Origin of the sequence: Myroides sp. ZB35 (assembly GCF_001865835.1) — a bacterium.
Taxonomy (GTDB): Bacteria; Bacteroidota; Bacteroidia; order Flavobacteriales; family Flavobacteriaceae; genus Flavobacterium; species Flavobacterium odoratimimum.
The window spans coordinates 630,344-688,014 of record NZ_CP017769.1 but is presented as its reverse complement, the minus strand read 5'-3'; the positions used below and the strand labels follow the sequence as shown (position 1 = coordinate 688,014).

Sequence of the window (57,671 nt, the reverse complement as noted above, 5' to 3'; positions counted from 1 at the left end):
TTTTTGTTTGGAGATAACTGATGATGTGATTATTTGTATATTATAATTATTTTATAAATTGAAATTAAAAATAATATGTTTATTGTGTTAATATTTTAGTTTTAATACGTGTTTGTTGTTTTGTTTTTTATTATTATTTTTTAATAAATCTATTTCATTTTGTTAAATCTTAATATTGTCATAAAGAAATTCAAATATTTTGTTAGATTTGTTTCACTAACTAATCAATGTTATTAATGAAGAAATCTAGACTTAATTGGTTTTATGCTAGTTTGCTATTACTTTCAGTAAGCGCAGGTTATGCACAAGACAAGAAGCTTACGGGAGTTGTAAGCGAGGGAGGAACTCCTCTTCCAGGGGTTTCTGTTACAATCCAAGGTACTAACCATGGAACTCAAACAGATTTGGATGGTAATTATTCTTTAAATGTAAAACCTGGAGATGTATTAGTCTTTAGTTTTATAGGTATGAAGGATATTACGTATAAAGTCGGACAAGCAAGTATTTATAATCCATCTTTATCATCTGAAGATAATCAATTAACAGAAGTTGTAGTTCTTGCTTATGGACAAAGTAAAGGTAAAAATGAGGTTACAGGTAATGTTGTAACTGTAAAAGGTGATGTTATTGCAAAGACACCTGTGGTTTCAGTAGATCAAGCTTTACAAGGACGTGTAGCTGGATTACAAATGGCGACGACATCTGGTTCTCCTGGAGCTACACAGAATATTCGTATCCGTGGTCGTAATTCACTATCTGCTAATAATGAACCTTTATTCGTTGTGGATGGTGTTCCGTTGACAAGTGGTAATATTTCGGGTAACGACGAAGGAACTTCTCTTTCTTCCCTTTCAGGTATTAATTCTGAAGATATCGAAACTATGACTGTATTGAAAGATGCTGCTGCTACTGCTGCATATGGAGCTAGAGGAGGTAATGGGGTTATTTTGATTACAACTAAAAAAGGTAAAAGAGGTGAGCCTAGTTATAATTTAAAAGCGTCTGTTGGATTTCAAAACTTTGCTAGGAAGGGCCCTAAGTTTTTAAGTGGAGAACAAAAGAAAGAGCTATGGTTGGAGTCTAATTACAATACTCTTGGTGAAAAATTGGGATTCACTATGGATAATGTTTGGGATTGGTATACAGGTTATTATGGGCCAAATAATCAATTGACTAGATGGGTAGCTAATGGATCTCAAGATAACAATTGGAGAGATGCTGTTTTAAATAAAGATGCTCTAACTACTACTGTGTCGTTAGGAGTAAATGGTGGAGATGAGAAAGGAACGTATTATGCTAATTTCGCACATGAAAAATTTGATGGTGTAGTTATAGGTTCTGATTTCAGAAAAGTTTCTGGTGCATTTAATATGACTCGACAACTTAATGATAGATTAGATATTAAAATAGGAGCAAACGTATCTAATATACTTCAAAACGGTATTAATGAAGGTGGGGCTTATTTTTCTAACCCTAACTTATCAGGGATGTTTATTTCTCCTTGGGCTCCTATATACAATGAAGACGGGAGTCATAATTTAAATCTTCCAGGAGGATTGCATAATCCATTGTATGTTACAGATAACAATATTGCTCGTAATGATGTAATACGCGTAATTTCTAATAATAGTTTAGGGTATAAATTATTAGATGATTTGAAATTTGAGTCAACTATTGGATTGGATTATTTAATGGCAAATTATAAAACTTATCTTAACCCAATACATGGAGATGGAGAGAGTTATTATGGTTCTGCTAGTGAAACTGATAGAAAAAGATTTAACTATGTATGGCAAAATAGTTTGAACTATAAATTTTATTTAGGTGATAGTCATAAGTTTGATACAAGAGTATTAATGGAGTATCAAAAAAATAAAGCCAATCTTTTACAAGGTAGTGGAGAAGTTTTACCTCCAGGAATGATTAGTGTTGGGGCATCAGCTGCTAATTATATTGCCAATGCGAGATATACTGATTGGGTTAGTCTTGGATTCTTGGGGTTATTGAATTATAGTTATAATGATAAATATTTACTTGACTTGACGTTGAGAAGAGAAGGGTCTTCTAGATTCTCTGAAAGTGATAGATGGGGAACTTTCTTTGCTGTAGGTGGTGCTTGGAACATTAGTTCAGAATCTTTTATGAATGATGTTGAGTTTGTGAATTTACTGCGTTTAAGAGGATCTGTAGGGACTACTGGTAACTCAGAAATAGAGTCAAATACTTATGCACAACTTTTACAACCTGGGAAGTATAATGGGGAATCAGCAATGGTTTCTAGTCAGTTTGGGGGATTGTTAGGATGGGAGAAACAATTAAAAACTGATGTAGGTATTGAATTCGGGTTATTTGATAATCGTTTAACGGGTAGTTTTACTTATTTCCATAGTAAGAGTAAGGATTTATTATATGCACGACCATTGTCTCGTACTTCAGGATTTAATTCTCAATGGACAAATTTAGGAGATTTAACAAATAGCGGTATTGAGATTGAGTTAAATTACGATGTGTTCCGTACAGAGGATTTTAATTGGTCTATAGGTGGAAATATTGGAACTGTTAAAAATAAAATGGTAACTATGCCTATAGTTGATGGAAAACCTTTAAAAGTATTAGGAAGTTTTAAAGGAACTGAAGAAGGAAAAGCATTGGAAGAATGGAGATTAAAAGAATATGCAGGTGTTGATGCTCAGACAGGGTTAGCACAGTGGTATATGGCTGATGGTAGTAAAACAACTAATTATAATGCAGCAGAAACTAGATATCAAAATAAGAGTGCATTGCCAAAATTAACTGGAGCTGTTAATACTCATATTGAATATAAAGGAGTTTATTTAGATGCATTGTTTTCTTTTGCAACTGGTTATAGTGTTTATGATTATTGGTCGGGTTACACAAATGCTGTAAATGCTACATCATTGAATAGTTTTAATGGGACAACAGAGTTAATGGAAAGATGGCAAAAGCCTGGAGATATTACTGATGTACCTAAACTTACAAATGGAGGCGGTGGAACTTATACTTCTCCGAGTACAAGATGGTTGTATGATGGAGATCATATACGATTAAAACAAATAACATTAGGTTATAATTTAAAATCGACTGTAGCAAAATCTATGGGATTAGATGCAGTTAATTTGTCAGTTTCTGCTAGAAACCCTCTGACATGGGTGAAGGATAGTAGATTGAAATGGGATCCAGAGGTAGATGCGACAGGGTATATTGAAATGGCAACTCCTCCGTTGAAATCATTTGTATTTACGTTAAACGTTAAATTTTAAGAAGAATGAAAAATATAGTTAAAATCTTTTTACTTGCTGGATTTGTTGGATTAGCAAGTACAAGTTTTACATCTTGTTCATTAGATTCAATTGATTCTAATACAAAAGATAATGAAAAGAATCCTATAAGTTCTGTAGAAGAACTATTAGCGAGTTTGAATGGTTCTTATGCTCGTATGGCTCTTGAAACTTATTATGGACGTGATCTTATAGCTTTTTCAGAAAGTAGATCTTCATATATGTATTCTACAAATGAGTCTGGACGATTTGGATCTATTTCAGGATTTACAATTCTTCCTACTCATGCTTATTCTGCAGATACTTGGACTCAAATATATAAGGTTATTTCAAATACTAATCGTGTTTTAGAAGCTGAAATTGCAGAAACTAATACTGTGAAGTATTATAAAGGACAAGCTTATGTTATTCGAGCGATTGCTCATTATGATTTGCTAAGGCTTTACGGGGAGCAATATGTTGAAGGATTAGGATTAAATGCTTTAGGAATACCTTATAAAACTTCATTTAGTGATATTGATGAAAAAATCAGCCGTCCTACTGTAAAAGAAAATCAAGTATCAATTTTGTCTGATTTAGATAAAGGTATACAAATGATGACTGATGCAGAAAAGGTTATAGGGAGTGGAGATAATATTCGATTAAATGCTGCAAGTGCAAATGGATTTAAATCTAGAATAGCTTTGTTTTTTAGTAAATACGATGCTAAAATGCTTGATGTTGTAGTGGAGAGTTCTTTAAAAGTGATTGAATCATCAAGAGCACAAGTAATGAGCAGAAGTTCGTTTGTTGATGCATATAAAGGTGATGGAGTTATGACTAACTCATTATTTGAATTAGCACAGTCAGGTATAGACAATTTAACTACTAATAGTTTATTCTATATTTATTCTTTAGATGGTTATGGTGACTTAGTTTGTATGGATGATGCTATCAAGAGTATCTTTCCTGATAAAGAGGGTACTGAAATAGTAGATGATGTCCGTAGTCAAATTGTCGGATTAGACGAGGATGAAGAAAATGTTCGTAATTTAGGAAAATATACTGATCGTACATCTAATATACGTGTAATGCGTATTGAGGAGATTATGTTAAACTATATTGAAGCAACTTTGCAAGGTGCTTCTAACGGAAGTTCTGCCAAAGCTTTAACATTTATGAATGATATTGTATCTCAACGTGTAACTTTACAGAAGCCAAAAGTTGGAGATCAACCACAACCAGCTGCTCAAGCTAAAAAATATGATGTGATAACGTTAGAGGATTACAAGAAAGAAAGAGTAAGAGAACTAATGTTTGAAGGATTTGCTTATGATGATTTAATGCGTTGGGGTGGTGTAGTTTCAAATCCAAAGAGTTTTGAAAATGAACTTTTAAGTGGAGGAAAAGTTGCTTTTGGAGAAAAGTGGACTGCATTCCCAATACCTCAAGTAGAGATTAACGTAAGTAAGATAGAACAAAATCAGGCATATAAATAATGTTTTTAAAAATGTAAAACCACTGGTAATTTTTGATAATAGTTATTGATGTGAGAAACTCATTAAAGCCCATCCAAATTTTGGATGGGCTTTTTTTATTTGAATTCTATTACAAATAATTTGTAGTTCTTTGTTTATGTTAATTTAATGTTAAGCGATGTGTTTAGATTTGCCATACTAACTAATCAATGTTTTTATGAAGAAATCTAGACTTAATTGGTTTTATGCTAGCCTGCTATTACTTTCAGTAAGTACGGTTTATGCACAAAACAAGACACTCACTGGAATTGTCAGTGAAGGAGGAGTGCCTTTACCAGGTGTTTCTGTTACGATAAAGGGTACTCAAGAAGGAGCTCAGACAGATTTAGAAGGGAAATATTCTCTTAAAGTGAAACCTGGTGATGTGCTTGTTTTTAGTTTTATAGGGATGAATGAGGTAACCTATAAAGTAGGTACAAGTGATCATTATAATGTTAATTTATCTACAGAGGATAATGTGTTAGATAGTGTAATAGTTTTAGCTTATGGTGAAGCAAAAACAAGAAATGAAGTAACAGGTAATGTTGTAGCTGTTCAAGGTGATATTATAGCTAATACACCCGTAGCATCTGTAGATCAAGCGTTGCAAGGTAGAGTTGCTGGATTACAGATGTCATCTACTTCAGGTTCTCCAGGGGCTATTCAGAATATTCGTATTCGTGGACGTAACTCAATGTCAGCGACTAATGAACCTTTATTTGTCGTAGATGGTATACCATTAACTAATGGGGATATATCTGGAACTTATACTGAGAGTGGTAATTCAAGTACTAGTTTATCTTCATTGTCAGGGATTAATAGTGAGGATATAGAAAGTATTACAGTGTTAAAAGATGCCGCAGCTACAGCCGCTTATGGAGCTAGAGGAGGTAATGGTGTTATTTTGATTACTACTAAACGTGGTAAACAAGGTGCTCCTAAGTTCGATTTTAAAGCTGCTATAGGTTTTCAGGACTTTGCTGTTAAAGGACCTAAATTTTTAAACGGAGAACAAAAGAAGGAGCTTTGGTTAGAAGCTATTTATAATACTGATGGTGCTGCGAATGGATTTGCTAAGGAAGATACTTATAATTGGTATATTAACACTAGAGAAGGAGCTGCGAGCCCTTTGAAGCAATGGGTAGATGGTGGAGCTATTGATAATGATTGGCGCAATGCTGTCTTAAATAAGCAAGCTGTGACTTCATCTATTAATTTGAATGTAACAGGTGGAGATGATAAAGGTACTTATTTTGCAAGTTTGGGACATGAGAAGTATGATGGAGTGATTATAGGTATGTATTTTAGGAAGGTTACAGGTTCATTTAATATGACTAGAAAGCTTTCGGATAAATTTGATATGAAGATTGGAGCGAATATATCTAATATTAAACAAGATGCAATCTTAGAAGGTGGAGCTTATTTTTCGAATCCTAATTTAACAGGTATGTTTATGAGTCCTTGGACACCTATTTATAATGAGGATGGATCTTATAATTTATCTATTCCATCAGGGGTACATAATTCTTTGTATACTGTTAAAAATGATTTTACAGAAAATGATATTACTCGTGTTATATCTAGTAATGCATTAGGATATAAAGTGTTAGATGATTTGAAATTTGAATCTACAATCGGCTTAGATTATATATTAGCAAATTACAGTGCCTATAGGAATCCAACGTATGGTGATGGTGCACAAAGGGATGGTTATGCAAATGATATTGTCAATAAAAGGTTTAATTATGTATGGCAGAATTCACTTAACTATAAGTTTTATCTAGGTGACTCGCACAAGTTTAATGCTCGTGCTATTATGGAGTTCCAAAAAAATAAAACTAGAAGATTGGAAGGGTTTGGAGAAGTTATACCTCCAGGAATGACGGGACTAGGTACTGCTGCAACTAATTTTAGGACAGATGCTGAATATCTAGATTGGTCTCAATTGAGTTTTTTAGGTTTGTTAAACTATAGTTATGCAAATCGTTATTTGATTGATTTAACAGTTAGAAGAGAGGGATCTTCTAGATTTTCTGAAAATGACAGATGGGGGACATTTTATGCCATAGGTGGAGCTTGGAATATTAATGAAGAAAGTTTTATGGCAGGTGTTGAGTCAATTAATTTGTTGAGATTAAGAGGGTCTTACGGAACTACAGGTAATGCCGAAATAACACCTAATACTTATATGCAACTAGTAGGAGCTGGCTCTTATAATGGAGAGTCTGCATTAATCTCTAATCAATTTGGAGGACCGTTAGGATGGGAGAACCAAAAGAAAATTGATGTAGGTGTTGAATTCGGTTTATTTGACAATAGATTAACAGGAAGCCTTAGTTATTTTAGTAGTAAGAGTAAAGATTTGTTGTATAAAAGACCCTTGTCTCTTACTTCTGGTTTTGAGTATCAATGGATGAATATGGGAGACTTAAAGAATAGTGGTTTTGAAGCAGAGTTTAATTTTGATGTTGTGCGTGGTGAAGATTTTAATTGGTCTATTGGAGTTAATGTTGCAACAGTAAAGAATGAGATGACTAATATGCCAATTGTAGATGGAAAACCATTAGAAGTTTTGGGGAGTTTTAAAGCTACAGTTAACGGAAAAGCTATAGAAACATGGAGATTAAAAGAATTCGCTGGTGTAGATCCTCAAACAGGATTAGCCCAATGGTATAAAGCAGATGGTACTAAGACAAGTAATTACAACCAAGCAGAGACGAGATTTCAGAATACAAGTGCTCTACCTAAAGTCACAGGTGGGCTTAGTACTCATTTGAATTATAAAGGTTTTTATCTAGATGCCTTATTTACTTTTGCAACAGGATATAGTGTGTATGATTATTGGGCATCATATACGAGTGGTGTAAATTCTAAAACTTTAAATACATATAATGGTACTACAGATTTATTTGATAGATGGCAGAAACCTGGAGATATAACAGATGTGCCTAAACTAACAAAAGGAGGTGGAACAACATATACTTCTGCAAGTACACGATTTTTATATAAAGGTGATCATATTCGTTTAAAACAGATTACAGTGGGATATAATCTTAATAAATCAGCAACTAAATTTATTGGAGTAGATGCTGTAAACTTATCTGTTACAGCTCGTAATCCATTGACTTGGGTTAAAGATAGTAAGTTAAAGTGGGATCCAGAGGTTAAAGCTGATGGTTACATCGAGATGGCTACGCCTCCACTTAAGACATTTATTTTTACGTTAAACGTTAAATTTTAAGAAGTATGAGAAATAAGATAAAATATATCCTTATTGTAGGAATGATTGGATTGACAGGAGTTTTTACTACTTCTTGTTCTTTAGAACCAGAACAGTCAAATTATAAGGATAATGAGAAGGATCCAATTAAGAATGCTGCTGATATGTTGGCTAGTTTAAATGGTTCTTATGCGCGTATGACCGCTGCTAGTTATTATGGAAGAGATATAATTGCTTTCTCTGAGTGTAGGGCTACTTATATGTATTCAACAGGTGCGACAGGTAGGTTTGATAACGTTTCTGGTTTTACTTTAAACCCTACTCAGGCTTATCCAAAAGATACTTGGAGTCAAATATATAAGGTAATTTCTAATACGAATAGAATTCTTGAGGCAAATGTACCAGAAGATGAAAAAGTAAAATATTACAAGGGGCAAGCGTACATTATTAGAGCTTTAGCACATTATGATTTAGTTAGACTTTATGGTGAACAATATGTAGGAGGACAAGGTTTAAATGCGTTGGGAGTGCCTTATAAAACCACTTTTAAAGCTATTGATGAAAAGATTAAGCGTTCTACTGTAGGAGAGAACATGAAAGATATTTTTCTAGACTTAGATCGAGGTATAGATTTAATGGTTAAGAATGATTTAGGGAATAATTCTAAACAACGTATTACATTAGCAGCTGCTTATGGACTAAAATCACGTATTGCTTTGTTTTTTAGTAAATATGATACATCTAAGTTAAATATAGTGGTTGAGAGCGCTAAGTTGGCAATGGAAAAAGATAAATCTCCTGTTATGCCTAGAAGTAGTTTTTTAGATGCTTATAAAGGTGATGGAATAATGTCAAATTCTTTGTTCGAATTAACTCAAAGTGGTACAGATAATAAAGGGACGAATAGTTTATTTAATATTTATGTTTATGATCCAAGACCTGAAACAAGAGGTGGTTATGGAGATTTGATTTGGATAGGAAGTACAAAAGAGTATTTCTTTCCATTGTCAACTGTCAATGGAGAACCTATAGATGATATAAGAAGTAGAGTAGTTGGTGTTTTAGCAGATAAACAACCCTATCGTAATCTTGGAAAATATACAAGCCGTACATCTAATATAAGAATGTTGCGTATAGAAGAAGTAATGTTAAATTATATTGAAGCAACAATTAATGGCGCTACTAAAGGAGATAGAGGCTTGGCTTTGGGGTATTTGAATCAAATAGTAGGGGAACGTGTTGAGATTGGAGGAGGTGCTTATAAGTACTCAATACTTACTTTTGAGGATTACAAGAAGGAAAGAGTAAAGGAGCTGATGTTTGAGGGGTTTGCTTATGAGGATATTATGAGATGGGGAGGGAAGGTAACTAATCCTGTACTTAGTACAAATACAGATATCCCTTCAAAAGAAGTCAAATTCGGAGATGCTTTAACAGCGTTTCCTATACCACAATCAGAGATTAATGTTAGTAAGATAGAACAGAATCAAGCTTATAAATAGTAAGGTTTTAAGTATTAAAATTCACTATAAATAGAAACAGTAGTAAACTTAATTTACTACTGTTTTTTTATGCACTGATAAGTGATACTTTTTTTAAAGATTTTAATAGATATACTTTAGTAACTATTGGTATCCTTAATACAATGTGATTTTACAGAATATTTATGTAAACTTGATAGATTGTATGTTTGATGGAATTCTAATTTTTTAATTAGCATATTCACTGTTTTTTAAAAGGTTATTTTTAGTATATATGTATTTTTTCGTATTGTTTTTTAATAATAATGTTTGATTTCGTTTTCATTTATAAGGTTAGTTTAATGTTTGATTTTTTAAAAAACTTAAAATAAACCTAATGAGTTTAAAATATTTTGTTAGATTTGTCATACTAACTAATCAATAATTAAAATGAAATCAAAGTTTAAATGGATCTTAGTAGGGTCTCTTGCTTTTTTAGTGCAAGTAGGTTTTGCTCAGGAAAAGACTTTTAATGGGATTGTAAGTGAAGGTGGACTTCCTCTTCCAGGTGTTTCCGTTACGATTTCTGGTACTTCAGAAGGTACTCAGACTGACCTTGACGGAAAGTATTCGTTAAAAGTTAAAAAGGGAGATGTAATTATTTTCTCTTTTGTAGGAATGAAAGACATTAAACACACTGTAGGCGGTGAAGCTGTTTACAATGTGACTATGGCGAGCGATGAAGAAATGCTTGACGAAGTGGTAGTAACAGCTTTAGGTATTAAGCGTGATAAGAAAAAGTTAGGTTATTCTTCACAAGAAGTTAAAGGAGATAACTTATCTGGATCAGGTCAGACAAATGCTGTTAATGCACTTTCAGGAAACGTTGCTGGTCTACAAGTGACTTCTCCTTCTTCAATGGGAGGTTCTGCACGTATCGTATTACGTGGTGTTAAATCTGTAACAGGTAACAATCAGCCTCTTATTGTAGTAGATGGAGTGCCGCTGGATAATAGTAACTTTGCGGATACAAATATGCAACGTGGGTCTGGTGGACGTGACTATGGTGATACTTCTGCAGATATTAACCCAGATGATATCGAATCTGTAACAGTATTAAAAGGAGGGCCTGCTTCTGCTCTTTATGGAAATAGAGGTGGTAATGGTGTAATTATTTATACTACTAAGTCTGCTAAAAATGGACGTACAGATATTGAGGTTAATACAGGATTAAGTTTCGAAAGTATTAATATCATGCCTAAGTTACAAACATTATATGGAGGTGGTTCTGCTAGTAAGTTACCAACAGCTGTTATTGGAGGCAAAACATATAATATTGCAGAATACAAAGTAGATGAAAGCTGGGGACCTAAGTTTGATGGTACTCCATATTTACCATGGTATGCTTTTGATCCAGAGTTTGCTGATGATTATATGAAAGAAGTACCTTGGCAAAAAGCTAAGAACGATGTTAAATCATTCTTTGATACTGGAATTACACATAGCCAATCTGTTTCTGTTGGAAAATCATTTAAAGATAGTAATGTTAGAATGTCTTTTAGTAACAATGTTACAGAAGGGGTAGTGCCTAATTCAAAATTACAACGTAATAATTTTTCTGTAAGTGCATCTACTCAATTAACAGATAAATTAAAAGCAGAAACTAACTTTAATTATGTTTACACTAAAGGGTTTAACCGTCCAGAGGTAGGATATGGTGATAACTCTGTTGCACAAAAGTTCTTTCAATGGGGACAACGTCAAGTTGACTTTAAGAAATTAAAGGATTATAAGTTAGCGAATGGAGATCAACGTTCTTGGAACAGAAATGCTTGGGATGATGGTACTCCTGCTTATTCAGATAACCCTTATTGGGTAGTTAATGAAAACACATCTCAAGATGTTCGTAATAGAACGTATGGGAATGTGAAGTTAACTTATAATTTTACGGATAAAATATATGCTGTTGGAACAGTATACGGTGATCGTTATAGTTTTACTGTTGAAGAAAGAGTGGCTGTAGGTTCACAAGCTACATCTAAGTATAGTATTATGAAACGTGATGTGTCAGAATACAATTATGAAGGACGTGTTCATTATGATGATCACTTTGGAGATTTTGGACTTAATGCTTTTGTTGGAGTAAATAGAAGTGAAAAACGTAGAGATTATGTATATGGGACTACAGTTGGAGGTTTAGATATACCTAATTTATATAATTTAAGTAATAGTGTTTCAGATGCAAAAGCAAGTAATGAGAAGTTTCATTCAAGAACTAACTCTGTATTTGGATCTGTTAGTGTGAACTATAAAGAGTTTTTATTTTTAGAAGGAACTACTCGTACAGATTGGTTCTCAACTGTTAAAAAATCGGTTACTTATCCATCGGTAACAGGAACATTTATCTTCTCTCAGTTAATGCCAGAGATCGATTGGTTATCATTCGGAAAAGTTCGTGTAGGATGGGCTCAAGTTGGGAATGATACTGAAGCATATAGAACAGCTGACTATTATAATTTAGATGGTCCATTTAATGGAAACCCAACGTATTCTCTAAGCTCAACAGCAAATAATCCAGATTTAAAACCAGAGATGATGACTACAAAAGAAATTGGTTTAGAAGCTGGTTTCTTAAATAATAGAGTAGGATTTGAATTATCTTATTATCAAATAGACACAAAGGATTTGATTACTCGTGTACAGTATGATGCTGCAACAGGATTTGCTTACCAATGGCAAAATGCTGGAGACATGAAAAACAAAGGTATAGAAGCAACTGTTAATTTAGCTCCGATTCGTACAGATGATTTCTCTTGGGATATTACATGGAATTTCTCTAAGAATAAGAACGAGTTAACTCGTTTAGCTGAGGGTGTAGAATCAGTTGAGATTACAAGAGCTCCTTTCCAAGTTTCTTTACAAGGTAAAATAGGTGAGTCTTATGGACAAATCTATGGAACTGACTTTGTATATGATGATAATGGTAACAAGGTTATTGGAGAAGATGGTCTTTATTTGAAAACAGGAATACAAGCTTTAGGGTCATATCTTCCTGATTACAATATGGGAATTAGAAACAACTTTAAGTATAAAAATTTTAATCTAGGAGTTTTAATTGATATGCAAAAAGGTGGTAAATACTTCTCTACTTCTCATATGTTTGGAATGTATACTGGTATGCTTGATAAGTCAGCTGAGAATGGTATTCGTGAGAATGGACTTATTTTAGCGGGAGTTAAACAAGATGGCTCTAAAAATGATCAAGTTGTATCTGGTCAGGAATGGGCACAATCACATTATGGTGGTGTTGATGCATTAAATGTATTTGATTCAGATTATATTAAGTTAAGAGAAATTTCTTTAGGATATGATTTACCTACTAAGTGGATTGGTCCATTTAAAGGAATTACTATTTCAGCTTATGGTCGTAATTTATTTACTTGGAACTTAGACTGGAAAGGTATGGATCCAGAGATGGCATCTTACGGAAGTGGAAATATTCAAGCGATTGAAGGGGCATCATTGCCATCTACAAGAACTTATGGTATGAATGTTAAATTTAAATTCTAGAAACTCTCATGAAAAAATACATTTATAAAATATCTTTATTAACATGCTTTATTGCTTTTGTAGGTTGTGATAAAGATTTAGAAGATATTAACGTAAACCCTAATAAACCATTAGAGGTTCCTACAGGTGGTTTATTTAATAAATCCAATAAAGATTTAATGACAAACACTCGTGGAGGTTTCCCTTCAGGACGTATGGCATTACCATGGGTGCAGTACTCTGCACAACGAAATTATACAGATGAAGACCTATATTTATTCCGTACTGATGTAAATAATAGCTTGTACAGTAATATATTCTTAGCTGCAAAAGGATATAAGGAAATCATTGACATAGTTACAGATCAGACTAATCAGGTAAAAGTTCTTACTTATGGACACCCTGGAAATATGTTGTCTGCTGCACGTATTATGATGGTGTATAGCCAATTACAAGCTTTGGAAATCTATGGAGATATTCCGTATTATTCTTATGGTAGTGATGACCCTGATTTTGAAGGTATGACAGTAGGAACTGCTAATCCTATAAGAACTCCTAAATTTGCTCCACAAGATAAGATCTATAAGGATATGATGAAAGAGTTAAAGGAGGCTGCCGAAAGTATTACATTAGATTCGGATATTTTTAGCAAAGGAGATTTTATTTTTGGTGATGCAACTAAGATGAAAAAATTTGCGAATTCTTTAAGATTAAAGATTGCTAATCGTGTAAAAAATGTTATCCCAGAAGCTAAAGATCATATAACGGATGCGATTAAAAGTGGAGTAATGACATCTAATGATGATTCTGTAGGTCTTAAATTCCAGAATGATAAAGTTAATCCTGCTCCATTTTATAGAGCCGCTTTCATTGATAATCGTAATGATTTCGCTCCTACAAATACGTTTGTAGAGTTATTAAAAGGTGAGGAGAAAATGGTGGGAAAAAAGAATCCTTTCAAAGGAATTGTAGATCCACGTTTATACAAGATGGTGGCACCGACAACTAACATTACTAAGGATAAAGATAATAAAGATGTAGAAACACGTGTATCTTTCCGTGCATCTAATGTAGTAGGTAGTATTGAAGAAGGGAATTATGTTGATAGAACAGCTGATTTTTATGTTGGTATGCCAATAGGTATTTTGGGTGCTTTTACTGGTTCACAAACGGGTAGTGTTTCTCAATTTGGAGCTGCTATATATAAAGCTGATAAGGTTGAGGTTTTAATGGAGTATGCTGAAGTAGAGTTTATTCTATCAGAAGTAAATGGATGGGATGATACTAATTACAAAAAAGGTATCAGAGCATCTATGGAAAGTTGGGGAATTAGTGGTGGAAATATAGATAGTTATATGCAACTAGTTCCAGCTGCTAATGAAGAAAATGTGATGACTCAGAAGTATATTGCATTATATATGCAACCTTATGAGGCTTGGGCTGAATACAGAAGAACGAAGTTTCCAAAAACATTTTTATTACCAGGTGAAACACGTGATCTTGTAGCGCCAGGACCTAAAGGAGAAACTCAGTATACTTTTGTTCCTAAAGTGGATTTAAAAGACTTACCAGAGAGAATTACATTTCCATCAGATATGAATCTTGTTAACAAAGCTAACAAAGATGCTGCTGCTGCTCGTATGGGCGGTGACAAAATGGATACAAAACTTATTTGGGCTAAGAAATAATTAGCTTATTAAGTATAAAATAGAAAGCCATCTTCGGATGGCTTTTTTTATTTAATTCAAAAATAAATTTACCTTTGTCCAAATTATATTTTTATGAGAAAGTACCTAGGTGTTTTTCTATTGTTTTTTTGTTGTGTGACTATTCAGGCACAGTTTCAAACTTTAGATATGCAAGGAAGTTATAGACCTGATGGAGACCAAGATAAAAAAGAGAAGAAAGAAATAGGAAGCCTTAGACAGAAGGTAAAGAAAGACTCTGTGGCACCTATCAGTGACTATAAGATAATCTCGATTAAGAATGACACAATAGCTGTTGATACAGCTTTATCTGTAAAGAAACATTATGAATTTAATTACTTAAGAAAAGATCCTTTTGGGTTAGTTCAGTTTGCTAATGAAGGTCAGACTTATAACGTATTAAAATATAATTATAAAGCAAATCATGTTTTACCAGGTTTTGGTTTCGAAGCTAAGCAGTTTGCATACCTAAATGTAGAAGATATTAAGTATTATTCTGCACCTACTCCTTATACTGATTTATACTATAGATCAGTGATGAAACAAGGACAGAATCTAGATGCCTTCATTACTTTAAATACAAGTAAGAACTTAAATTTCTTTGTAGGGTATAAAGGATTGCGTTCTTTAGGAAAGTATATTAATCAACTGTCTTCAACAGGGAATTTTAGAATAGGATCTAGTTATCAATCTGAGAACAAGAAATATTTGATGAGAGCTCACTTTACAGCTCAAGACATCATGAACAAAGAGAATGGGGGGATACGTGACTTAGATCTTTTTGAAAGCAGTGTTAAACCATATAATAAGCGCGAACGTCTTAATGTCTATTACAGAGATGTAGAAACGATGTTGAAAGGAAAGCGTTTATACTTAAATCATCAATATCAATTAAATAACTCTTTTAAAAATGGTGTTTTATTAACTCATGAGTTTACTTATGAAGATAAGTTCTTTGAGTATACACAAGCAGATATTAATAGTCAGTTTACAGATAAGACACACTTTGGAGATGCATTTAAAAGTAGTATAAATAATAAGACCAGATATTACAATGTATTTAATAGAGTAGGGGCTGCTTACCAGTCAGATGTAGCAGGACGTTTTGAAGGGTTTGTTGATTTTTATAAGTATAGATATCATTATAAAAGTATAGCTCATGTGGGAGGTGGTCTAATACCAGATCAACTAGAGAAGAATATAACAATGCTAGGTGGTAGATATATTTATCATAAGGAGAATTGGAAAGCAAATGTTTTAGCCAGTACATCTCTAGGGAATGACGAAACAAGAAACTTCGAAGCTAATTTAGATTATAAGTATTCAGAAGATATTGCATTTCAATTAGGCTATCAAAACCTAAATAGAATGGGGAATTTAAACTATTATTTATATCAAAGTGACTATGTTAATTACAATTGGTATAATGAGTTTAAGAACGAAAAGATTAATCAATTCGATGCCTCTGTTACAACACCATGGGTAAAGCTGTCAGGGACATATTCAGTATTAAAAGATAAGTTATATTTTTCTAATGATGCTACTGAGTATGATAAGTTTGGTATACCACAGCAAGTGTTAGTTACTCCTAAACAATATAGAGGTACAATTAACTACTTATCTATTCAGGCTGAGAAAGACTTTAGATTTGGTAAGTTTGGTTTAGATAATACATTCTTGTATCAGAAAGTTGACCAAAAAGATAATATCTTAAATGTACCAGAGTTTGTGACACGTAATACTTTATACTTCACAGATGCATTCTTTGATAAGGCTTTAAAGTTTCAGACAGGTATCACCTTGAGTTATTTTACGAAGTACTATGGAAATGATTATAACCCATTGATAGGAGACTTTTTTGTACAAGATAAAGTTGAAATAGGAAATTATCCAGTATTAGATTTCTTTATTAATATGAAGATTAGAACAGCTAGAATATATATTATGTTGGAGCATTTTAACTCTAGTATGACAGGATACAAATATTATTCAGCACCTAATAATCCATATAAGGACTTTACCTTGAGATTTGGAGTAACGTGGAACTTCTTTACATAAGAATTTAGAATAAAAAAAAGCGCAGTTTTACTTTTTGTAAAACTGCGCTTTTTTTATTCCCCAAAGAGAACACCTGAGACATTCCAATAACTAAAGCTATTGCCTTCTCTTCTTCCTTGAGGTATTTTGACTTCTAATGTATGTGTACCTTTCTTTATATCTCCTAGCGGAACCCAAATAGGTGGTGTGATAGTACCAGGGCACCAATTAGAACGACTAAGATCAGATGAAGATAACCCAGTCTCAAAATTACCAGAAGCAGGATTATATTCTCTATAAGAGCCACAGTCTTGTCTCCATGGAAAGTAGTCTAACACTTTAGTAGTATCTAAGCTAATTGTATTAAGCTTAGGATTAAACTCATCTCCATTCTCCCATCCGCCATGACCTGTCGTGATATACCTTAATCTAGCATTTTTGATATCAGTAGTTGTTGTAAAAGTTATTTTTAGACCTGTAGGTGAAGCGAACATAATAGGATAGTTCTGACCTGCCATCTCCATTAGATTAGTAGTGTTAAAGATAGGCATCATCGTTGTCGTTTTATTAGCATTGCTTAGTCCGTCAGGATGGATAGTGATATCAGCACTTATTTTATGACCATCTTTATCATAATTGCCTATATATACCCCTACATACCATTCACTATTGCTTAATAAAGGTTGAAACTCAGAAATCTCTTGTCTATAATACACCTTCTCTTGCCATTTATAATCTAGTACATCGATATGATTAAAGCCTTTGACACCAAATGGAGTGAAGAAGCGCATTAACTCTATCGGAGGAGTATAGTTTTGTGTAGCGATAACACCTTGAAATTTCTCTGTCGAATCCTGATTCTGATAGATAGGGAGTACCTCTATACCTTGTTCTAAAGCATCCATAAAAGAAATTTCGTGATAGTGAGGTATTAAGAACACACTACCTGTTCTATCATAAGCATCACCATTAGATTGTTCTGTTAAGTTGACAAATATTTGATCAGTCGGTTTTATAGCAGGTATTTTTACTTTAGTAACGATAACTGTTCCTTTAGCGAAGCGCATTAGATTTGGCTTATTAATAATAGAGTCAGAGAAATTGACCAAGTCATCTTCGAATAACTTAATTGTAGTGAATCTACTTTTCCATAACTCAGTTTTATAAGCTTTAGCATCTACCTCCTGACTATCTTCTAGCTGTATATAGTCTTGTATATTCAGTTTTAAATCTTTGTTTATTTTATTAGCTATCGTTTTGTATGTACCATTGCGATCTATCTCTAACACTACTCCTAGATTAGCACCTAATGACATAGGGCTTCCTTTCGCTTTTAGGTCGTTAGTGTACCATAGGGTGATTTTATTAGAATTAATTGTTATGGTTGCTTTATTACACTTATAGCCTAGTATTGTCTTGGTCTCTTTGTGATGTGTGAAGGATTGGTCAGTGTTTGGAAGCACCATCTTTATTTTATTCTTCTTTGTTAGATGGGCTACACTGTATTGAATATTGTTTTTATAGTCGATATAAGTTTGTTCATAAGGATGTTTTTCTAGCCCTATATCGAGTTGCTTTTTCTTAGCGATAAAAGCATTATCCTCATTTGCTATCAGAATTATAGGGTCTTCTACATTGATTATTTTATTGTTGGAGTAAGTATAGTATTCTATAAGTGTATTTTGGTTAGGTTTTTGTGCGTATATAATACTAGAAGACAAGGTCATAGTAAGACAAGTGAGGTAGAATAATATTCTCATGATTGTAGTTAGTGTGATTATAGTTTTTTATAAAAATAGAGAAAACGAATTGAATATAATCAATAAGAGAATACTTTTATGAAAGAAGCATTTCTACATTATGTTTGGGCAAATCAGTTGTTCAATTCTAAAGACTTATATACAACATCTAATGAATCTCTCAATATACTTTCTACAGGGACTTTTACAGGTCTAGATGGGCCTGACTTTTTTAATGCAAGAATATGCATTGCTGATCAGGAATGGGCGGGAAATGTAGAGATACATATTAAGGCTTCTGACTGGTATGCACATCATCACGAGCGAGATCAACGTTATGATAGTGTGATACTACACGTAGTTTGGGAATATGATATTCCAGTTTTTAGATTAGATGGCAGTGAGATATCTGTTTTCGTTTTGAAGAACTATGTAGATCAACAAGTATTAGAGAAATGTACTCAACTCTTTTTGCGCAAGAATCACTTAAACTGTGAAGATAGCATAGGAGCAGTTGACCCATGTATCTGGACCTTCTGGAAAGAGAAGTTGTTTCTGGAACGGTTGATAGAAAAAACCAAACCAATGGAACAATTGCTTTTAGAAACAAATAATCATTGGGAACATGTATTCTTTTGTTTTCTAGCTAAGAGCTTTGGTTTGAACGCGAATGGCGAAGCATTCTATGATGCAGTAAGACATCTACCTATAGTGTCTATTTATAAACAATCCCAATCCTTGTTACAAATAGAAGCCCTATTGTTTGGAGTAACAGGTCTGTTAGAAGAAGAGTATGAGCTAGAGGATGACTACGTAAAAGACATAAAAAGAGAGTGGGCATTCTTAAGACATAAGTATACTATTTCAGTATCACCCCCATCCTCGATACGTTTCTTTCAGCTTAGACCACCTAATTTTCCTACTATTAGATTAGCACAGCTGAGTAGTTGGTTATATCACCAGCAGATCCCTGTTGTAAAGATACTGACAACAACAGATTTAAATTATTTCTATCAATTATTTGATATAAAAGTGAGTTCATATTGGGAGACACATTATGTATTTAATAAAGTAAGTAAGAAACAGGCTAAGAAGCTGACTAAAGACTTTATTGATTTAGTAATTATCAATGTCATTTTACCGATGCAGATTATTTATCAGAAGTCCATATCGCATGAAGATTACGATATTAGTGATATTATAACACTAGCCGAAAGCATAAAAGCGGAGAAGAACAGTATCGTCAGTTTATTCTCTAATTATAATATAACAGCGATTAATGCTGTAGATAGCCAAGCTCTAGTTCATCTGAAGAAGAAGTATTGTGATACTAATCGATGTATAGAGTGTGCTATAGGGAAAGAATTTCTCAAAAAAAGTTAATCATACACCATAGTTCACTTCGCTGTGATGGATATTGTTTATCTTTGTCTAGTTAATATGATATAGGTATGGTTACTAGTTTAAGACACTATTTCGAGAAAAGAGGATTCAGAGTATCTAGCCGTCTAGGGGATAGACTAGGGATGCGCGCTACTAGTGTACGTCTGTTCTTTATCTATTTATCATTCTTCACCTTAGGATTAGCTTTTGCTTTATATCTTACTTTAGCTTTTTTAGCTCGTATTAAAGACTTAATCTATACAAAGAGAACATCAGTGTTCGACCTATAAATCTCTTTGAATACTGTATGTGAGTTAGATAGTAATCTTGTAATTTTCCTGTAAAAAGAGGAGATGTTATCTAACTACAGAAAAAGATTTTACTACTACACGAAGTCACAGAAGCGAGGCCTTTTCTTTTTAGTGCTCCTTGTGATTGCCATTCAGCTTTATATCTATTATCCTAGGTCATCTGATCAACATATAGTTGATCAGTATTCTACCCTTTTTAACGATGAGTATCAGAAGCAGATTAGTCTCTTAGATAGTATTAATACTATTGCTATAGCTAAGCGAGATACGATCTATCCTTTTAACCCCAACTTTATTACAGATTATCGAGGCTTTGTTTTAGGAATGTCTACAGCGGAGATAGATCGGTTATTGTTATTCCGAAAGGAGAATAAGTATGTCAATTCTGCTAAAGAATTTCAACAAGTTACTCAAGTTTCAGACGAATGGCTGAAGACCTATAGTACTTATTTTAAGTTCCCAGATTGGGTGAATAACCCTAAGGTGAAACGAGAATATGTTGAGTATAGTAAGCCTAAAGTAGATGTCCCTGTAGTAGCAATATGTATAAATAGTGCAACTTTAGAAGACTTACAGAAAGTCAGAGGAATAGGCCCGTATTATGCAGATAAGATTATGAAAGAAAGGGAGAAGTACGGCGGTTTTGTGTCCATACAGCAGTTAAGGTTTGTGTATGGGCTTTCAGAAGAGGTTGTAAATGAATTATATAGGCATTTTAAAGTGATGAATGCCCCAACTGTTACAACTTTAAATATCAATGAAGCCTCTATAAATCAATTGAAAGAATTACCCTATATGAATTATTATATCGCAAGAGAAGTAGTTAAGCATAGGAGTATGAACGGAGATTTTGTTAATAAAGAAGGATTACTACAAATTGAGAAATTCCCTATTGACAAAATTGATATAATTAGTTTATATTTGAGATTTACGAATTAAAACTATCAACCATGAATTTTGAATACAATGAAACTCAAGCAATGATTGCTCAATCTATAAGAGACTTTGCAGAACAACATATTCGTCCACATATTATGGAATGGGACGAAGCTCAAATCTTTCCTGTAGATTTATTTAAAAAACTAGGAGAGATGGGATATATGGGAGTTTTAGTTCCTGAAGAATACGGAGGATCGGGACTAGGTTACCACGAATATATCACTATCGTAGAAGAGATTTCTAAAGTTGACTCATCTATTGGTTTATCAGTAGCAGCACATAACTCATTATGTACTAATCATATTTTATCATTTGCCAATGAAGAACAAAAGAAAAGATGGTTACCTAAGCTAGCGACAGCAGAGTGGATTGGTGCATGGGGATTGACAGAGCACAACACTGGATCTGATGCAGGAGGTATGAGTACTACAGCTGTGAAAGATGGTGATCACTGGATCTTAAATGGAGCGAAGAACTTTATCACTCACGCTATCTCTGGTAACGTTGCAGTTGTTATCGTTCGTACAGGAGAGAAAGGTGATTCTCACGGGATGACAGCTTTCGTAGTAGAGAAGGGTACACCTGGATTCTCTAGTGGTAAGAAAGAAAATAAATTAGGAATGCGTGCATCTGAGACTGCAGAACTTATCTTTGATAACTGTCGTGTACCTGATGCTAACCGTTTAGGAGAAGTAGGAGAAGGGTTCATTCAAGCGATGAAAGTATTAGATGGAGGGCGTATCTCTATTGGTGCATTATCATTAGGTATTGCTAAAGGAGCTTATGAAGCGGCATTAAAATACTCAAAAGAGAGAGTTCAATTCGGAAAACCAATTAGCCAATTCCAAGCTATCGGTTTTAAATTAGCTGATATGGCTACTGAGATTGAGTGTTCTGAGTTATTATTACACAAAGCAGCTTTCTTAAAAAACAATAACAAACCGATGACTAAGATCGGAGCTATGGCGAAGATGTATGCGTCTGAAGTATGTGTGAAAGTGTCTACAGAAGCGATCCAAATCCATGGAGGATATGGATATACTAAGGACTTCCCAGTAGAGAAGTTCTTCCGTGATTCGAAGTTGTGTACTATCGGAGAAGGAACTACAGAGATTCAAAAATTAGTTATCTCTCGTAACATTTTAAAAGACTAATCAGATTAGGCGATATATAAGAAAGGGAAGCTACTGAGCTTCCCTTTTTTGTTGTCGTTCATGGAATGCTGTCGCCATAAGACTTAATGCGCCATCACCCACTATATTACACGCAGTACCAAAACTGTCTTGTAGTGCGAATATGGTTAATACTAATGCTATCCCTGTATCATCGAAGCCCAGCATAGAGGTTATTAATCCTAAGGATGCCATTAGCGCTCCCCCAGGTACACCAGGTGCTCCTAGAGCGAATACGCCTAGCAAAAGCACAAAGAGAATCAATGTGCTAACATCAGGTAAATGCCCATAAAGGACTAAGGATACTGTCATCACAAAGAAGGTCTCTGTAACCATAGCACCACATAAGTGTACGTTAGAAAAGAACGGAATAGTGAAGTTCGTAATCTCTGGTTTCAGTACCTTGCTCTTATGTGCCGATTGTAGAGCCACACCTAAGCTAGCCGCTGAAGACATCGTGCCTAATGCTGTTAGATAGGTCGGTCCATAATGTCTGAGTACTTCCCATGGGTTCTTTTTAGCGTACAGACCTGCGATCGTGTATAAGATGGCGATCCATACGATATGAGCTAAGATCACGATGATAATCACGATTAAGAATATAGGTAATTGGGACTGTATGCTACCTACATAACTAAGCAAAGCAAAATTACATGCAATGTATAGAGGTAATAAAGGAACTAGTACTCTATTGACTAATAATAACACGATCTCTTTAAAATGATCGAAGGCGATTTCTAGTGGTTTAGACTGCGTCCATAGAATACCTAAACCTATCATGAGTGCAAGTACTAAGGAAGTCATCACATCGAATATAGGTGGAATGTCTAGTTTAAAAAGCATTTCAGGTAATGCTCTTCCCGTAGCAGCAGTAGAGGGGATATCTAGCCAAGGTAATATAGTGTATCCTAATGAACCACTGAATAGTCCTGCTCCCACACTCGATATATAGGCTATAGCTAGGGAGAACCCTATAATAACAGAAGACTTCTGATCTAGCTTAGCGATAGACGATACGATAAATCCTAAGATGATTAAAGGAACTAAAAATAAGATTAATTGCCCTAAAATATGTTTCGTTGACAAGATGACTTGAAGTAGAATATCATTTAGATAAGGTCCTACTAATAGACCGATGATTACTCCTGATATTAATCTAACGATAGTATTGTTTACTAATTTCTTTAGCATAGCGTAGAAGGTATAAAAAAGGGAAAGCACAGGCCCTCCCTCATTATCTTTATTTATCACTGTATTTTGTTACCATAAGGCTAAGTGCTCCATCTCCTGTAATATTACATGCAGTACCGAAGCTATCTTGTAATGCAAATATCGTTAAGGTTAATGCAATACCAGCATCGTCAAAACCTAGTACGGAAGCGATGATACCTAATGAGGCCATTACAGTACCGCCAGGTACACCAGGTGCTCCGATAGCGAAAATACCTAGTAGTAGTACGAATAAGATCATCGTACCCAGCGTAGGTAATGTACCATATAACACTTGAGATACAGTCATCACGAAGAATACTTCTGTCAATACTGATCCACATAAGTGTATATTAGAGAAGAACGGAATAGTGAAGTTCGTGATCTCAGGTTTTAGCACTTTACTTTTGTGTGCAGACTTTAGTGCTACACCTAGAGAAGCCGCTGAAGACATCGTCCCTACTGCTGTTAGGTAAGCAGGAGGATAGTGTTTAATAACTTCCCATGGATTCTTACCAGAGTATATCCCTGCTATCGTATATAACACACCTAACCAAATGAAGTGTGCCACTATCACGATAAGAATCACAGTTAAGAACACAGGTAGCTGTGACTGTATAGATCCTTCATAACTAAGTAATGCAAAGTTCGCCATAATATAGAATGGCAATACTGGTACTAATACTCTATTCACTAATAATAGTACGATGTCTTTAAAAGAATCAAATGCGCGCTCTAGCGGTTTAGACTCTGTCCATAGAATACCGATACCAATCATTAAGGCAAGTGTCAGAGAAGTCATCACTCCGAATACTGGTGGTATATCTAGCTTAAATAACATTGCAGGCAGCTCTTTAAGAGTTTCCACATTGTTCTCTATCTGTAAGTGAGGGATAATGTTAAAACCTAGTGTACTACTAAAGAACCCTGCTCCGATACTAGATAAGTAAGCAATAATAATAGAGAAACCGATTATACTAGTCTGTCCTTTGTCTAGTTTAGCGATAGAAGATACTACGAATCCTAGAATGATCAGCGGTACTAAGAACAGAATGATCTGACCTAGTATATGTCTCGTTGATAAGATGATTTGTAGTAAGCTGTCTGTAAGATATGGTCCTATGACTAGACCAACTATCACTCCTAGTAAAAGTTTTACTATAGTATTACTAAAGAATTTCTTCATATTCTGATATCTCTATTTTTGATTAAAGTACTAAATTATTCAAAGCAAAGATATTTATAAACCTTGTTTTTTATTAGTCATTTTCAGAATATACCATATATATGGTAGTGGAGGTGAGGAGTTGTGGTATAGGATGTTAGTAATGATCTGTTTTTGTTGATATAGTTTGGTTCGGAGACAGATTTAGTGTCGTTCGGAAAAGGGGTCTTTATCCTAGTAAAAACCGAGGTTTTTCCGAACAACTTCCGAACAACGTGCTTAGTAAAGCGTAACCAATTTCTTGTAAGCCTTGTCAATAAAGAGTTGATAAGGATTATCGTTTTCTCATAAATATCTATTTTAACCAAATCAGATCATTTTCTCCAAAGTAGGTCAACTGTAAAATGAATAGGATGTTTATAAGGAGTTTATGAATTGTTACTTCATTAAATATTCGTAATATTAACATAGTAGAAATATGACTAGGTATGAAGAGCGTTTTAGAAACAGATCGATTAGTATTAAGAGAATTAACTACTGCAGATGCAGCGCACTTTTATCAGCTAAACCTTAACCCTAATGTGATGCGCTATACAGGGGATGATGCTTTTGACAGTGTGGATGATGCGCATACTTTCTTAGCTAATTATAGTGATTATGAGAGAAACGGATATGGACGATGGGCAGTCATCCGAAAAGAGGATAATGCGTTCTTAGGATGGTGTGGACCAAAGTACAATGCTGATATAGATAGGACAGATATAGGCTTTCGCTTCTATGAGGAGTATTGGAATATGGGGCATGCTACCGAGAGCGCAAAGGCGTGTTTAGAATATGGATTTACAGCCTTAGGGCTACACCGTATTATCGGTAGAGCGATGAAAGAGAATATTGCATCGATCAAAGTATTAGAGAAAATAGGACTAGTCTATGAGAACGATTTTGACTTCGATGGGCATATAGGCGTGTTGTATGTAATAACACGGTAGAGATACAATACTTTATGTCTAAATAGTATAAAAAAATAGAACTGAAATGGATAAAGAAATAAAAGAATATACAAAGCAAGAATTAGGGATATCAGCTATGTCTATTGGCCAATTAAAACGGATAAGAGTATTAGCAAAAGCGTTATTAATCTTGATTTTATCACAGGTATTGTTAGTAATACTATTTGATCTTTTTTTAAGTGATACACTTCAACCTTTAATGAGTCAATTTTTCCTTATCATAATAGCGGGTTTTATAGATGGTAAATTGTTTGGTTTAGGATTGAGTTTCTTATTAGCCTTCTTAATATTTGTGTATATATGTTATCTTCTATATAGATTTAGTACATCTTTAAAAATAGCTTTAGAGATGAAGAACAGTAATAAATTAGAATATAGTTTAGGTAATCTTAGTAGGATAACTATACTTATCACTAGTTCTGTTTTAGTAGGTGTTATTACTGCATTTATAATTTTTTTCTCAGTTATTAAGTCATGAATAATCAAGTAAATCAACATAGTGAAGATAGCAATCAAAAGTTAGTACTAACAGAACAATCACTACTTTACTTAAAACGTATTAGTAAGTGGGTTATACCTTTAATTGTTGTATGTGGAGTCATTAGTTTAGTCAGTTTTTTTGAACTATTTGTGAGGTTATCAAAACAAGAATATCTGCCTGTTTTAATGAATCTGTTAAGTTTTGTATTAAGTAGTTATTCATGTATGCATTTGTTCTTTTTAAGTAGACGAATCAGAAAGACCATTATTCATAATTCTGAAGAATTTTTAGAAGAAACTTTCAGTACTATTCGAAAGTTATTGTTTGTTATCTGTTTATTCTTTGTAATTAATTTAGTTATGACAGTCATTATAGGGTTCGTAAGATAGAGAAGTTTGTGAATGACTTTTACTTTGATGGTCATATAGGCGTGTTGTATGTAATGGCACGGTAGAAACATAATACTTTGTGTCTAACATAATACAGTCTTAATATTGATTCTTGTTTGATGTAAGGTACTAATGAATTGTTTCTCATAAGCTTTTTTAAAAAGGATAAGCTCTATCTGTCTAGTTTGTCATTCCGACGAAGGAGGAATCTCATATTATAAGACTTGTAGTATATAGTTATTAAATGTTATGTTTTAAACCTACTTCATTCAATATAGCATTTTTTATCTGAGTTAGTATATGAAAACGGTTAATAGTTAAAAGCTATTAACCGTTTTTTTATGGTTATAAGTCAGCAAGAATAAATAAACATCTCAAGATACCTAGCTCTAGTTTATCCACATTACTAAAACTGTGAACCGATAACAGTAAACCGTTAACCAATCTCCCATTCGCGCACTAAATACTTCCATTCGCGCACTCGTTTTTTCAGAAGTTGTGTTGTCAGATTACGTTTGGGATAGAATTAATCAAGAAGAAAGATGAGAACATTACTATGTTTGTTATTAACCTTATGTGTAGGTGCTGTGCAGGCACAACAGATTCAACTATCGGGTACAGTGGTAAACGATAAGAATAAACCAATCGAGAATGTGAATGTGTACCTTGAAGATAGCTTTGAAGGAGCATTGACTGATGCGAAAGGGTATTTCAGTTTTATAGTTACAGATACAGTAGTGAGTGGCGTACTGAAGTTAATGCACCCACAGTATGGCAATCTAGATGTAGAGATCAATACAAAGGAGAATTATAATGAACATTTTGTGTTAAGTGGGCAAGATGAGGTGATGGGAGAAATACTTATTACTACCAATAGTAAGAATAAGAGAGGACGCGCAGAGAGTATAGGATTAAATGCGATGGATGTAGTGAGTACTGCGGGTAGTCCTGGTAATATTATGGGAGTCCTAAGTACCATGCCAGGAGCACAGACGAATGGAGAAGATGGAAGACTACTGATACGTGGAGGGAGAGCAGAGGAGAGTGGTATATTCGTCAATGGTGTAAGGGTGTTTCAACCTTATACTTCTTCGGTGGGTAATGTACCTGTGCGTTCTAAGTTTAATCCATTTCTGTTTAAGGGGATGTCCTTCTCAGCGGGAGGGTATAGTGCAGAGTTTGGAGATGCGCTATCAGGAGTATTGCAGTTAGATACATCGGATGAGATAGATCCTTCACGTAGAGATTACTCTATCTCTACTGTAGGAGGGAGCTTCGCGCAGACACATCAATGGGGCAAGAACTCGCTGTCATATAGTCTAAACTATCTAAACTTAGGAGCCTATACTGCAGTGGTAAGACAGCGATATAATACTAAAAAACCTTTCTCTACAGCTTCTGGAGAGATGATGTATAAGCGCGAGATTAAAGATGGAGGATATAAACTATATACCGCTGTAGACTTATCTACCATTAAGTATGAGCAAGAGATACAACCAATTAATAGAGTAGATACATTAGGCTTTAAGTCAAGTAATGTGTATATGAATAGTGTGTTCTTTAAGAAGCTTACTCCTTATATGAGATTAGATGTAGGTACGGGATTAGGGTATATGGATTATACAGGAGATAGCAATGATTTGAGTTTAAAGAAGATTAGTTGGGATGTGAATCAGAAGGTGAAGTTGTCTTATCAGTGGAATGGGCAGTTTCAGTCTTTTGTTGGGGTAGATGTACAGGCTTCTAAATTAGATTTGACGAGAAGTAAAGGAAGTAGAGCAGAAGACTTAGGTGTGGATGCGAATAGATGGGCACTGTTTTTTGAGAACAATTGGAAGATAACGTCAGACTTGTCATTGAGAGCGGGGGTAAGAACGAGTAAGTATTCAGCGATAGCAGATTGGACAGTAGAACCACGAGCGATGTTGACTTATCAGATGACACCTAAGCATCAGATGTCTTTCTCTTATGGAGTATTTAATCAAGCGATGAACTTAGAACAGTCATTAGCAGTGAAACAAGAAGACTGGATGCAGGCTAATCATTATATACTGAACTATACTTATGAGTTTAGAAAACGTCTATTGAGAGCTGAGATGTTCTATAAAGACTATAGCAAGTTGTTATTAACTCCACTGGGTATGCCAAATGAGTATGCTCAGTTAGGAGAGGGCTATGCAAAGGGATTTGACTTGTTTTGGAAAGATAATATCATGATTAAGAATTTTAGCTATTGGGTAACCTATACTTACATTGACTCTCAACGTAAAGAGATGTATTGGAACGAATGGATACAGCCGTCTTATGTAGTGAAGCACAATTTCTCTGTGGTGACGAAGTATTGGATAGAGCAATGGAAGTCTCAGGTGAGTATGACGTATAACTACAGTAGTCCACGTCACTTCCACGATATGAATACAACTAATAAAGCTACTTATGAGAGTAGCCCGATACACAATGTAAGCATGAGTTGGGCTTATCTATTCAGCGGGCAAAAGATAGTGTACTTATCAGTAGATAATTTGTTGGGTAGAAACCCTGTATATGCTTATCAGTTTAATCAGCGAGGGGGACAACCTGGTATCACGAATGCCTCTGCGAAGCGATTTATATATGTAGGATTTATGTGGACAATAAGTGCTGATAAGAAGAAAAACCAATTAGAGAATTTGTAAAACAACTTAAACATTAGAAACAACAGTTCGCGCAGTTCGTTTTTTAAAGATTTGATAGTCAGTGTAGATTTGTTGTGTAATTAAATAATTAGAAAGATGAAAAAGTTATTGATTTTATTATTCAGTGTATTTAGTGTAATGAGTTTCGGACAATCTAAATACGAGGCAGGAATGCAAAAAGCGATGCAACAATGGCAAAGTGGGCAATCGAAAGAAGCAGTGGCTATGCTAGACCGCATAGCGATGTCTGATAAAGAGAATTGGATACCAGTGTACTACAAGGTGTTTATAAGTATCACAGGAGGGTTTAGTAATCCGCAGGCTGATAATATAGAAGATATCGTAGCAGCTAACCGCGTACTAATAGACCAATGGTTAGAAAAGGGAGGAAGTGAGTGGTATGTATTAAAAGGAATGAATGAGACACTAGAGTTAATTACTGATCCGATGAATAAGGGGATGGTACAGACTCCAATTATCAATAAAGCGTATGATAAGTCGATAGAGTTAGATCCTACTAATCCGAGAGCGGTGTACTCTGTGGCAAGTTTTCAGATTAATAGCGCTAAGTTTATGAAGGTAGATATGACTTATTACTGTAAGATGCTAGAGAAGTCGATAGAGCTATTCGATAAACAGAAGAGTGATGTGCCATTTTATCCATCATGGGGGAAAGATTGGGCATTAAAAACACAAGAATTGTGTAAAGGGAAATAATTGTTACTGTCTTTGTTGTAATTTAGATTTTTATACATGAGAACTATGGTTATTAATTGGCGTCGACATATTCTATTAGCTACCAGCTTTGGATTGATTTTAAGTTTAATGATATCTTACTATTCTTTTCAAGATAAAGGGATGAGTTTTTTTGAGTTGTTTGGTAATGCTCGTTTTCAAAAAGCTACATTCTCTTCATTTGTATTATCAGTACTGATCTATCTGTCTAATTTTATTACAAGTACTTTAGTTTGTTGGGGGATAGAGAGGCATGAAAAAAAGATAAAAGGACAGTTAAGTAAGAAGGTTAGTAATATAGCGTTCTTTATAAATGGTATCATTACTTCTGTTACTGCCTATTATCTGTTCTTAGCTATAATGCTCAATATCTTTTATGGTTTATCGTTTAAAGACTTTTACAATGGAGATCATATGCGCTTTGGTAACTTTTTAGCCATTGTGTTGATTAGTGTATTTGTTTTACTTGTTGTATTCATATTTGCTTACAACGATCAATTAAGATTGTTGGAATTGAAGAATAAGGAAATAGAGATAGAGTTACAGAAGAGTCAGATAGAGAGTATGAAAGAGCAGTTATCACCACACTTCTTGTTTAATAATATGAATGTGTTAATAAGTACAATACAAGAAGATCCAGTTAAGGCAGAGCAGTTCGCTCGCTCATTCTCTAAGATTTATAGGTATGTATTAGAAAGATTAGACAATACATCATGTGCTCTATCTGATGAGGTAGCTTTTATAAAAGACTATGTATATCTACTCAATGTGCGTTATGATAATGCTATTGATTTCAGAGTTAGTGATGAGGTGATGCACTATAGCGATATACAAGTACCTACGTTATGTCTACAGATTTTGATAGAGAATGTAGTAAAGCACAATATAATTCCTTCTGATGGAAAAATTAGTGTGATACTTACTGTAGAAGATAATGGTTTAGTGCTGTGGAATGAAAGATGTGCGAAGCCTAAACAAGTAGATTCAACAGGATTAGGACTTCAGAATTTGTCTAAGCGAAGTCTGTTGTTGTTTAAACAAGATATTGTGATAAAAGATTTAGAAGATAGTTTTAGCGTTAGAATACCTTTAGTTAGAAAAGACAGCTGATGAAAATAGTAATTATAGAAGACGAGAAGCCTGCAGCAAGGCTGTTAAGTAGAGAATTAGAAAAACTTGGGTTAGAAGTACAGCATACGCTGTATTCTGTAAGTGAGGCTATCCCTTGGTTTGTGCAACATGAGCACCCAGACTTGATATTTGCTGATATACAGTTAGCGGATGGGCTGTCATTAGAGATATTCGAACAAGTAGAGATTAAGAGTGCTATCATCTTTGTCACAAGTTTTGATCACTATGCGATTAAGGCATTTAAACTAAACAGCATTGATTATCTACTAAAGCCAATAGAGCCAACAGAACTATTAGGTGCTATTAATAAATACAAGTCACAACAACGCAGTACAACACAGACCGTAGAAAACCTTAGGCAAAGTATAGGTGGGAATAGTTATGCAAAACGGCTGATGATAAAAGTGGGGATGCAGATAAAGATGGTGTTGGTAGATGAGGTGGTGTGTTTTTATAGAGAGGATAGAGGAGTGTATGTCTCTACAGTAGAAGGAAAGACTCATCTGCTAGAAGAAGGCTCTATAGAAGCAGCTATTAAAATGGTCAACCCAGAGAAGTTCTTTCGAGTGAATAGGTCTCAAGTAGTGTGTATTGATTATATAGAACAGATCGTACAACTGTCTACTGCTCGATTAAAACTAACGATGAGGAATTATACAGATGAGGTGATTGTGAGTAGAGAAAGAGTGAGTGAATTTAAGAGCTGGTTAGCGGAGAATTAGTAAGAAGTAAAAAGGATAATAGTAGTCCTAGATTTATTTAGTAATTTGGTGAGGATAAATAATACCTATTATTAATGAATGAAGGTTACGAACAAATCACAGAGAGTAATATAAAAGTACTTACTTCTATGCATAGTGGTTTAGGACTATTAGGAACTTATATGAATCGGGTAAGTTATGTGACGATGTTACTTTCTTTAGGAGGAGTAGGGTATACATTATACTATATGAAGTATAAGGTAAAACCCCCAATGTTTGATAACCCAGCGTTAGATGATCGACTAATGACAGAAGATACCTGTTTAATATTAGCAGGGGGTTGTGTGATTTTCTTTTTGATTAATGTACACCTGATGAATAGTAGTAAGAAATTGAGAAAAGCTGTGGATGTGAATAATGTGGAGTTATTAGAGAGTGGATTAATGAGCGTGAGCTGGAGTATGAGGATTATGGGGATATTTATTATGCTGTTAGTATCCTCTTTTATCGGCTGGATTGCTTATTCATTAGTGATAATTGATTTACCTTAATTTGTTTGAATGATGACAAAAGAATTTGTGTTTACTCAAAAGATACAGTCATATTTGAGAAGTATTGGTAGATGGGGAGCGTTTATAGCTGTGTGTAATTTGATGTTAAGTGTCTTATTAGTGATTATGTTTGGGATAGCATATTCAGATAAGATGATAGTCGTTTTCACTTTAGCTATTTTGTTTTTTCTTCAATTAGTTTCTGTAATAGGAATGTTAAACTATAGTATAGGCTTAAAGTCAGCCATTAGAAATCATGATAGAGAAGGGCTAGAGTATGCAATAGAAGGGATTAAAGGTTATTTTAAATATCTGTTCTTCACACTGTGTTTAGCATTTTTAGCTTTAGGAATAGGTTTGCTTTTAGTAGGATGGTAAGTGTATAGAAGTTAGCTGTTTGGTCAGCTGTTTTATGTACTAATACCTTAGTAGATAGTATAGGAAACAATGTGATCTTAAGTATTCGTATAGAATTTTTGAAATTGTTGTTTTTGGGAGGGAAACCTCAAAGAGTGGGTAATAATTAGGTAAGAGGCTCTAAGAATGTTCACACTCGTTTCTATGGCTGTTAGTTCTCTATCTTTATTTCTTAGATAAACGATAAGTATTTGTTTTTAAGTATATGTTTTTTAAAAAAAGATGTTTTTTTATTGTGATGAATAAAAAAAGTTTTACTTTTGCACCACTAATGAGAGGAGGTGTATGAAAACATGTTAATCATTCCAATTAAAGACGGAGAAAATATCGATAGAGCACTTAAGCGCTATAAAAGAAAATTTGACAGAACAGGAACTTTACGTCAGTTAAGATCTCGTCAGGCATTCTTAAAACCGTCTGTACTTAAAAGAGACAAAATGCAAAAAGCTGCATACGTTCAACACTTGAAAGATTCAGTAGAAATCTAATAAGTATTGAATATTAAAAAATAACCGTTGTAATAAAGTATTAACTTTGTTGCAACGGTTTTTTTTATGTTTGAAAATTTAGAAAAGTTTATTGAGTATATACAGAAAGAAAGAAAGTATTCTGACAAGACGGTTTTAGCCTATCAGAACGATATTGGAGATTATGTGTCTTTCTTAGAGCAACTGTCGTTAGATTATCTAAAGGCAGGATATGATGGTGTTCGTCTCTGGATAGTGAAGTTATCCGAAGAGGGACTGACTAATCGGTCTATAAATAGAAAGACTAGTGCGCTGAGTTCTTTTTATAAATTCTTGTTGAAGATAGGGGAGGTAGAGACTAATCCGCTTTACTTACATCGATCTTTAAAAGTGGAAAAAAAGTTGCAATTGCCTTTTTCTATAAAAGAGATTGATGCAGTACGTACGATGTTTGAAGGTAAGGAGGATTTTAATTCTCTGAGAGATTTGCTGATTGTGGAGATGTTGTATTGTCTTGGGCTTCGTAGAGCAGAGTTGGTTGCTTTAGATGTGGATGATATAGATTTTTATTTGCATCAAGTGCGTATTTTAGGAAAGGGGTCAAAACAGCGCATCGTACCATTATTAGGTAGTGTAGAAGTGTTATTGAAAAAATATCTTGAATCAAGAAGTTTAGTCTTGAGTTCTGTGGTGGGTATTAAGGGACTTTTGGTAACAGAATCTGGTAAGAAAGTTGATGAAATGTTTGTTTATCGAGTAATAAATTCATACTTTAGTAATGCAACAACAAAGGAGAAGAAAAGCCCTCATATGTTGCGTCACTCTTTTGCTACGCACCTTTTAGAAGGAGGAGCAGATATTAATTCAATTAAAGAATTAATGGGGCATGAAAGCTTATCAACAACACAAGGATATGCACAGATTAATCTAAGTGAGTTGAAGAAAGTGTATCAAAGTTCGCATCCAAGAGGGAAGAATAAAGAAAAATAACCTTTTAAAACCGTTAATTATGAAAGTAAACATTCAAGCTATTAATTTCAATGTGGATCGTAAGTTGGTAGATTTTGCAAACGAGCGTTTGTCAAAAATCGAAAAGTATTATGATAAGATAGTTTCAGTAGATGTTTTTTTTAAATTAGAGAACACAAATGAAAAAGAAAATAAGATTACAGAAATAAAAGTACTGGTTCCGGGTGACGAGATGATTGTTAAAAAAACGTGTAAGACTTTCGAAGAAGGTGTAGATGCTGGAGCAGATGCACTAGAGCGATTAGTGGTAAAACACAAAGAGAAAATCAAAGCTCATTAATTTAAAAAAATAAGTAAATTGTTTTTTTTAATCAATAAAATATATACATTTGCAGTCCGTTAGAAATAGCGGACTTTTTCTATTGAGTCATTTGCCGGTGTAGCTCAGCTGGCTAGAGCAGCTGATTTGTAATCAGCAGGTCGTGGGTTCGAGTCCCTCCATCGGCTCAAAGAAAAGTAATATCAAACACAGTTTGAGGGGAGATACTCAAGCGGCCAACGAGGACGGACTGTAAATCCGTTGGGAAACCTTCGCAGGTTCGAATCCTGCTCTCCCCACAGAGAATAAGAAGCATCAAGCCGGTGTAGCTCAGGGGTAGAGTGCTTCCTTGGTAAGGAAGAGGTCACGGGTTCAAATCCCGTCATTGGCTCAGGTTTTTTTATTATATTTGAACACTAATTATATAACTAAGATTAAATTATTAAATCATGGCAAAGGAAACTTTTGATCGTTCGAAACCGCACTTAAACATCGGTACTATCGGACACGTTGACCACGGTAAAACTACTACTACTGCTGCTATTACTAAAGTATTAGCTGACGCAGGATTCTCAGAAGCTCGTTCATTTGATTCAATTGATAATGCTCCAGAAGAAAAAGAGCGTGGTATTACAATTAATACTTCTCACGTAGAGTACCAAACAAAAAACCGTCACTATGCACACGTTGACTGTCCAGGTCACGCGGATTACGTGAAAAACATGGTTACTGGTGCTGCTCAGATGGATGGTGCTATCTTAGTAGTTGCTGCTACTGATGGACCAATGCCACAAACTCGTGAGCACATCCTTTTAGGACGTCAGGTAGGTATTCCAAGAATCGTTGTATTCTTAAACAAAGTTGACTTAGTTGATGATGCTGAGTTATTAGAGCTTGTTGAGATGGAAGTAAGAGATTTATTATCTTTCTACCAATACGATGGTGATAATGGACCAGTAGTTCAAGGTTCTGCTTTAGGAGCATTAAACGGAGAGCAAAAATGGGTTGACGCATTATTACACTTAATGGAAGAAGTTGATGCTTGGATCGAAGAGCCAGTACGTGACAACGAGAAACCATTCTTAATGCCAGTAGAAGACGTATTTACAATTACAGGACGTGGAACTGTTGCTACAGGACGTATCGAAACTGGAGTTGCTAATACAGGAGATGCTGTTGAAATCATCGGTATGGGAGCTGACAAATTAACTTCTACTATTACAGGAGTTGAGATGTTCCGTAAAATCTTAGACCGTGGAGAAGCTGGAGATAACGTAGGTTTATTATTGAGAGGTATTGACAAAACTGATATCCGTCGTGGTATGGTTATTTGTAAACCAGGTTCAGTAAAACCACACGCTAAATTCAAAGCTGAGGTTTATATCTTGAAAAAAGAAGAAGGTGGACGTCACACTCCATTCCATAACAACTACCGTCCACAGTTCTACGTACGTACAACTGACGTAACTGGAACTATCCAATTACCAGAAGGAGTAGAGATGGTTATGCCTGGAGATAACTTAACTATCACTGTTGAGTTATTAAGCCCAATCGCTTTATCAGTAGGTTTACGTTTCGCTATCCGTGAAGGTGGTAGAACAGTAGGTGCTGGTCAGGTAACTGAAATTATTGACTAATTATTTAGTATAAATAAGTTCCAAAAGTCAGTGGTTACGGCCACTGACTTTTATTAACAAACGGGTGTAGTTCAAGGGTAGAATAGCGGTCTCCAAAACCGTTGATGGGGGTTCGAATCCCTCCACCCGTGCAAAAACAATATTAACATGGCAAAGGTTTTTAATTACATATCTGATGCTTTCACAGAGTTAAAAAGTAATGTTACTTGGTCTCCGTGGTCAGAAGTTCAACGATACACTATAATAGTTGCTATTTTTGCAATTTTGTTTTCTTTAGCAACGTGGGGTGTAGACACTGCGTTCGGAAGAGTTTTAGGAGTATTTTATAATTGGGCTACTGCATAGAGAAAATTAAAGAAAGATTATGGCTGATACAAGTGTCAAAAAATGGTATGTGGTTCGTGCGGTAAGTGGACAGGAGAATAAGGTTAAGAATTATATCGAAACTGAAATTACTCGTTTAGGTTTATCAGATTACTTATCACAGGTATTAGTTCCTACTGAAAAAGTAGTAACTGTAAAAGATGGTAAAAAGAAGACTACGGAACGTGTTTACTTTCCAGGTTATGTTATGATTGAAGCTAACTTAACAGGAGAAGTTCCTCACGCTATTAAATCGATAACAGGTGTTATTGGTTTCTTAGGAGGTGAAAGAGGTGGAGATCCACTTCCTTTACGTGAGTCAGAAGTAAACAGAATGTTAGGTAGAGTTGATGAACTAGCTGTAAAAGTTGAGTCAGGATCTATTCCTTATGAAGTAGGAGAGTCAGTAAAAGTTATCGACGGACCATTCAATGGATTCGATGGAACAATCGAAAACATTAATGAAGAGAAACGTAAACTAGAAGTAATGGTTAAGATTTTTGGAAGAAAAACACCATTAGAATTAAGTTTTACACAAGTAGAAAAATTATAATGTTACAATAGTCACATCTTGGCTTCCAAATGAGATGTGCCAAATTTTTTTAAGAAATGGCAAAAGAAATTAGTAAAGTAGTTAAACTACAAGTTAAGGGAGGTGCTGCGAACCCATCGCCACCGGTTGGACCTGCTTTGGGGGCTGCTGGAGTTAACATCATGGAGTTCTGTAAGCAATTTAATGCTAGAACACAAGATAAACCAGGCAAAGTTTTACCAGTACAAATTACTGTTTACAAAGACAAATCATTTGACTTTGTTGTTAAAACGCCACCTGCTGCTGTTCAATTATTAGAGGCTGCGAAAGTGAAATCTGGATCTGGTGAGCCTAATAGAAAAAAAGTAGCTAGCGTAACTTGGGAACAAGTTCGTGCTATTGCGGAAGACAAAATGCCTGATTTAAATGCATTTACTGTTGAGGCAGCTATGAGTATGATAGCTGGTACTGCAAGATCTATGGGAATATCAGTAACAGGAACAGCTCCTTTTTAATTGTAAAAGAAAGAAGAAATGGCAAAATTAACGAAAAAGCAAAAAGAGGCTGCTGCTAAAATTGAAAAGAATAGATTGTATTCTTTGAAAGATGCATCTGCATTGATTAAAGAAGTTGCTTCTGCAAAATTTGACGAGTCTGTAGATATCGCTGTACGTTTAGGAGTTGATCCACGTAAAGCAAATCAAATGGTTCGTGGTGTGGTTACGTTACCTCACGGAACAGGTAAAGATGTAAGAGTGTTAGCATTGGTTACTCCTGATAAAGAAGCTGAAGCTACAGCTGCTGGGGCTGACTATGTTGGACTAGATGAGTACTTACAAAAGATCAAAGACGGTTGGACAGATGTTGATGTAATCATCACTATGCCTGCTGTTATGGGTAAATTAGGTCCTTTAGGTCGTATTTTAGGGCCAAGAGGTTTAATGCCAAACCCTAAAACAGGAACTGTTACTATGGACGTAGCGAAAGCTGTTCAAGAAGTGAAAGCTGGTAAAATCGATTTTAAAGTTGATAAAACTGGTATTGTTCACGCATCTATCGGTAAAGTTTCTTTCGAAGCTGATAAAATTACTGAGAATGCAGCTGAATTAATCCAAACATTAATCAAATTGAAACCAACTGCAGCTAAAGGTACTTATATCAAGTCTATTAATATATCTAGTACTATGAGCCCTGCTATTGCTTTAGACCCTAAAGCAGTATAATTGGTAAATAAAAAATTATTCGTATGACTAGAGAACAGAAAGCAGTAGCGATAGAAGAATTAAAAGCTAAGTTAGCTGACGCTAATATCTTCTATATCGCTGATATATCAGGATTGAATGCTGAAGTTACTTCAAACTTAAGAAGAGCTTGTAACAAAGCTGGAATTAAAATTGAAGTAGTTAAGAATACATTGCTTGCTAAAGCAATGGAAGCTTCAGATAGAAATTATGAAGAGCTACCTTCTACTTTAAAAGGGAACAGTGCTGTTTTATTTGCAGATGTTGCAAATGGACCTGCTAAAATTATCAAAGACTTTAGAAAAAAATCTGATATTCCAGCTTTAAAAGGAGCTTATATCAACGAAGAAATCTATATCGGAGATAACAATTTAGATGCATTAGTTGCTATTAAATCTAAAGAAGAAGTTATTGGAGAAATCATTGGATTACTTCAATCACCAGCTCAAAGAGTTATTTCAGCTCTTAAAAACCAATTTAAAGACGAAGAATAGTCGACGACTAGATCTAGTTTTTAAAGTTCATCAGAACGCACATTAATAAATTATATTTTTACAAATCATTAAAAGATAGAAAAATGGCAGATTTGAAACAATTCGCAGAACAATTAGTTAACTTAACTGTAAAAGAAGTTAACGAATTAGCAACTATATTAAAAGATGAGTACGGAATCGAACCAGCTGCTGCTGCTGTAGTAGTTGCAGGAGGTGCTGGAGGTGATGCTGCTGAAGAGCAAACAGAATTCACTGTAGTATTAAAAGAAGCTGGAGCTTCTAAATTAGCTGTAGTTAAAGCTGTTAAAGAATTAACAGGTTTAGGATTAAAAGAAGCTAAAGATATCGTAGATTCTACACCAGCTAACATCAAAGAAGGAGTTTCTAAAGATGAGGCTGAAGGTCTTAAAAAAGCATTAGAAGAAGCTGGAGCTGTAGTAGAGCTTAAATAGTTTTTTTCTAAAAAATATTTTAGGTTTAGGTCTTGGGAAGCTTCCCACAGGCCTAAACCATTTTGCGTATAAAGAGATTTTGCGTAAAAACAATTCAAATTCTAATCAAAATTTTTTGTCCATTGATGATCACAAATCAGACTGAAAGATTAAATTTTGCCTCTACAAAGAACATACCTGCGTATCCAGATTTCTTGGATATTCAAGTTAAGTCTTTTAAAGATTTCTTTCAATTAGAAACGAAATCTGAAGAGAGAGGTAAGGAAGGTTTATACAATACCTTCATGGAGAACTTCCCGATCACTGATACAAGAAACCAGTTCGTATTGGAGTTCCTTGATTACTTTGTTGATCCTCCTCGTTATTCAATCGAAGAGTGTATTGATAGAGGATTAACTTACAGTGTTCCGCTAAAAGCGCGTTTAAAATTGTACTGTACTGATCCTGAACACGAAGATTTTGAAACAATAGTTCAAGATGTTTATTTAGGAACAATTCCGTATATGGCGCCAAGTGGTACTTTCGTAATCAATGGAGCAGAGCGTGTTGTAGTTTCACAATTACACCGTTCACCTGGTGTTTTCTTTGGACAGTCATTCCATGCAAATGGAACTAAGTTATATTCGGCGAGAGTAATTCCTTTTAAGGGATCATGGATTGAGTTTGCTACCGATATTAATAGTGTAATGTACGCTTATATCGATAGAAAGAAAAAGTTACCTGTTACAACATTATTCCGTGCTATTGGATTCGAAAGAGACAAGGATATCCTAGAGATTTTCGACCTTGCAGAGGAAGTTAAAGTATCAAAAACAGGACTAAAAAAATATAGCGGAAGACGTCTTGCTGCACGTGTGTTAAACACTTGGCATGAGGATTTCGTAGATGAGGATACAGGAGAAGTTGTTTCAATTGAGAGAAATGAGATTATCTTAGACCGTGATACAGTCCTAGATAAAGATAATATCGAAGAAATCATTGAGGCTAACGTTAAGACGATCCTTTTACATAAAGAAGATAATAATCAGGCAGATTATGCCATCATACATAATACATTACAGAAGGACCCTACTAACTCTGAAAAAGAGGCAGTAGAGCACATCTACCGTCAGTTGCGTAATGCAGAACCGCCAGATGAGGAAACTGCACGTGGTATTATTGATAAATTGTTCTTCTCAGATCAACGTTACAATCTAGGTGAAGTTGGTCGTTATAGAATGAACAAGAAACTTAATCTTGATACTCCAATTGACAAACAAGTTTTAACAAAAGAGGATATTATTACTATTGTTAAATACTTGATTGAATTAATTAACTCAAAAGCTGAGATTGATGATATCGATCACTTATCTAACCGTCGTGTTAGAACAGTAGGAGAGCAATTATCTGCTCAGTTTGGTGTTGGTTTAGCTCGTATGGCTAGAACTATTCGTGAGCGTATGAACGTACGTGATAACGAGGTGTTTACTCCAATCGACTTAATTAACGCTAAGACTTTATCGTCAGTTATTAATTCATTCTTCGGAACGAACCAGTTATCTCAATTCATGGATCAAACGAATCCATTAGCTGAGATTACACACAAACGTCGTTTATCAGCTCTAGGACCTGGAGGTTTATCTAGAGAAAGAGCAGGTTTTGAGGTGCGTGACGTTCACTATACTCACTATGGACGTCTATGTCCTATTGAGACACCAGAGGGACCAAACATTGGTTTGATTTCATCTTTAGCGGTTTATGCGAAAGTAAATAATATGGGATTCATCGAAACTCCTTACCGTCCAGTTACTGAAGGGCAAGTAGATATCGTTAATGATCCGGTTTATTTAAGTGCAGAAGAGGAAGAAGGTATGTTAATCGCTCAAGCGAACATTCCTGTTGATGAAAAAGGATTTATCACTGAGCAAAAAGTAGTAGTAAAAGAAGAGGGTGACTTCCCTGTAGTTGAGCCAAAAGATGTTCACTATACTGACGTTGCACCAAATCAGATTGCTTCTATTTCTGCGTCATTGATTCCTTTCTTAGAGCACGATGATGCCAACCGTGCGTTGATGGGATCTAACATGATGCGTCAAGCGGTTCCTTTATTACGTCCAGAATCTCCAATCGTAGGTACTGGATTAGAAAGACAAGTAGCTTCAGATTCTCGTGTTTTAATTAATGCTGAAGGAGAAGGTACTGTTGAGTATGTTGATGCTCAGAAGATCATCATTAAGTATGATCGTACTGATGAAGAGCGTTTAATTAGCTTTGATCCAGATGAGAAAACATACAACTTAATTAAGTTTAGAAAAACGAATCAAAGTACAAGTATCAACTTAAAGCCAATTGTAAGAAGAGGTGATAGAGTTACTAAAGGACAAGTACTTTGTGAAGGATATGCTACTCAACAAGGAGAGCTTGCTCTAGGTCGTAATATGAAAGTGGCGTTCATGCCATGGAAAGGTTACAACTTCGAGGATGCTATCGTTATTAGTGAAAGAGTAGTACGTGAAGATATCTTTACATCTATCCATATTGATGACTATACTTTAGAAGTTAGAGATACTAAGTTAGGTAACGAAGAGTTAACTAATGATATTCCTAACGTTTCTGAAGAGGCAACAAAAGATCTAGATGAAAACGGTATGATCCGCATTGGTGCTGAAGTTAAGCCTGGTGATATTCTTATCGGTAAGATCACTCCAAAAGGAGAGTCTGATCCTACTCCAGAAGAGAAATTATTACGTGCTATCTTTGGTGACAAAGCAGGAGACGTTAAAGATGCTTCATTAAAAGCTTCTCCATCATTAAGAGGGGTTGTTTTAGATAAGAAATTGTTCGCAAGAGCAGTAAAAGATAAACGTAAACGTTCTAAGGATAAAGACGAATTGGCTTTATTAGAAACTAGATTTGAAGTTAAATTCAACGAGTTAAAAGAGCGTTTAGTTGAGAAATTATTCTTCATCGTGAATGGTAAAACATCTCAAGGTGTATTGAATGATTTAGGAGAAGAGATTTTACCAAAAGGTAAGAAATTTACTCAAAAAATGTTATTTGCAGTAGATGATTTCGCTCACTTAACTAAAGGACAATGGACAACTGATGAGGATACAAATGGTATGATTACTGATTTGATCCACAACTACAAAATCAAATTAAACGATCTTCAAGGAGTTCTAAGAAGAGAGAAATTCATGATTACTGTAGGGGATGAGTTACCATCTGGAATTTTGAAATTAGCGAAAGTATATATTGCTAAAAAACGTAAATTACGTGTAGGAGATAAGATGGCTGGACGTCACGGTAACAAAGGTATTGTAGCTCGTATCGTTAGAGATGAGGATATGCCTTTCTTAGAAGATGGAACACCAGTAGATATCGTATTGAACCCATTAGGGGTACCTTCTCGTATGAACATTGGACAGATTTATGAAACAGTATTAGGGTGGGCTGGTCAAAAACTTGGTAAAAAGTATGCGACTCCAATCTTTGATGGTGCTGAATTAGATCAAATCAATGCTCTTACAGATGAGGCAGGTATACCACGTTTTGGACATACTTACTTATATGATGGAGGTACAGGAGAGAGATTCCACCAACGTGCAACTGTTGGGGTTATCTATATGCTGAAACTTGGTCACATGGTAGATGATAAGATGCACGCGCGTTCTATTGGTCCTTACTCATTGATTACGCAACAACCATTAGGAGGTAAAGCTCAGTTTGGTGGTCAACGTTTCGGAGAGATGGAGGTTTGGGCATTAGAGGCTTATGGAGCATCTAGTACATTACGTGAAATCTTGACGGTAAAATCGGATGACGTTATTGGTAGAGCTAAAACTTACGAAGCAATCGTTAAAGGAGAGACTATGCCAGAACCAGGATTACCAGAATCATTCAATGTATTAATGCATGAATTAAAAGGTCTTGGACTAGACATCAGATTAGAAGAATAAACTAAGATTATAGGGTAAGCAGTGTTGCACTGCTTACTCTTTATCATACACTTTAACAAGTAAGTTTACCATGAATAAAAATAAAGAGAAAAATACCGTAAAAAGGTTTAATAAAATCTCAATAGGTTTAGCATCGCCAGAGTCTATTCTTGCAGAATCGAGAGGTGAGGTTTTAAAACCTGAAACAATCAACTATCGTACTCATAAACCAGAACGTGATGGTCTTTTCTGTGAGCGTATTTTCGGACCTGTAAAGGATTACGAATGTGCGTGTGGTAAGTATAAGAGAATCCGTTATAAAGGAATCGTGTGCGACCGTTGTGGTGTTGAAGTTACTGAGAAGAAAGTACGTAGAGATAGAGTTGGTCACATCAATTTAGTTGTGCCAATTGCTCATATCTGGTACTTCCGTTCATTACCAAACAAAATTGGTTATATCTTAGGTCTTCCTTCTAAGAAATTAGATATGATCATTTACTATGAGCGTTATGTGGTAATCCAAGCTGGTATTGCTAAAAACGTTGATGGTGAACCTATCAATAGATTAGATTTCTTAACTGAAGAAGAGTACTTAAACATTTGTGATACTCTTCCGATGGAAAATCAATATTTAGATGATACAGATCCAAATAAATTCATCGCTAAAATGGGTGCTGAATGTATTATGGATTTATTAGCTACTACAGACTTAGATCAGTTATCATATACTCTACGTCACGCAGCTAATAACGAAACATCTAAACAAAGAAAAACTGAGGCGTTAAAACGTCTTCAAGTAGTTGAGTCTTTCCGTGATTCTAATTTGAATCGTGAGAACAGACCAGAGTGGATGATTTTGAAAGTTATTCCAGTTATTCCACCAGAATTACGTCCATTAGTTCCACTTGATGGAGGTCGTTTTGCTACATCTGATTTAAATGACTTATACCGTCGTGTAATTATCAGAAATAATCGTCTGAAACGTTTAATGGAGATCAAAGCTCCTGAAGTAATTTTACGTAATGAGAAACGTATGCTTCAAGAAGCTGTTGATTCATTGTTCGATAACACTAGAAAATCTTCTGCTGTTAAAACAGAATCTAACCGCCCATTAAAATCTCTTTCTGATTCATTAAAAGGTAAACAAGGACGTTTCCGTCAAAACTTACTTGGTAAACGTGTTGACTATTCAGCTCGTTCGGTAATTGTTGTTGGACCAGAATTAAAATTATTCGAGTGTGGATTGCCAAAAGATATGGCAGCTGAGCTTTACAAACCATTCGTTATTCGTAAGTTAATCGAAAGAGGTATTGTTAAGACAGTAAAATCTGCTAAGAAGATTATAGATAAAAAAGAACCAGTTGTTTGGGATATTTTAGAAAACGTAATTAAAGGACACCCAGTTTTACTTAACCGTGCTCCTACGTTACACAGATTGGGTATTCAAGCGTTCCAACCTAAGTTAATCGAAGGTAAAGCGATTCAATTACACCCATTAGTGTGTACGGCATTCAATGCCGATTTCGATGGTGACCAGATGGCAGTTCACTTACCTCTAGGACCAGAGGCAATCTTAGAAGCACAATTATTAATGTTAGCTTCTCACAACATCTTAAACCCTGCAAATGGTGCTCCTATTACTGTACCATCTCAGGACATGGTATTGGGGTTATACTACATGACTAAGTCACGTAAATCTACTCCAGAACATATCATCAAAGGTGAAGGATTGACTTTCTACTCTGTAGAGGAAGTACATATTGCATTAAATGAAGGTAAACTTGATCTTAACGCTAACGTTAAAGTTAGAGCTAAAGATTATAATGCTGAAGGAGAATTAGTATATCAGATTATTGAGACTTCTGCAGGTAGAATTTTATTTAATGAAGTAGTACCTGAAGTTGCAGGATACATCAATGAGGTATTAACTAAGAAATCATTAAGAGATATTATCGGTCGTATTTTAAGTATTACTGATGTACCTACTACTGCTGCATTCTTAGATGATATCAAAAACATGGGATACGGTTACGCATTCCGTGGAGGATTATCTTTCAGTTTAGGTGATATTATGATTCCTGAGCGTAAACAAGAATTAATTGATGATGCGAACCAACAAGTAGATCATATTACTATGAACTATAATATGGGACTTATCACAAATAATGAGCGTTACAACCAAGTTATTGACGTTTGGACTTCTACAAATGCTATGTTAACTGAGTTAGCAATGAAAAACATTCGTGAAGACAAACAAGGATTTAACTCAGTATATATGATGCTTGACTCTGGAGCCCGTGGTTCTAAAGAGCAGATTCGTCAGTTAACTGGTATGCGTGGTTTGATGGCTAAGCCTAAGAAATCTACAGCTGGTGGTGGAGAGATTATCGAAAACCCAATTCTTTCTAACTTTAAAGAAGGTCTTTCGATTTTAGAGTATTTCATCTCTACTCACGGTGCTCGTAAAGGACTTGCGGATACGGCGTTAAAAACAGCGGATGCTGGATACTTAACTCGTCGTCTACATGACGTAGCTCAAGATGTTATCGTTAACTCTGTTGACTGTGGTACATTAAGAGGTATTGAAGTTAAACCACTTAAGAAGAATGAGGAAGTTATCGAATCATTAGGAGAGAGAGTTTTAGGACGTGTTGCTCTTAATGCAGTGATTAACCCACTTAATTCTGATGTATTAGTTGAAGCTGGTGAAGAAATTACTGAAGCTATTGCTAAATCAATCAACGCTGCACCAATTGAATCAATTGAGGTACGTTCGCCATTGACTTGTGAGGCTAAAGTTGGTATCTGTGCTAAATGTTACGGACGTAACTTAGCTACTGCTAGAATGGTTCAAAAAGGTGAAGCTGTAGGTGTTATTGCTGCTCAATCTATTGGGGAGCCTGGTACACAGTTAACATTGAGAACATTCCACGTGGGAGGTACTGCTGGTAATATCTCTGAGACATCTAGTATTACTGCTAAATTTAAAGGTCGTTTAGAAATAGAAGATCTTAAAACAGTAAAAGGTGAGGATAATGAAGGAAATGCTATTGATATCGTTATTTCACGTTCTACTGAGGCTAAGTTATTTGATACTAATACAGGTATCTTATTAACAACAAATAACATTCCTTATGGTTCTACAATCTATGTGAATGATGGAGATGTTGTTGAAGAAGGTGCTACGTTATTTAAATGGGACCCTTATAATGGTGTAATTGTTTCTGAGTTTACTGGTAAAGTTGCTTATGAGGATATCGAACAAGGACAAACGTTCATGGTTGAGATCGATGAGCAAACAGGATTCCAAGAAAAAGTTATTACTGAATCAAGAAATAAAAAATTAATTCCTACTTTATTAATCTATGGTAAAGATGGTGAGTTAATTCGTTCATACAACTTACCTGTAGGTTCTCACCTAATGGTAAATGATGGCGATAAGATTAAAGCTGGTAAAGTTTTAGTTAAGATTCCTCGTCATACATCTAAAGCTGGGGATATTACTGGAGGTCTTCCAAGAATTACTGAGTTGTTAGAAGCTCGTAATCCTTCAAACCCTGCAGTAGTTTCAGAAATTGATGGTGTTGTATCGTTCGGTAAAGTTAAGAGAGGTAACAGAGAGATCGTTGTTGAGTCTAAAACTGGAGATGTTAGAAAATACTTAGTTAAGTTATCTAATCAAATTTTAGTTCAAGAGAATGATTACGTGAAAGCTGGTATGCCACTTTCTGATGGAGCTATCACTCCAGACGATATCTTAAGAATCCAAGGACCTTCTGCTGTTCAACAGTATTTAGTAAACGAGATTCAAGAGGTTTATCGTCTACAAGGGGTTAAGATTAGTGATAAACACTTTGAGGTAGTTATCCGTCAAATGATGCGTAAAGTTAAAATCGAAGATCCAGGAGATACTTTATTCTTAGAAGATCAATTAGCACATGCTGCTGACTTCATCGCTGAGAATGATAGATTATATGGAATGAAGGTTGTAGTTGATGCAGGTGAGTCTGATAATTTGAAAGAAGGACAGATTATTACTATGCGTGAATTACGTGACGAGAACTCATTATTGAAACGTGAGGATAAGAACTTAGTAGTTAGTCGTGATGTTATGCCTGCTACTGGTACTCCAATGTTACAAGGTATTACTCGTGCGTCTTTACAAACGAAATCATTTATTTCTGCTGCGTCGTTCCAGGAAACAACGAAAGTGTTAAACGAAGCTGCTGTAGCAGGTAAAGTAGATGGATTAAACGGATTAAAAGAAAACGTTATTGTAGGTCACAGAATCCCTGCAGGTACAGGTATGAGAGAGTACGAAAGTATCCTTGTTAGTACTTCAGATGATGAAGGATTTGCAAATAAAGAAACAGATTTAAACTTCTAGTATTATGGAAAAAGAACAAGATCAATTTAGCCTTGAATTAGACGAGGCAACAGCAGAAGGAGTGTATTCTAATTTAGCGATTATCAATCATTCTAATACTGAATTTGTGGTTGATTTTGTTACCATAATGCCTGGAATGCCAAAGGGTAAAGTAAAGTCTAGAATTATTTTGACGCCTCAACACGCGAAGAGATTAATGACTGCTTTACAAGAAAATATCCAGCGCTATGAAGGTAGTAATGGAAGTATAGTTGATGTTGAAGCTACTGGTGAATTATCAGCTATAAAGTTTGGCACTAAAGGAGAAGCATAAATCCAATAGAATAGTTGATTTAACATCAACCAAAAGAAAAAGGTCTACATTTAATGTAGACCTTTTTTGTTTAAAAAGAGTTTTTTATTCTTGTCAATTTAGAATTATGGCTTTACTAATTAATGGAATAATCTCTTTTAGTTTTAAATATTATTAAGCTTCAGTTTGAAGTTAGCTAGTGTAATTGACATTTCATGATCTTTGCTTATAAGCTCTTTGACATTGTCAATATAATTGTTAAGCTTAGAGACTAGTTTTTTATACTTGTCAGTCTCCTGTTCTTTCCTATATAAGGTGGCTAACCTCATAGATATGTCTATGTATTGTAGATAGAGTTTAGGACCTGTTTTTAGATATGCTTTATAAGAAGCACATAATACTTCTAATCGACTTATGGCTTCGATATAGTAGTTAATAGCTAAACCATTATTTCCTTTTTGGAGCTGCTCATTAGCAAGTTCTTGCTTTAGTTGACAGCTTTTCTCTATGTGCATAATACATTCTATACTCATTTTACTAAATTTTTATTGACAAATTCCCAGTTGATTGCATTCCAAAATAATTGAATAAAGCTTGGCCTTGAATTTCTGTGGTCTATATAATATGCATGTTCCCATACATCTATAGTTAGTAAAGGCGTGTTTCCATAAACTATTGGTGTGTCAGCATCTTTTAGGCTCATTAGTTCCAGTTTATTTTCTGGAGTTAGTACTAACCATACCCATCCACTTCCAAATAATTTAGTCGCTTTGTCAATGAATTGAGTTTTTAGTTCTTCTAGAGATCCGAAGTACTTACCTATCATATCTAGTAGCTCTTCATTAGGCTGACCACCTTGATTAGGAGTAATAGATTTCCAAAAAAAAGAGTGATTAAAATGTTGTGCAGCATTGTTAAATATGGCTACTTCTCCTTCTGCTTGTGTACCTGTGATAATGTTCTCTAAACATTCATCTTCCCATTTCGTGTTTGTTATTAAATGGTTAAGGTTGTTTACATACGTTTGATGATGTTTTCCATAGTGATAATCGAATCCTTCAGTAGATATAAAAGAATTGAAAGAATTTTTATCATATGGTAAATCAGGAAGTTTGAATTTCATTATTTATAGTTTTATTTTTGTTAGACAAGGCTAAATTAATAATTTAGATTAGACTAAAAAATTATTTAGATATTTTTTTGTTTACAATTATATAACAATGATTAACTGTTTGGTAATCGTTAAACGTTGTGTCGACTAATGGCATTTCATTCTTTTGTGACTGTATTAAGTGGGGTATTTAGTACAACCAACAACAACACAATTTTAAGTAATGAAAAAAGTTAGACGTAATTGTCATCAAATTTGTTTGATTATAGGAAGTGTTTTATTGCTACAATCAAATTCATTATTCGCTTCTAATGTTTCAACTGATGCGTTAGATAGTATGACTACTAAATCTTCTTCAGAGCAAAGTAGTGGCTCGATCGTAAAGGGAAAAGTAATTGATAACCTTGGATTGACTTTACCTGGTGCAGTGGTTCAGCTGTCTGGATCTAAGCACATCACATCGACTGATCTAGATGGTAACTTCACATTATCTGTGCCTGATACTTTCTTAAAAGGTGAGATCATCATTTCTTTTATGGGATTTGAAGAGAAGAAAATGATTGTTAGTAAAGGTGATTTTGTGAATGTGACCTTAGTAGAGTCAAGCAGTATGCTTAATGAAGTTGTAGTAACGGCTTTAGGTATTAAGAGAGAAGAGAAGCAATTGGGGTTCTCCCAACAGACTTTGAACAGTGAACAATTAGACAATACTCGTTCTAATACTTGGTCAGATGCTTTAAAAGGAAAAGTGGCTGGTATGACTATGACCTCTGCTAGTTCTGGACCAATGAATTCGACACAAATTAAGTTGCGTGGTGATCGATCATTAAATGCTGATGCTAATGGGGCATTAGTGGTAGTAGATGGTGTGATCGTTAATAGTACTTTGTGGAGTAGTGGTGCTGGAGATTCTTATATTGGTACTGATGCTCCTGTAGATTATGGTAACGGTATAGCTGATATAAATCCTGATGATATAGAAAGTATCTCTGTGCTTAAAGGACCAGGTGCAGCTGCATTATATGGTTCTAGAGCTAGTAACGGAGTATTAATGATTACTACTAAATCTGGAAAAAAAGACAAAGGATTAGGTATTTCTTTTAATTCTAATGTTAGTTTTGACGTGATTCAGAGATGGCCAAAATATCAATACGAATATGGTCAAGGTAGTGGAAATAGCTTTGACAAGGAAGGTAATCCTTATTACTCTTACGGCTTATCAGATGATGGTGCGAATACGGGAAGTACGAGTAGTGCATTCGGACCTAAGTTTGAAGGACAATATTACTATCAGTACGATCCTACAACAGAGACTCAGGGTGCAGAAAGAACCTTGTGGAGACCATATAAGAATAATATAAAAGACTTCTGGCGTACAGGTATTACTACCACTAACACTTTAGGTCTATCAGGCGGAAGTGATAAAGGAGATATTAGAACAACGATAACGCACTCTAAGAATGAGTGGATCATGCCTAACACCGGCTTCGATAGAACTACGCTGTCTACTAAGGCGAAGTATAATATCTCTGATGCAGTTACTTTAAATGCTAATGTTAGTTATACCAACAGAAAGAGTGATAACCTACCAGGTACAGGATATGGTAACCATACGATAGGATATTTTATGATCTTTCAGAATCCTAATGTTGACTTAGAATGGTATAGACCTATCTGGAAAAAAGATTATAACCAGACACAACAAATACATCCGTTTAGCTCATATATAGAGAATCCTTATCTAATCGCTTATGAGACGACTAATCCAGTAAATACAAACACTATAACAGGAAGCCTATCGACTGATATTACTCTTGCACCTAAATTAAAATTAATGTTACGTGCTGCGTTGAACTCACGTAATGATAAACGTGAACAGCGTAGACCTTATAGCACGACTAAGTTCGGTAAAGGATACTTTAGAACACAACAGATAAACTTCCAAGAGATCAACACTGATGTCTTATTAACCTATACAGATAATGACTCAGATATATTTACCTATAGCGGATCTATAGGAGGGAATATGCTTGATTCTAAATATCACAGTGTGACATCTTATGTAGACGGACTAGTTACGCCTGGTGTATATATGTTAGCGAATGGTATCAATAATCCTATCACTAATGTTCTAGATGACGATTATAAAGTGAACTCTATCTATGGAATGGCTTCAGTTGGGTATAAGAATATGGTATTCTTAGATGGAACTATTCGAAATGACTGGTCGAGTACATTGCCTAAAATGAATTGGTCATTTTTATATTCTTCATTAAACGCAAGTTTTGTGTTGAATGATATTTTTAGAATGCCTGCGAGTATTGATTACTCTAAACTGAGAGTGTCTGTGGCAAAAGTAGGTAATGGTACTAAACCATATCAAACGTTGAAATATTATTCTAATAGTGCCTTTGCGAGCTCTGCTACGTCTGCTACCACTTTACATAATGGTGAATTAAAACCAGAAGGTACTAATTCGTTTGAGATTGGATATGAACACAAAATGTTTGGCAATAGATTAGGTCTTGATGTGACAGTCTATGAAACCAATACAAAAAATCAAATTATTACTGTACCATTAAATTATGTGACAGGATATAATAAGGCTGTAATTAATGGAGGAGATGTACGCAATAGAGGTATTGAACTAATGTTAAGTGGTACACCTATTAAGACAAAAGATTTCTCTTGGAACACCTCAGTGAACTGGGCTAAAAACAAGAATAAAATCTTAAGCCTAGCAGAAGAGTTCGAAGGAGGAGATCAACAAGTATTAGCTACATCTGGTACAGCATCTATTATAGCTAAAGTAGGAGGAACCACAGGAGACTTATACGGTTATAAATTTGTGAGAGATGATCAAGGGCAAATCGTATATACTGATAAAGGACTTCCTGAACAATCTAAAGAAATAGAATATATCGGTAGTGCTTATGCAGATTGGACGATGGGATGGACTAATACGTTTAAGTATAAAGGATTTAAGTTCAGCTTTACGATAGATGGGCAGTACGGAGGTAATGTATATTCACAGTCTCATCATAAGATGAGTGAACAGGGGAAACTAGAACACACTTTATACGGTAGAGAACAAGGATATATCATAGGAGATGGAGTAGTGAGAAATGGAGATGGTACATTCTCTCCTAATACGACTAAGGTAGACCCAGCTAGTTACTATAAAGAATACTATAGAAGAGCTAATCTAGAGTCTAATACATTCGATGCTTCTTACATCAAATTGAGAGAAGTGAGTTTTGAATATAATTTCTCTAAGCAGATATTAAATAAGTTACGCCTGAAGAAGCTAAGTGTGTCTGTATATGGACGTAATCTAGCGATGTTGTCTAACTTCCCGTTATTTGATCCAGAGACAGCAGCGTTAAATGGAGGTTCTATGATGCCAGGAGTAGAGATGGGGCAGATGCCATCACCTGCTACTTACGGTTTTAGCATTAAACTAGATATCTAATATTAAGAAAACGACAGATGAAAATCAAAAATATATTTTTAGGATTATCAGCAACAGTATTGCTGACTGTGAGTTGTACTTCTGATTTTGAAGAGAAGAATATTGATCCTAACCGTTTACAACAGATTAGCCCAGCAACGTTATTAAACCCTATCATCTATGAGATGGCTAGTCATAATATGTATCGCAGTTGGTCTCATAATAATCATTTAATGCAAGATATCGTGGTTTATCCTAGTGATGTACCAGGTATGCAACGATATGATTTAAGTGATGATGTAGGAGCGTCATCGTGGAATGCTTATTACAGATGGTTAAAGAATGCTCGAGATATGGAGTATGAAGCCGTGAAGGTAGCAGATCCTAACTATGAAGCGATGGCTTTAACTCTAAAAGCGTGGATTACTTCGAACTTAACAGATTTGTTCGGGGATGTACCTTATTTTGAAGCGTCTAAGGGAGAAGAGAAGATTCTATATCCTGCATTTGATTCACAAGAGAAGATATACGATAGCCTTTTAGCAGATCTAGAGAGAGCGAATAGCTTATATGATTTAAATAGGAAGTTAGTATATAATCCTGATATTTTATATATAGACTCAAAGACATATTGGGATGATTGGCAAAAGTTTACGAATAGTTTGCATTTGCGTTTATTGTTGAGAATATCAAATAAAGAAAATAAGAATGCATATCAACGTATGCTGACGATACTTAACGATCCAGATAAGTATCCTATTATTAATGATGTGAAGTCACAGGCTAACCTAAAGATAACAGGGGTAACACCTAATATCTCTCCATGGAGTCGTATTCAAGATTTTACATTAAGTCGTAAGATGGCTTCTTTCTTTATTGATAATTTAAATGATTTTAATGACCCGAGACTTCCACTATATGCAACAGAAGCATACAGAGTAGAAGGGAAGAAGAAAATATATATAGGGTATAAAGGAATACCTAGTGCCTTTGATGGTTCAGACTCACAGTTTGATTACGAAGCTTCTACATTGAATAATGTTATGGCGGCTAATCCTACAGAAGCACCTATACTAACGTATGCTGAAGTATTATTTATAAAGGCTGAGTTAGCTCAGAAGGGATACTTATCAGATGCAAAGGGGTATTATGAGCAGGCGGTGAAAGAGGCTATTACATCTAAGGGATTAGAGATGCCAACTAATTATTTTACTTTAGAAAGTACTAGGTATAATGGTACATTAGAGCGTATAATGTTACAAAAATATTATGCATTGTATATGAACGATTATCAACAGTGGTTCGAATATAAGCGTACAGGATATCCTAAGCTACCTAAGACAGAGTCAATGCTAAACGATGGGAATATGCCTAATAGATTCCCATACCCGATCAATATACGTACTCAGAACAAAGGTAATTATGAGAAAAAGGTAGCAGAGATGGGAGGAGATAATATTAACTATAAGATGTGGTGGCAAAATTAGTTTTGATTAGAACTACTTAGTTTATTCACTATTATAGATCATTAAGTAAGAGAGTGTTTATAGTGTATTATATATTTTATAATGTAGAAGAGAGCCTGTGAGAATAGGCTCTCTTCTTTTTTAGGTATTGCATGCAAACTTAGTATGAATTGGTACTAAAGTAATGCGAGTTGAGTCCGTAGTGAGTCCGTTAAAACAAGGATAGAAACGGACTTAGTATGCAGGCAAGATAGAAGTGCGATTAACTGATCTGCACTAAGAGACAATGAATAGTCAAGGTTGATAGATGACAGATAATAACACTAGCAGATGGAGAATACTATAAATGAGCTATAATAGGAGTTTTTAGAAGATTTTACAGACTAGTTGCCCTTTATTCGAAAGGTGGTATAATTTATGTCTCTTTAAATGAGGTTGATATTAGCAATATTGAGGATGTTATAATAAGATTAAAAAAGCAAAAGAGGGATTTTTAGGTTTAAGTTTTAAAAAATAGAAATGTAAGTAAACGATCTAATTATAAGGTATTGTTAAATTAATTGTCTAAAATATTATCAAATCTAAAATACTTCAAATAAATTTTTCAGTCTAGTGTAGATATATTATTTTTGCTTCTCCACAGTAGTGTGGTTAAACGAGAAAGTCTGTATTTTAAACGGGAGACCGTTTATGAAAAGTAAAGTCATATGAGAGAAATTACAAAAGAAGTTTATCTAAAGTGGTATGAAGACATGCTATTTTGGAGAAAGTTTGAAGATAAGCTTGCTGCTTTATATATTCAACAAAAAGTGAGAGGATTCTTGCATTTATATAATGGGCAGGAAGCAGTATTGGCTGGAGCTTTACATGCAATGGACATGTCTAAAGACAAGATGATTACAGCATATAGAAATCACGTTCAGCCAATCGGATTAGGAGTAGATCCTAAGCGTATTATGGCTGAGTTATTAGGAAAAGGTACTGGTACATCACAAGGATTAGGTGGATCTATGCACATCTTTTCTAAAGAACACCGTTTCTATGGTGGTCATGGTATCGTAGGGGGGCAAATTCCTCTAGGAGCTGGATTAGCATTCGCTGATAAATATTTTGACAGAAATGCTGTGACTATGTGTTACTTCGGTGATGGTGCAGCACGTCAAGGGTCTTTACACGAGACATTTAATATGGCTATGAACTGGAAATTGCCAGTAGTATTCATCATTGAGAACAATGGATATGCTATGGGGACTTCAGTAGAGCGTACAGCTAACCATAGTGATATTTGGAAATTAGGTTTAGGATACGAAATGCCTAGTGGACCAGTAGATGGTATGAACCCTGTAAAAGTAGCTGAAGCTATGTACGAGGCTATCGAAAGAGCTCGTCGTGGAGATGGACCTACTTTATTAGAAATGAAAACATACAGATATAGAGGTCACTCTATGTCAGATGCTCAACACTACCGTACTAAAGAGGAAGTAGAAGAGTACAAAAAAATAGACCCAATTACACAAGTATTAGATGTAATTAGAGAAAAAGGATATGCTACTGAAGCTGAGATCGAAGCAATGGATCAAAGAGTAAAAGATTACGTGGCTGAGTGTGAGAAATTCGCTGAAGAGTCTCCATTCCCAGAGAAAAACGTAATGTATGACGTAGTATACGAACAAGAGAATTACCCTTTTATCCCTCACAGATTATAATAAAAAGAACATGGCAGAAGTAATTACAATGCCACGCTTAAGCGACACGATGACAGAAGGTGTTGTTGCAGCATGGTTAAAAAAAGTTGGAGATAAGATTTCTGAAGGAGATATCCTTGCAGAAATTGAAACAGACAAAGCAACAATGGAGTTTGAATCATTTAATTCAGGTACATTGTTATATATTGGATTACAAGAAGGTGAATCTGCTCCTGTAGATTCGTTACTTGCTATTATAGGAAATGAAGGTGAAGATATTTCTGCTTTAATCAGTGGTGCGGGTAATGCTGCTCCTGCTGCTGAGGCTGCTGCTCCTGTAGTAGAGGCTAAAGTTGAAACACCAGCTCCTGCTGTGGCTGCTATGCCTGCTGGAGTTAAAATCATTACTATGCCTCGTCTTAGTGATACTATGACTGATGGTACAGTAGCTACTTGGATTAAAAAAGTAGGTGATAAGGTTCAGGAAGGAGATATCCTTGCAGAAATCGAAACTGATAAAGCTACTATGGAGTTCGAAGCTTTTGAGGCTGGAACTTTATTATATATTGGTATTAACGAAGGTGAGTCTGCTCCTGTTGATAGCGTATTAGCGATCTTAGGACCAGAAGGAACTGACGTATCAGCTGTAGTTGCATCTGCTCAAAACGGTGGTACTTTCGCTGCTGAGGCTCCTGCTACGGAGGCTCCTAAAGCTGAAGAACCAAAAACTGTAAACGTGGAGGCTGCTACTTCTACTAATGGGAGAGTATTCATTTCTCCATTGGCTAAGAAAATTGCTGAAGATAAAGGAATAAATATTACTGAGGTGAAAGGTTCAGGTGAGAATGGACGTATCATCAAACGCGATATTGAAAACTATACACCTGCTGCTAAAACTGCTGCTCCTGAAGCTGCAGCTACTGCTGCTGTACCTGCTGTTAAGGCATTCGTACCAGCTGGAGAAGTAAGTGTAGAGGAAGTGAAAAACTCACAAATGCGTAAAACTATTGCTCGTCGTTTAGCTGAGTCTAAGTTTACTGCTCCTCATTACTATTTAACTATCGAGTTAGATATGGATAATGCTATTGAGTCTCGTAAGATTATCAATAACTTACCTGATACGAAAGTGTCGTTTAACGATATGGTAGTGAAAGCATGTGCTATGGCACTTCGCAAACACCCTCAGGTGAATACACAATGGACTGATAATGCAACTATCTATAACAACCACATCAATATCGGTGTAGCTGTAGCTGTAGAGGATGGATTAGTAGTACCAGTATTACCATTCACAGATCAGATGTCTTTAACTCATATCGGTGGTAAAGTAAAAGAATTAGCTGGTAAAGCTAAGACTAAAAAACTTACTCCTGCTGAGATGGATGGAAGTACATTCACTGTGTCTAACTTAGGTATGTTTGGTATTCAGTCATTTACTTCTATTATTAACCAACCAAACTCTGCAATTCTATCAGTAGGTGCTATTGTAGAAAAACCAGTAGTGAAGAATGGTCAAATCGTAGTAGGTAATACAATGACAGTAACTCTAGCATGTGACCACAGAACTGTGGACGGTGCTACAGGTGCTCAGTTCTTACAAACATTTAAAGATTATGTAGAGAACCCAGTGACTATGTTGGCGTAATCTAAATAATAATATACTTAAGCCCTTATTCTTTTGAATAAGGGCTTTTTTATTGGTGATAATTTATGGTGTATGCTTGATATACAGTAGAATTTATTTTCTATAGTTGATTACCTTTTTGTATTTTTGATAAAAATATTTATAAATGAGAATTTTAAGCCTATTGGCAGCAGTCTTATTAGTTGGATGTGCTACTACTAAGACACCATCTGTTGTTAAAGCTAATGCTGAACAAAAGAATATTAAAGAAACATTATATTATTTAGCTTCTGATGAGTTACTAGGTAGAGATACTGGTACAGAAGGAGGTAAAATGGCTGGTGAGTACTTAGCTAAGCGATTAGAAGAGTACAAGATTAAGCCTTATTATAGCTCGTATAACGATACGTTGCAAAATGTAGCAGATGCTTGGAATATAGTAGGAGTTATACCAGGTAGTGATGAGACTTTAAAAAATGAGGTAGTGGT

42 protein-coding genes and 4 tRNA genes (1 of these 46 cut by a window edge) are annotated in these 57,671 nt (G+C 35.0%); 41 read left to right on the top strand and 5 right to left on the bottom strand.

The window, feature by feature from the left end; all coding sequences use genetic code 11:
• Nucleotides 1-236 precede the first annotated feature (236 nt).
• The 7 genes from BK054_RS03135 (at nt 237) to BK054_RS03105 (ending at nt 16,788) form a co-directional block, all read left to right on the top strand.
• Nucleotides 237-3,281: a SusC/RagA family TonB-linked outer membrane protein gene (locus BK054_RS03135; RefSeq protein ID WP_006266898.1), complete on the top strand. Its 3,045-nt coding sequence runs from the start codon at nt 237-239 to the stop codon at nt 3,279-3,281.
• A gap of 5 nt (nt 3,282-3,286) precedes the next feature.
• A complete protein-coding gene (locus tag BK054_RS03130; RefSeq protein ID WP_006266899.1) occupies nt 3,287-4,777 on the top strand; it encodes a RagB/SusD family nutrient uptake outer membrane protein in 1,491 nt (496 codons plus the stop codon).
• A gap of 196 nt (nt 4,778-4,973) precedes the next feature.
• On the top strand, nt 4,974-8,036 hold the full coding sequence (locus BK054_RS03125) for a SusC/RagA family TonB-linked outer membrane protein (protein ID WP_006266900.1): 3,063 nt from the start codon (nt 4,974-4,976) through the stop codon (nt 8,034-8,036).
• Nucleotides 8,037-8,041: 5 nt separating this feature from the next.
• Nucleotides 8,042-9,517 (top strand): RagB/SusD family nutrient uptake outer membrane protein, encoded by a 1,476-nt coding sequence (locus BK054_RS03120; protein ID WP_006266901.1) that lies wholly within the window; start codon nt 8,042-8,044, stop codon nt 9,515-9,517.
• A 408-nt stretch (nt 9,518-9,925) separates the two neighbouring features.
• Entirely contained in the window at nt 9,926-13,045 is a 3,120-nt protein-coding gene (locus BK054_RS03115; RefSeq protein WP_006264673.1) for a SusC/RagA family TonB-linked outer membrane protein, read from the top strand.
• Nucleotides 13,046-13,053: 8 nt separating this feature from the next.
• Nucleotides 13,054-14,712 carry a SusD/RagB family nutrient-binding outer membrane lipoprotein gene (locus BK054_RS03110; RefSeq protein WP_006266902.1) on the top strand — a complete coding sequence of 553 codons (1,659 nt, stop codon included), beginning with the start codon at nt 13,054-13,056 and terminating at the stop codon, nt 14,710-14,712.
• 93 nt (nt 14,713-14,805) lie between these two features.
• On the top strand, nt 14,806-16,788 hold the full coding sequence (locus BK054_RS03105; RefSeq protein WP_006266903.1) for a putative porin: 1,983 nt from the start codon (nt 14,806-14,808) through the stop codon (nt 16,786-16,788).
• A gap of 53 nt (nt 16,789-16,841) precedes the next feature.
• On the opposite strand, the gene BK054_RS03100 is transcribed toward BK054_RS03105, so the two are convergent.
• Nucleotides 16,842-18,527 (bottom strand): PNGase F N-terminal domain-containing protein, encoded by a 1,686-nt coding sequence (locus tag BK054_RS03100; RefSeq protein ID WP_006266904.1) that lies wholly within the window; start codon nt 18,525-18,527, stop codon nt 16,842-16,844.
• Nucleotides 18,528-18,605: 78 nt separating this feature from the next.
• Between BK054_RS03100 and BK054_RS03095 the strand changes: the two genes are divergently transcribed.
• From BK054_RS03095 to BK054_RS03080, 4 genes are all read left to right on the top strand, one after another.
• Nucleotides 18,606-19,889: a DUF2851 family protein gene (locus BK054_RS03095; protein WP_006266905.1), complete on the top strand. Its 1,284-nt coding sequence runs from the start codon at nt 18,606-18,608 to the stop codon at nt 19,887-19,889.
• A 68-nt stretch (nt 19,890-19,957) separates the two neighbouring features.
• Nucleotides 19,958-20,179, top strand: a complete 222-nt coding sequence (locus BK054_RS03090) for a hypothetical protein (protein WP_006259613.1) — start codon at nt 19,958-19,960, stop codon at nt 20,177-20,179.
• Nucleotides 20,180-20,242: 63 nt separating this feature from the next.
• On the top strand, nt 20,243-21,139 hold the full coding sequence (locus BK054_RS03085; RefSeq protein ID WP_006266906.1) for a ComEA family DNA-binding protein: 897 nt from the start codon (nt 20,243-20,245) through the stop codon (nt 21,137-21,139).
• Between the two features lie 11 nt (nt 21,140-21,150).
• On the top strand, nt 21,151-22,293 hold the full coding sequence (locus tag BK054_RS03080) for an acyl-CoA dehydrogenase family protein (RefSeq protein ID WP_006259611.1): 1,143 nt from the start codon (nt 21,151-21,153) through the stop codon (nt 22,291-22,293).
• Between the two features lie 30 nt (nt 22,294-22,323).
• Here the strand turns inward: BK054_RS03080 and BK054_RS03075 are convergent, their stop codons facing one another.
• Entirely contained in the window at nt 22,324-23,502 is a 1,179-nt protein-coding gene (locus tag BK054_RS03075) for a cation:dicarboxylate symporter family transporter (protein WP_006264679.1), read from the bottom strand.
• Nucleotides 23,503-23,551: 49 nt separating this feature from the next.
• Nucleotides 23,552-24,706, bottom strand: coding sequence for a dicarboxylate/amino acid:cation symporter (locus tag BK054_RS03070; RefSeq protein ID WP_071306895.1), 1,155 nt, complete (start codon nt 24,704-24,706; stop codon nt 23,552-23,554).
• A 467-nt stretch (nt 24,707-25,173) separates the two neighbouring features.
• Here BK054_RS03070 and BK054_RS03065 point away from each other — a divergent pair, with 467 nt between their 5' ends.
• From BK054_RS03065 to BK054_RS02940, 25 genes are all read left to right on the top strand, one after another.
• Complete coding sequence (locus tag BK054_RS03065) at nt 25,174-25,674, top strand: GNAT family N-acetyltransferase (protein ID WP_071306894.1); 501 nt, start codon at nt 25,174-25,176, stop codon at nt 25,672-25,674.
• A gap of 46 nt (nt 25,675-25,720) precedes the next feature.
• Nucleotides 25,721-26,173, top strand: coding sequence for a hypothetical protein (locus BK054_RS03060; protein WP_006262110.1), 453 nt, complete (start codon nt 25,721-25,723; stop codon nt 26,171-26,173).
• 934 nt (nt 26,174-27,107) lie between these two features.
• A complete protein-coding gene (locus tag BK054_RS03050; RefSeq protein WP_006266910.1) occupies nt 27,108-29,240 on the top strand; it encodes a TonB-dependent receptor in 2,133 nt (710 codons plus the stop codon).
• A gap of 96 nt (nt 29,241-29,336) precedes the next feature.
• Nucleotides 29,337-29,957: a hypothetical protein gene (locus BK054_RS03045; protein ID WP_006259604.1), complete on the top strand. Its 621-nt coding sequence runs from the start codon at nt 29,337-29,339 to the stop codon at nt 29,955-29,957.
• Between the two features lie 45 nt (nt 29,958-30,002).
• Nucleotides 30,003-31,085: a sensor histidine kinase gene (locus tag BK054_RS03040; RefSeq protein ID WP_232234335.1), complete on the top strand. Its 1,083-nt coding sequence runs from the start codon at nt 30,003-30,005 to the stop codon at nt 31,083-31,085.
• Nucleotides 31,085-31,828 (top strand): LytR/AlgR family response regulator transcription factor, encoded by a 744-nt coding sequence (locus BK054_RS03035; protein WP_006259602.1) that lies wholly within the window; start codon nt 31,085-31,087, stop codon nt 31,826-31,828. The genes BK054_RS03040 and BK054_RS03035 overlap by 1 nt, the downstream gene beginning before the upstream one ends.
• 74 nt (nt 31,829-31,902) lie before the next feature.
• Nucleotides 31,903-32,358, top strand: a complete 456-nt coding sequence (locus BK054_RS03030) for a hypothetical protein (RefSeq protein WP_006259601.1) — start codon at nt 31,903-31,905, stop codon at nt 32,356-32,358.
• 9 nt (nt 32,359-32,367) lie between these two features.
• Nucleotides 32,368-32,736, top strand: coding sequence for a hypothetical protein (locus BK054_RS03025; RefSeq protein WP_230456765.1), 369 nt, complete (start codon nt 32,368-32,370; stop codon nt 32,734-32,736).
• A gap of 332 nt (nt 32,737-33,068) precedes the next feature.
• Entirely contained in the window at nt 33,069-33,263 is a 195-nt protein-coding gene (gene rpsU, locus BK054_RS03020) for a 30S ribosomal protein S21 (RefSeq protein ID WP_006259599.1), read from the top strand.
• Between the two features lie 66 nt (nt 33,264-33,329).
• Nucleotides 33,330-34,232, top strand: a complete 903-nt coding sequence (locus tag BK054_RS03015) for a tyrosine-type recombinase/integrase (protein ID WP_006259598.1) — start codon at nt 33,330-33,332, stop codon at nt 34,230-34,232.
• Nucleotides 34,233-34,251: 19 nt separating this feature from the next.
• Nucleotides 34,252-34,551, top strand: a complete 300-nt coding sequence (gene hpf, locus BK054_RS03010) for a ribosome hibernation-promoting factor, HPF/YfiA family (RefSeq protein ID WP_006262106.1) — start codon at nt 34,252-34,254, stop codon at nt 34,549-34,551.
• Nucleotides 34,552-34,644: 93 nt separating this feature from the next.
• A tRNA-Thr gene (locus tag BK054_RS03005) sits at nt 34,645-34,718 on the top strand.
• Between the two features lie 30 nt (nt 34,719-34,748).
• Nucleotides 34,749-34,829, top strand: a tRNA-Tyr gene (locus BK054_RS03000).
• A gap of 20 nt (nt 34,830-34,849) precedes the next feature.
• Nucleotides 34,850-34,921 (top strand) — tRNA-Thr (locus BK054_RS02995).
• Nucleotides 34,922-34,979: 58 nt separating this feature from the next.
• Nucleotides 34,980-36,167, top strand: coding sequence for an elongation factor Tu (gene tuf / locus BK054_RS02990; protein WP_006259596.1), 1,188 nt, complete (start codon nt 34,980-34,982; stop codon nt 36,165-36,167).
• 60 nt (nt 36,168-36,227) lie between these two features.
• Nucleotides 36,228-36,298 (top strand) — tRNA-Trp (locus tag BK054_RS02985).
• 16 nt (nt 36,299-36,314) lie between these two features.
• Complete coding sequence (secE, locus tag BK054_RS02980; protein WP_006259595.1) at nt 36,315-36,512, top strand: preprotein translocase subunit SecE; 198 nt, start codon at nt 36,315-36,317, stop codon at nt 36,510-36,512.
• 19 nt (nt 36,513-36,531) lie between these two features.
• Nucleotides 36,532-37,083 (top strand): transcription termination/antitermination protein NusG, encoded by a 552-nt coding sequence (nusG, locus tag BK054_RS02975; RefSeq protein ID WP_006259594.1) that lies wholly within the window; start codon nt 36,532-36,534, stop codon nt 37,081-37,083.
• Between the two features lie 56 nt (nt 37,084-37,139).
• Nucleotides 37,140-37,577: a 50S ribosomal protein L11 gene (rplK, locus tag BK054_RS02970; RefSeq protein ID WP_006259593.1), complete on the top strand. Its 438-nt coding sequence runs from the start codon at nt 37,140-37,142 to the stop codon at nt 37,575-37,577.
• Nucleotides 37,578-37,595: 18 nt separating this feature from the next.
• A complete protein-coding gene (gene rplA, locus BK054_RS02965; protein ID WP_006259591.1) occupies nt 37,596-38,285 on the top strand; it encodes a 50S ribosomal protein L1 in 690 nt (229 codons plus the stop codon).
• Nucleotides 38,286-38,308: 23 nt separating this feature from the next.
• On the top strand, nt 38,309-38,797 hold the full coding sequence (rplJ, locus tag BK054_RS02960; protein WP_006259590.1) for a 50S ribosomal protein L10: 489 nt from the start codon (nt 38,309-38,311) through the stop codon (nt 38,795-38,797).
• An 83-nt stretch (nt 38,798-38,880) separates the two neighbouring features.
• Nucleotides 38,881-39,249, top strand: coding sequence for a 50S ribosomal protein L7/L12 (rplL, locus tag BK054_RS02955; protein WP_006259589.1), 369 nt, complete (start codon nt 38,881-38,883; stop codon nt 39,247-39,249).
• A 125-nt stretch (nt 39,250-39,374) separates the two neighbouring features.
• A complete protein-coding gene (gene rpoB / locus BK054_RS02950) occupies nt 39,375-43,187 on the top strand; it encodes a DNA-directed RNA polymerase subunit beta (RefSeq protein WP_006262105.1) in 3,813 nt (1,270 codons plus the stop codon).
• 70 nt (nt 43,188-43,257) lie between these two features.
• On the top strand, nt 43,258-47,553 hold the full coding sequence (gene rpoC / locus BK054_RS02945) for a DNA-directed RNA polymerase subunit beta' (protein WP_006259587.1): 4,296 nt from the start codon (nt 43,258-43,260) through the stop codon (nt 47,551-47,553).
• A gap of 4 nt (nt 47,554-47,557) precedes the next feature.
• Complete coding sequence (locus BK054_RS02940; RefSeq protein WP_006259586.1) at nt 47,558-47,866, top strand: DUF3467 domain-containing protein; 309 nt, start codon at nt 47,558-47,560, stop codon at nt 47,864-47,866.
• Between the two features lie 143 nt (nt 47,867-48,009).
• On the opposite strand, the gene BK054_RS02935 is transcribed toward BK054_RS02940, so the two are convergent.
• Complete coding sequence (locus tag BK054_RS02935; protein ID WP_006259585.1) at nt 48,010-48,378, bottom strand: hypothetical protein; 369 nt, start codon at nt 48,376-48,378, stop codon at nt 48,010-48,012.
• On the bottom strand, nt 48,375-48,968 hold the full coding sequence (locus BK054_RS02930) for a superoxide dismutase (RefSeq protein WP_006259584.1): 594 nt from the start codon (nt 48,966-48,968) through the stop codon (nt 48,375-48,377). The genes BK054_RS02935 and BK054_RS02930 overlap by 4 nt, the downstream gene beginning before the upstream one ends.
• A 211-nt stretch (nt 48,969-49,179) precedes the next feature.
• On the opposite strand from BK054_RS02930, the gene BK054_RS02925 reads away from it, so the two are divergent.
• From BK054_RS02925 to BK054_RS02905, 5 genes are all read left to right on the top strand, one after another.
• Nucleotides 49,180-52,428, top strand: coding sequence for a SusC/RagA family TonB-linked outer membrane protein (locus BK054_RS02925; protein WP_071306893.1), 3,249 nt, complete (start codon nt 49,180-49,182; stop codon nt 52,426-52,428).
• A 17-nt stretch (nt 52,429-52,445) separates the two neighbouring features.
• On the top strand, nt 52,446-53,894 hold the full coding sequence (locus BK054_RS02920; protein ID WP_006266917.1) for a SusD/RagB family nutrient-binding outer membrane lipoprotein: 1,449 nt from the start codon (nt 52,446-52,448) through the stop codon (nt 53,892-53,894).
• Between the two features lie 686 nt (nt 53,895-54,580).
• Entirely contained in the window at nt 54,581-55,579 is a 999-nt protein-coding gene (pdhA, locus tag BK054_RS02915; RefSeq protein WP_006259581.1) for a pyruvate dehydrogenase (acetyl-transferring) E1 component subunit alpha, read from the top strand.
• Nucleotides 55,580-55,589: 10 nt separating this feature from the next.
• Nucleotides 55,590-57,203, top strand: a complete 1,614-nt coding sequence (locus tag BK054_RS02910) for a 2-oxo acid dehydrogenase subunit E2 (protein WP_006266918.1) — start codon at nt 55,590-55,592, stop codon at nt 57,201-57,203.
• Nucleotides 57,204-57,348: 145 nt separating this feature from the next.
• Nucleotides 57,349-57,671, top strand: partial view of a M20/M25/M40 family metallo-hydrolase gene (locus BK054_RS02905; protein ID WP_006266919.1) — the beginning only. It continues 610 nt past the right edge of the window; 323 of the gene's 933 nt are visible here — the first part of the coding sequence; its start codon is at nt 57,349-57,351; its stop codon lies off the right edge, out of view.

What these genes read in the sequence shown, in the direction of transcription:
- BK054_RS03135 (WP_006266898.1), top strand. Translation starts at nt 237, where the DNA reads ATGAAGAAATCTAGACTTAATTGGTTTTATGCTAGTTTGCTATTACTT.
- BK054_RS03130 (WP_006266899.1), top strand. Translation starts at nt 3,287, where the DNA reads ATGAAAAATATAGTTAAAATCTTTTTACTTGCTGGATTTGTTGGATTA.
- BK054_RS03125 (WP_006266900.1), top strand. Translation starts at nt 4,974, where the DNA reads ATGAAGAAATCTAGACTTAATTGGTTTTATGCTAGCCTGCTATTACTT.
- BK054_RS03120 (WP_006266901.1), top strand. Translation starts at nt 8,042, where the DNA reads ATGAGAAATAAGATAAAATATATCCTTATTGTAGGAATGATTGGATTG.
- BK054_RS03115 (WP_006264673.1), top strand. Translation starts at nt 9,926, where the DNA reads ATGAAATCAAAGTTTAAATGGATCTTAGTAGGGTCTCTTGCTTTTTTA.
- BK054_RS03110 (WP_006266902.1), top strand. Translation starts at nt 13,054, where the DNA reads ATGAAAAAATACATTTATAAAATATCTTTATTAACATGCTTTATTGCT.
- BK054_RS03105 (WP_006266903.1), top strand. Translation starts at nt 14,806, where the DNA reads ATGAGAAAGTACCTAGGTGTTTTTCTATTGTTTTTTTGTTGTGTGACT.
- BK054_RS03100 (WP_006266904.1), bottom strand. Translation starts at nt 18,527, where the DNA reads ATGAGAATATTATTCTACCTCACTTGTCTTACTATGACCTTGTCTTCT.
- BK054_RS03095 (WP_006266905.1), top strand. Translation starts at nt 18,606, where the DNA reads ATGAAAGAAGCATTTCTACATTATGTTTGGGCAAATCAGTTGTTCAAT.
- BK054_RS03090 (WP_006259613.1), top strand. Translation starts at nt 19,958, where the DNA reads ATGGTTACTAGTTTAAGACACTATTTCGAGAAAAGAGGATTCAGAGTA.
- BK054_RS03085 (WP_006266906.1), top strand. Translation starts at nt 20,243, where the DNA reads ATGTTATCTAACTACAGAAAAAGATTTTACTACTACACGAAGTCACAG.
- BK054_RS03080 (WP_006259611.1), top strand. Translation starts at nt 21,151, where the DNA reads ATGAATTTTGAATACAATGAAACTCAAGCAATGATTGCTCAATCTATA.
- BK054_RS03075 (WP_006264679.1), bottom strand. Translation starts at nt 23,502, where the DNA reads ATGCTAAAGAAATTAGTAAACAATACTATCGTTAGATTAATATCAGGA.
- BK054_RS03070 (WP_071306895.1), bottom strand. Translation starts at nt 24,706, where the DNA reads ATGAAGAAATTCTTTAGTAATACTATAGTAAAACTTTTACTAGGAGTG.
- BK054_RS03065 (WP_071306894.1), top strand. Translation starts at nt 25,174, where the DNA reads ATGAAGAGCGTTTTAGAAACAGATCGATTAGTATTAAGAGAATTAACT.
- BK054_RS03060 (WP_006262110.1), top strand. Translation starts at nt 25,721, where the DNA reads ATGGATAAAGAAATAAAAGAATATACAAAGCAAGAATTAGGGATATCA.
- BK054_RS03050 (WP_006266910.1), top strand. Translation starts at nt 27,108, where the DNA reads ATGAGAACATTACTATGTTTGTTATTAACCTTATGTGTAGGTGCTGTG.
- BK054_RS03045 (WP_006259604.1), top strand. Translation starts at nt 29,337, where the DNA reads ATGAAAAAGTTATTGATTTTATTATTCAGTGTATTTAGTGTAATGAGT.
- BK054_RS03040 (WP_232234335.1), top strand. Translation starts at nt 30,003, where the DNA reads ATGGTTATTAATTGGCGTCGACATATTCTATTAGCTACCAGCTTTGGA.
- BK054_RS03035 (WP_006259602.1), top strand. Translation starts at nt 31,085, where the DNA reads ATGAAAATAGTAATTATAGAAGACGAGAAGCCTGCAGCAAGGCTGTTA.
- BK054_RS03030 (WP_006259601.1), top strand. Translation starts at nt 31,903, where the DNA reads ATGAATGAAGGTTACGAACAAATCACAGAGAGTAATATAAAAGTACTT.
- BK054_RS03025 (WP_230456765.1), top strand. Translation starts at nt 32,368, where the DNA reads ATGATGACAAAAGAATTTGTGTTTACTCAAAAGATACAGTCATATTTG.
- rpsU (WP_006259599.1), top strand. Translation starts at nt 33,069, where the DNA reads ATGTTAATCATTCCAATTAAAGACGGAGAAAATATCGATAGAGCACTT.
- BK054_RS03015 (WP_006259598.1), top strand. Translation starts at nt 33,330, where the DNA reads ATGTTTGAAAATTTAGAAAAGTTTATTGAGTATATACAGAAAGAAAGA.
- hpf (WP_006262106.1), top strand. Translation starts at nt 34,252, where the DNA reads ATGAAAGTAAACATTCAAGCTATTAATTTCAATGTGGATCGTAAGTTG.
- tuf (WP_006259596.1), top strand. Translation starts at nt 34,980, where the DNA reads ATGGCAAAGGAAACTTTTGATCGTTCGAAACCGCACTTAAACATCGGT.
- secE (WP_006259595.1), top strand. Translation starts at nt 36,315, where the DNA reads ATGGCAAAGGTTTTTAATTACATATCTGATGCTTTCACAGAGTTAAAA.
- nusG (WP_006259594.1), top strand. Translation starts at nt 36,532, where the DNA reads ATGGCTGATACAAGTGTCAAAAAATGGTATGTGGTTCGTGCGGTAAGT.
- rplK (WP_006259593.1), top strand. Translation starts at nt 37,140, where the DNA reads ATGGCAAAAGAAATTAGTAAAGTAGTTAAACTACAAGTTAAGGGAGGT.
- rplA (WP_006259591.1), top strand. Translation starts at nt 37,596, where the DNA reads ATGGCAAAATTAACGAAAAAGCAAAAAGAGGCTGCTGCTAAAATTGAA.
- rplJ (WP_006259590.1), top strand. Translation starts at nt 38,309, where the DNA reads ATGACTAGAGAACAGAAAGCAGTAGCGATAGAAGAATTAAAAGCTAAG.
- rplL (WP_006259589.1), top strand. Translation starts at nt 38,881, where the DNA reads ATGGCAGATTTGAAACAATTCGCAGAACAATTAGTTAACTTAACTGTA.
- rpoB (WP_006262105.1), top strand. Translation starts at nt 39,375, where the DNA reads ATGATCACAAATCAGACTGAAAGATTAAATTTTGCCTCTACAAAGAAC.
- rpoC (WP_006259587.1), top strand. Translation starts at nt 43,258, where the DNA reads ATGAATAAAAATAAAGAGAAAAATACCGTAAAAAGGTTTAATAAAATC.
- BK054_RS02940 (WP_006259586.1), top strand. Translation starts at nt 47,558, where the DNA reads ATGGAAAAAGAACAAGATCAATTTAGCCTTGAATTAGACGAGGCAACA.
- BK054_RS02935 (WP_006259585.1), bottom strand. Translation starts at nt 48,378, where the DNA reads ATGAGTATAGAATGTATTATGCACATAGAGAAAAGCTGTCAACTAAAG.
- BK054_RS02930 (WP_006259584.1), bottom strand. Translation starts at nt 48,968, where the DNA reads ATGAAATTCAAACTTCCTGATTTACCATATGATAAAAATTCTTTCAAT.
- BK054_RS02925 (WP_071306893.1), top strand. Translation starts at nt 49,180, where the DNA reads ATGAAAAAAGTTAGACGTAATTGTCATCAAATTTGTTTGATTATAGGA.
- BK054_RS02920 (WP_006266917.1), top strand. Translation starts at nt 52,446, where the DNA reads ATGAAAATCAAAAATATATTTTTAGGATTATCAGCAACAGTATTGCTG.
- pdhA (WP_006259581.1), top strand. Translation starts at nt 54,581, where the DNA reads ATGAGAGAAATTACAAAAGAAGTTTATCTAAAGTGGTATGAAGACATG.
- BK054_RS02910 (WP_006266918.1), top strand. Translation starts at nt 55,590, where the DNA reads ATGGCAGAAGTAATTACAATGCCACGCTTAAGCGACACGATGACAGAA.